Origin of the sequence: Pseudomonas sp. S04 (genome assembly GCF_009834545.1) — a bacterium.
Lineage (GTDB): Bacteria > Pseudomonadota > Gammaproteobacteria > Pseudomonadales > Pseudomonadaceae > Aquipseudomonas.
Map to the genome: position 1 here is coordinate 1,990,001 of NZ_CP019427.1, position 55,398 is coordinate 2,045,398.

Annotated in this window: 54 protein-coding genes and 2 rRNA genes (2 of these 56 only partly in view); 25 read left to right on the forward strand and 31 right to left on the reverse strand. The window is 61.9% G+C overall.

The window, feature by feature from the left end; genetic code table 11:
• Together PspS04_RS08875 and rrf are read left to right on the forward strand one after the other, a co-directional pair.
• Nucleotides 1-1,743 (forward strand): 23S ribosomal RNA (locus tag PspS04_RS08875) (it extends 1,148 nt beyond the left edge of the window).
• A gap of 170 nt (nucleotides 1,744-1,913) precedes the next feature.
• A 5S ribosomal RNA gene (rrf, locus tag PspS04_RS08880) occupies nucleotides 1,914-2,029 on the forward strand.
• Between the two features lie 63 nt (nucleotides 2,030-2,092).
• Here the strand turns inward: rrf and PspS04_RS08885 are convergent.
• Nucleotides 2,093-2,446, reverse strand: coding sequence for a DUF2784 domain-containing protein (locus PspS04_RS08885; RefSeq protein WP_159994671.1), 354 nt, complete (start codon nucleotides 2,444-2,446; stop codon nucleotides 2,093-2,095).
• Between the two features lie 215 nt (nucleotides 2,447-2,661).
• Between PspS04_RS08885 and PspS04_RS08890 the strand changes: the two genes are divergently transcribed.
• A complete protein-coding gene (locus tag PspS04_RS08890) occupies nucleotides 2,662-3,630 on the forward strand; it encodes a hypothetical protein (RefSeq protein ID WP_178112606.1) in 969 nt (322 codons plus the stop codon).
• Between the two features lie 9 nt (nucleotides 3,631-3,639).
• On the opposite strand, the gene PspS04_RS08895 is transcribed toward PspS04_RS08890, so the two are convergent.
• The 6 genes from PspS04_RS08895 to PspS04_RS08920 form a co-directional block, all read right to left on the reverse strand.
• Nucleotides 3,640-4,194, reverse strand: coding sequence for a PqiC family protein (locus PspS04_RS08895; RefSeq protein ID WP_159994673.1), 555 nt, complete (start codon nucleotides 4,192-4,194; stop codon nucleotides 3,640-3,642).
• Nucleotides 4,195-4,210: 16 nt separating this feature from the next.
• A complete protein-coding gene (locus PspS04_RS08900; protein ID WP_159994675.1) occupies nucleotides 4,211-5,866 on the reverse strand; it encodes a PqiB family protein in 1,656 nt (551 codons plus the stop codon).
• Nucleotides 5,847-6,491 carry a paraquat-inducible protein A gene (locus tag PspS04_RS08905; RefSeq protein WP_159994677.1) on the reverse strand — a complete coding sequence of 215 codons (645 nt, stop codon included), beginning with the start codon at nucleotides 6,489-6,491 and terminating at the stop codon, nucleotides 5,847-5,849. The genes PspS04_RS08900 and PspS04_RS08905 overlap by 20 nt, the downstream gene beginning before the upstream one ends.
• Complete coding sequence (locus tag PspS04_RS08910) at nucleotides 6,488-7,084, reverse strand: paraquat-inducible protein A (protein ID WP_095171060.1); 597 nt, start codon at nucleotides 7,082-7,084, stop codon at nucleotides 6,488-6,490. Before PspS04_RS08910 ends, PspS04_RS08905 begins: the two co-directional genes overlap by 4 nt.
• Nucleotides 7,085-7,247: 163 nt before the next feature.
• On the reverse strand, nucleotides 7,248-7,688 hold the full coding sequence (locus tag PspS04_RS08915; protein WP_095171058.1) for a CBS domain-containing protein: 441 nt from the start codon (nucleotides 7,686-7,688) through the stop codon (nucleotides 7,248-7,250).
• Nucleotides 7,689-7,905: 217 nt separating this feature from the next.
• The gene (locus tag PspS04_RS08920) at nucleotides 7,906-8,235 is read right to left on the reverse strand and encodes a hypothetical protein (protein ID WP_095171056.1); all 330 of its coding nucleotides are present in this window, start codon (nucleotides 8,233-8,235) and stop codon (nucleotides 7,906-7,908) included.
• Nucleotides 8,236-8,835: 600 nt separating this feature from the next.
• On the opposite strand from PspS04_RS08920, the gene PspS04_RS08925 reads away from it, so the two are divergent.
• A complete protein-coding gene (locus PspS04_RS08925) occupies nucleotides 8,836-11,199 on the forward strand; it encodes a DNA polymerase II (protein ID WP_159994679.1) in 2,364 nt (787 codons plus the stop codon).
• A gap of 158 nt (nucleotides 11,200-11,357) precedes the next feature.
• Here the strand turns inward: PspS04_RS08925 and PspS04_RS08930 are convergent, their stop codons facing one another.
• The 5 genes from PspS04_RS08930 to PspS04_RS08950 all read right to left on the reverse strand — a co-directional run bounded on the left by PspS04_RS08930 (nucleotide 11,358) and on the right by PspS04_RS08950 (nucleotide 16,476).
• Nucleotides 11,358-12,455 carry a polyamine ABC transporter substrate-binding protein gene (locus tag PspS04_RS08930; RefSeq protein WP_095171052.1) on the reverse strand — a complete coding sequence of 366 codons (1,098 nt, stop codon included), beginning with the start codon at nucleotides 12,453-12,455 and terminating at the stop codon, nucleotides 11,358-11,360.
• Between the two features lie 88 nt (nucleotides 12,456-12,543).
• Nucleotides 12,544-13,428 carry an ABC transporter permease subunit gene (locus tag PspS04_RS08935; RefSeq protein WP_095171050.1) on the reverse strand — a complete coding sequence of 295 codons (885 nt, stop codon included), beginning with the start codon at nucleotides 13,426-13,428 and terminating at the stop codon, nucleotides 12,544-12,546.
• Nucleotides 13,425-14,306 (reverse strand): ABC transporter permease subunit, encoded by an 882-nt coding sequence (locus PspS04_RS08940; protein WP_174244614.1) that lies wholly within the window; start codon nucleotides 14,304-14,306, stop codon nucleotides 13,425-13,427. Before PspS04_RS08940 ends, PspS04_RS08935 begins: the two co-directional genes overlap by 4 nt.
• 29 nt (nucleotides 14,307-14,335) lie before the next feature.
• Nucleotides 14,336-15,478, reverse strand: coding sequence for an ABC transporter ATP-binding protein (locus tag PspS04_RS08945; protein ID WP_159994681.1), 1,143 nt, complete (start codon nucleotides 15,476-15,478; stop codon nucleotides 14,336-14,338).
• 236 nt (nucleotides 15,479-15,714) lie between these two features.
• Nucleotides 15,715-16,476 (reverse strand): gamma-glutamyl-gamma-aminobutyrate hydrolase family protein, encoded by a 762-nt coding sequence (locus PspS04_RS08950; protein ID WP_159994683.1) that lies wholly within the window; start codon nucleotides 16,474-16,476, stop codon nucleotides 15,715-15,717.
• 280 nt (nucleotides 16,477-16,756) lie between these two features.
• Here PspS04_RS08950 and PspS04_RS08955 point away from each other — a divergent pair, with 280 nt between their 5' ends.
• From PspS04_RS08955 to PspS04_RS08975, 5 genes are all read left to right on the forward strand, one after another.
• Nucleotides 16,757-18,133 (forward strand): glutamine synthetase family protein, encoded by a 1,377-nt coding sequence (locus PspS04_RS08955; RefSeq protein WP_095171042.1) that lies wholly within the window; start codon nucleotides 16,757-16,759, stop codon nucleotides 18,131-18,133.
• A 143-nt stretch (nucleotides 18,134-18,276) separates the two neighbouring features.
• On the forward strand, nucleotides 18,277-19,767 hold the full coding sequence (locus tag PspS04_RS08960) for an aldehyde dehydrogenase (RefSeq protein WP_159994685.1): 1,491 nt from the start codon (nucleotides 18,277-18,279) through the stop codon (nucleotides 19,765-19,767).
• 54 nt (nucleotides 19,768-19,821) lie between these two features.
• Nucleotides 19,822-21,105 (forward strand): NAD(P)/FAD-dependent oxidoreductase, encoded by a 1,284-nt coding sequence (locus PspS04_RS08965; protein ID WP_159998762.1) that lies wholly within the window; start codon nucleotides 19,822-19,824, stop codon nucleotides 21,103-21,105.
• 201 nt (nucleotides 21,106-21,306) lie between these two features.
• Nucleotides 21,307-21,855 carry a cupin domain-containing protein gene (locus PspS04_RS08970; RefSeq protein ID WP_027618083.1) on the forward strand — a complete coding sequence of 183 codons (549 nt, stop codon included), beginning with the start codon at nucleotides 21,307-21,309 and terminating at the stop codon, nucleotides 21,853-21,855.
• A gap of 17 nt (nucleotides 21,856-21,872) precedes the next feature.
• Nucleotides 21,873-22,568 carry a tRNA (adenine(22)-N(1))-methyltransferase gene (locus tag PspS04_RS08975; protein WP_335929845.1) on the forward strand — a complete coding sequence of 232 codons (696 nt, stop codon included), beginning with the start codon at nucleotides 21,873-21,875 and terminating at the stop codon, nucleotides 22,566-22,568.
• A gap of 197 nt (nucleotides 22,569-22,765) precedes the next feature.
• On the opposite strand, the gene PspS04_RS08980 is transcribed toward PspS04_RS08975, so the two are convergent.
• Complete coding sequence (locus PspS04_RS08980) at nucleotides 22,766-23,083, reverse strand: DUF2388 domain-containing protein (RefSeq protein ID WP_095171038.1); 318 nt, start codon at nucleotides 23,081-23,083, stop codon at nucleotides 22,766-22,768.
• Between the two features lie 190 nt (nucleotides 23,084-23,273).
• On the opposite strand from PspS04_RS08980, the gene PspS04_RS08985 reads away from it, so the two are divergent.
• From PspS04_RS08985 to PspS04_RS08995, 3 genes are all read left to right on the forward strand, one after another.
• Nucleotides 23,274-23,798, forward strand: a complete 525-nt coding sequence (locus tag PspS04_RS08985; protein WP_159994687.1) for a DUF3087 domain-containing protein — start codon at nucleotides 23,274-23,276, stop codon at nucleotides 23,796-23,798.
• Nucleotides 23,799-23,844: 46 nt separating this feature from the next.
• Complete coding sequence (locus PspS04_RS08990; RefSeq protein WP_159994689.1) at nucleotides 23,845-24,537, forward strand: GNAT family N-acetyltransferase; 693 nt, start codon at nucleotides 23,845-23,847, stop codon at nucleotides 24,535-24,537.
• 505 nt (nucleotides 24,538-25,042) lie between these two features.
• The gene (locus tag PspS04_RS08995) at nucleotides 25,043-27,607 is read left to right on the forward strand and encodes an EAL domain-containing protein (protein ID WP_237234969.1); all 2,565 of its coding nucleotides are present in this window, start codon (nucleotides 25,043-25,045) and stop codon (nucleotides 27,605-27,607) included.
• Between the two features lie 17 nt (nucleotides 27,608-27,624).
• Here PspS04_RS08995 and PspS04_RS09000 read toward each other — a convergent pair whose 3' ends face one another.
• Nucleotides 27,625-28,566, reverse strand: a complete 942-nt coding sequence (locus PspS04_RS09000; protein ID WP_095171029.1) for a class I SAM-dependent methyltransferase — start codon at nucleotides 28,564-28,566, stop codon at nucleotides 27,625-27,627.
• Nucleotides 28,567-28,662: 96 nt separating this feature from the next.
• Complete coding sequence (locus PspS04_RS09005) at nucleotides 28,663-29,340, reverse strand: type 1 glutamine amidotransferase domain-containing protein (RefSeq protein ID WP_159994693.1); 678 nt, start codon at nucleotides 29,338-29,340, stop codon at nucleotides 28,663-28,665.
• Nucleotides 29,341-29,505: 165 nt separating this feature from the next.
• Here PspS04_RS09005 and PspS04_RS09010 point away from each other — a divergent pair, with 165 nt between their 5' ends.
• Genes PspS04_RS09010 through thpR form a run of 3 tightly spaced genes read left to right on the forward strand, consistent with a single transcriptional unit; the run spans nucleotide 29,506 to nucleotide 31,186 of the window.
• Nucleotides 29,506-30,051 carry a cytochrome b gene (locus PspS04_RS09010; protein WP_095171025.1) on the forward strand — a complete coding sequence of 182 codons (546 nt, stop codon included), beginning with the start codon at nucleotides 29,506-29,508 and terminating at the stop codon, nucleotides 30,049-30,051.
• Nucleotides 30,052-30,070: 19 nt separating this feature from the next.
• Nucleotides 30,071-30,646, forward strand: coding sequence for a YceI family protein (locus PspS04_RS09015; RefSeq protein WP_159994695.1), 576 nt, complete (start codon nucleotides 30,071-30,073; stop codon nucleotides 30,644-30,646).
• A 3-nt stretch (nucleotides 30,647-30,649) separates the two neighbouring features.
• Nucleotides 30,650-31,186, forward strand: a complete 537-nt coding sequence (thpR, locus tag PspS04_RS09020; RefSeq protein WP_159994697.1) for an RNA 2',3'-cyclic phosphodiesterase — start codon at nucleotides 30,650-30,652, stop codon at nucleotides 31,184-31,186.
• 31 nt (nucleotides 31,187-31,217) lie between these two features.
• Here thpR and ppnN read toward each other — a convergent pair whose 3' ends face one another.
• Nucleotides 31,218-32,591 carry a nucleotide 5'-monophosphate nucleosidase PpnN gene (gene ppnN, locus PspS04_RS09025; protein WP_095171014.1) on the reverse strand — a complete coding sequence of 458 codons (1,374 nt, stop codon included), beginning with the start codon at nucleotides 32,589-32,591 and terminating at the stop codon, nucleotides 31,218-31,220.
• A gap of 224 nt (nucleotides 32,592-32,815) precedes the next feature.
• Between ppnN and PspS04_RS09030 the strand changes: the two genes are divergently transcribed.
• Nucleotides 32,816-33,265 (forward strand): thioesterase family protein, encoded by a 450-nt coding sequence (locus tag PspS04_RS09030; protein WP_095171012.1) that lies wholly within the window; start codon nucleotides 32,816-32,818, stop codon nucleotides 33,263-33,265.
• Nucleotides 33,266-33,333: 68 nt separating this feature from the next.
• Here the strand turns inward: PspS04_RS09030 and PspS04_RS09035 are convergent, their stop codons facing one another.
• Nucleotides 33,334-33,735: a hypothetical protein gene (locus tag PspS04_RS09035; protein ID WP_095171073.1), complete on the reverse strand. Its 402-nt coding sequence runs from the start codon at nucleotides 33,733-33,735 to the stop codon at nucleotides 33,334-33,336.
• Nucleotides 33,736-33,788: 53 nt separating this feature from the next.
• Entirely contained in the window at nucleotides 33,789-34,502 is a 714-nt protein-coding gene (locus tag PspS04_RS09040; protein ID WP_095171006.1) for a murein L,D-transpeptidase catalytic domain family protein, read from the reverse strand.
• A gap of 145 nt (nucleotides 34,503-34,647) precedes the next feature.
• Here PspS04_RS09040 and PspS04_RS09045 point away from each other — a divergent pair, with 145 nt between their 5' ends.
• Nucleotides 34,648-36,219, forward strand: coding sequence for a L,D-transpeptidase family protein (locus PspS04_RS09045; protein WP_159994699.1), 1,572 nt, complete (start codon nucleotides 34,648-34,650; stop codon nucleotides 36,217-36,219).
• A 14-nt stretch (nucleotides 36,220-36,233) separates the two neighbouring features.
• Here PspS04_RS09045 and PspS04_RS27565 read toward each other — a convergent pair whose 3' ends face one another.
• Nucleotides 36,234-36,653: a hypothetical protein gene (locus tag PspS04_RS27565; RefSeq protein WP_178112607.1), complete on the reverse strand. Its 420-nt coding sequence runs from the start codon at nucleotides 36,651-36,653 to the stop codon at nucleotides 36,234-36,236.
• Between the two features lie 185 nt (nucleotides 36,654-36,838).
• On the opposite strand from PspS04_RS27565, the gene PspS04_RS09060 reads away from it, so the two are divergent.
• Both PspS04_RS09060 and PspS04_RS09065 read left to right on the forward strand, forming a co-directional pair.
• Nucleotides 36,839-37,537, forward strand: a complete 699-nt coding sequence (locus PspS04_RS09060; protein ID WP_159994701.1) for an AzlC family ABC transporter permease — start codon at nucleotides 36,839-36,841, stop codon at nucleotides 37,535-37,537.
• On the forward strand, nucleotides 37,537-37,848 hold the full coding sequence (locus PspS04_RS09065; protein ID WP_095171071.1) for an AzlD domain-containing protein: 312 nt from the start codon (nucleotides 37,537-37,539) through the stop codon (nucleotides 37,846-37,848). Before PspS04_RS09060 ends, PspS04_RS09065 begins: the two co-directional genes overlap by 1 nt.
• On the opposite strand, the gene PspS04_RS09070 is transcribed toward PspS04_RS09065, so the two are convergent.
• From PspS04_RS09070 to PspS04_RS09095, 6 genes are all read right to left on the reverse strand, one after another.
• Nucleotides 37,845-38,753, reverse strand: coding sequence for a MurR/RpiR family transcriptional regulator (locus tag PspS04_RS09070; RefSeq protein ID WP_095170999.1), 909 nt, complete (start codon nucleotides 38,751-38,753; stop codon nucleotides 37,845-37,847). The two genes, PspS04_RS09065 and PspS04_RS09070, sit on opposite strands and share 4 nt — an antisense overlap.
• Nucleotides 38,754-38,875: 122 nt before the next feature.
• Nucleotides 38,876-39,640, reverse strand: a complete 765-nt coding sequence (locus PspS04_RS09075; protein WP_159994703.1) for an ABC transporter ATP-binding protein — start codon at nucleotides 39,638-39,640, stop codon at nucleotides 38,876-38,878.
• A gap of 17 nt (nucleotides 39,641-39,657) precedes the next feature.
• On the reverse strand, nucleotides 39,658-40,770 hold the full coding sequence (locus PspS04_RS09080; RefSeq protein ID WP_159994705.1) for a succinylglutamate desuccinylase/aspartoacylase family protein: 1,113 nt from the start codon (nucleotides 40,768-40,770) through the stop codon (nucleotides 39,658-39,660).
• A 9-nt stretch (nucleotides 40,771-40,779) separates the two neighbouring features.
• Complete coding sequence (locus PspS04_RS09085) at nucleotides 40,780-41,475, reverse strand: ABC transporter permease (RefSeq protein WP_159994707.1); 696 nt, start codon at nucleotides 41,473-41,475, stop codon at nucleotides 40,780-40,782.
• A 16-nt stretch (nucleotides 41,476-41,491) separates the two neighbouring features.
• Nucleotides 41,492-42,181, reverse strand: a complete 690-nt coding sequence (locus PspS04_RS09090; protein ID WP_095170992.1) for an ABC transporter permease — start codon at nucleotides 42,179-42,181, stop codon at nucleotides 41,492-41,494.
• Between the two features lie 273 nt (nucleotides 42,182-42,454).
• Nucleotides 42,455-43,240 (reverse strand): ABC transporter substrate-binding protein, encoded by a 786-nt coding sequence (locus PspS04_RS09095; RefSeq protein ID WP_095170990.1) that lies wholly within the window; start codon nucleotides 43,238-43,240, stop codon nucleotides 42,455-42,457.
• 194 nt (nucleotides 43,241-43,434) lie between these two features.
• Here PspS04_RS09095 and PspS04_RS09100 point away from each other — a divergent pair, with 194 nt between their 5' ends.
• Both PspS04_RS09100 and PspS04_RS09105 read left to right on the forward strand, forming a co-directional pair.
• Complete coding sequence (locus PspS04_RS09100; protein ID WP_159994709.1) at nucleotides 43,435-44,172, forward strand: tellurite resistance TerB family protein; 738 nt, start codon at nucleotides 43,435-43,437, stop codon at nucleotides 44,170-44,172.
• A 153-nt stretch (nucleotides 44,173-44,325) separates the two neighbouring features.
• A complete protein-coding gene (locus tag PspS04_RS09105) occupies nucleotides 44,326-45,111 on the forward strand; it encodes a sulfite exporter TauE/SafE family protein (protein ID WP_095170987.1) in 786 nt (261 codons plus the stop codon).
• A 50-nt stretch (nucleotides 45,112-45,161) separates the two neighbouring features.
• On the opposite strand, the gene PspS04_RS09110 is transcribed toward PspS04_RS09105, so the two are convergent.
• Entirely contained in the window at nucleotides 45,162-46,208 is a 1,047-nt protein-coding gene (locus PspS04_RS09110) for a class I SAM-dependent methyltransferase (RefSeq protein WP_159994711.1), read from the reverse strand.
• 521 nt (nucleotides 46,209-46,729) lie between these two features.
• Here PspS04_RS09110 and PspS04_RS09115 point away from each other — a divergent pair.
• A complete protein-coding gene (locus PspS04_RS09115) occupies nucleotides 46,730-47,263 on the forward strand; it encodes a DUF4174 domain-containing protein (RefSeq protein ID WP_095171069.1) in 534 nt (177 codons plus the stop codon).
• Between the two features lie 28 nt (nucleotides 47,264-47,291).
• On the opposite strand, the gene PspS04_RS09120 is transcribed toward PspS04_RS09115, so the two are convergent.
• Nucleotides 47,292-48,185, reverse strand: a complete 894-nt coding sequence (locus PspS04_RS09120; RefSeq protein ID WP_159994713.1) for a DMT family transporter — start codon at nucleotides 48,183-48,185, stop codon at nucleotides 47,292-47,294.
• Between the two features lie 133 nt (nucleotides 48,186-48,318).
• On the opposite strand from PspS04_RS09120, the gene PspS04_RS09125 reads away from it, so the two are divergent.
• Nucleotides 48,319-49,194: a LysR family transcriptional regulator gene (locus tag PspS04_RS09125; protein WP_159994715.1), complete on the forward strand. Its 876-nt coding sequence runs from the start codon at nucleotides 48,319-48,321 to the stop codon at nucleotides 49,192-49,194.
• Between the two features lie 333 nt (nucleotides 49,195-49,527).
• Here PspS04_RS09125 and PspS04_RS09130 read toward each other — a convergent pair whose 3' ends face one another.
• Genes PspS04_RS09130 through PspS04_RS09140 form a run of 3 tightly spaced genes read right to left on the reverse strand, consistent with a single transcriptional unit; the run spans nucleotide 49,528 to nucleotide 52,126 of the window.
• Complete coding sequence (locus tag PspS04_RS09130) at nucleotides 49,528-50,709, reverse strand: acetyl-CoA C-acetyltransferase (RefSeq protein WP_159994717.1); 1,182 nt, start codon at nucleotides 50,707-50,709, stop codon at nucleotides 49,528-49,530.
• Nucleotides 50,710-50,729: 20 nt separating this feature from the next.
• Nucleotides 50,730-51,389 carry a CoA transferase subunit B gene (locus PspS04_RS09135; protein ID WP_095169307.1) on the reverse strand — a complete coding sequence of 220 codons (660 nt, stop codon included), beginning with the start codon at nucleotides 51,387-51,389 and terminating at the stop codon, nucleotides 50,730-50,732.
• 38 nt (nucleotides 51,390-51,427) lie between these two features.
• The gene (locus tag PspS04_RS09140; protein WP_095169306.1) at nucleotides 51,428-52,126 is read right to left on the reverse strand and encodes a CoA transferase subunit A; all 699 of its coding nucleotides are present in this window, start codon (nucleotides 52,124-52,126) and stop codon (nucleotides 51,428-51,430) included.
• A 148-nt stretch (nucleotides 52,127-52,274) separates the two neighbouring features.
• On the opposite strand from PspS04_RS09140, the gene PspS04_RS09145 reads away from it, so the two are divergent.
• Nucleotides 52,275-53,159, forward strand: coding sequence for a LysR family transcriptional regulator (locus PspS04_RS09145; protein ID WP_159994719.1), 885 nt, complete (start codon nucleotides 52,275-52,277; stop codon nucleotides 53,157-53,159).
• A gap of 130 nt (nucleotides 53,160-53,289) precedes the next feature.
• Nucleotides 53,290-55,203: an RHS repeat-associated core domain-containing protein gene (locus tag PspS04_RS09150; RefSeq protein ID WP_159994721.1), complete on the forward strand. Its 1,914-nt coding sequence runs from the start codon at nucleotides 53,290-53,292 to the stop codon at nucleotides 55,201-55,203.
• Nucleotides 55,204-55,356: 153 nt separating this feature from the next.
• On the opposite strand, the gene PspS04_RS09155 is transcribed toward PspS04_RS09150, so the two are convergent.
• Nucleotides 55,357-55,398 carry the 3' portion of a Pathogenicity locus gene (locus PspS04_RS09155; protein ID WP_095169303.1) on the reverse strand. 210 nt of this gene lie beyond the right edge of the window, so only the last 42 of its 252 coding nucleotides appear in the window; the start codon falls outside the window, past its right edge; the stop codon is at nucleotides 55,357-55,359.

A 55,398-nucleotide genomic window follows, 5' to 3' on the forward strand; every position in this document is an offset into this window, starting at 1 on the left:
CTACGGGTATCACTTAGGTGATGCGGTAGAGGAGCGTTCTGTAAGCCTGTGAAGGTGAGTTGAGAAGCTTGCTGGAGGTATCAGAAGTGCGAATGCTGACATGAGTAACGACAATGGGTGTGAAAAACACCCACGCCGAAAGACCAAGGTTTCCTGCGCAACGTTAATCGACGCAGGGTTAGTCGGTCCCTAAGGCGAGGCTGAAAAGCGTAGTCGATGGAAAACAGGTTAATATTCCTGTACTTCTGGTTATTGCGATGGAGGGACGGAGAAGGCTAGGCCAGCTTGGCGTTGGTTGTCCAAGTTTAAGGTGGTAGGCTGGAATCTTAGGTAAATCCGGGATTCTAAGGCCGAGAGCTGATGACGAGTGTTCTTTTAGAACACGAAGTGGTTGATGCCATGCTTCCAAGAAAAGCTTCTAAGCTTCAGGTAACCAGGAACCGTACCCCAAACCGACACAGGTGGTTGGGTAGAGAATACCAAGGCGCTTGAGAGAACTCGGGTGAAGGAACTAGGCAAAATGGCACCGTAACTTCGGGAGAAGGTGCGCCGGTGAGGGTGAAGGACTTGCTCCGTAAGCCCACGCCGGTCGAAGATACCAGGCCGCTGCGACTGTTTATTAAAAACACAGCACTCTGCAAACACGAAAGTGGACGTATAGGGTGTGACGCCTGCCCGGTGCCGGAAGGTTAATTGATGGGGTTAGCTAACGCGAAGCTCTTGATCGAAGCCCCGGTAAACGGCGGCCGTAACTATAACGGTCCTAAGGTAGCGAAATTCCTTGTCGGGTAAGTTCCGACCTGCACGAATGGCGTAACGATGGCGGCGCTGTCTCCACCCGAGACTCAGTGAAATTGAAATCGCTGTGAAGATGCAGTGTATCCGCGGCTAGACGGAAAGACCCCGTGAACCTTTACTATAGCTTTGCACTGGACTTTGAATTTGCTTGTGTAGGATAGGTGGGAGGCTTTGAAGCGTGGACGCCAGTCTGCGTGGAGCCAACCTTGAAATACCACCCTGGCAACTTTGAGGTTCTAACTCAGGTCCGTTATCCGGATCGAGGACAGTGTATGGTGGGTAGTTTGACTGGGGCGGTCTCCTCCTAAAGAGTAACGGAGGAGTACGAAGGTGCGCTCAGACCGGTCGGAAATCGGTCGTAGAGTATAAAGGCAAAAGCGCGCTTGACTGCGAGACAGACACGTCGAGCAGGTACGAAAGTAGGTCTTAGTGATCCGGTGGTTCTGTATGGAAGGGCCATCGCTCAACGGATAAAAGGTACTCCGGGGATAACAGGCTGATACCGCCCAAGAGTTCATATCGACGGCGGTGTTTGGCACCTCGATGTCGGCTCATCACATCCTGGGGCTGAAGCCGGTCCCAAGGGTATGGCTGTTCGCCATTTAAAGTGGTACGCGAGCTGGGTTTAGAACGTCGTGAGACAGTTCGGTCCCTATCTGCCGTGGACGTTTGAGATTTGAGAGGGGCTGCTCCTAGTACGAGAGGACCGGAGTGGACGAACCTCTGGTGTTCCGGTTGTCACGCCAGTGGCATTGCCGGGTAGCTATGTTCGGAATAGATAACCGCTGAAAGCATCTAAGCGGGAAACTAGCCTCAAGATGAGATCTCACTGGGACCTTGAGTCCCCTGAAGGGCCGTCGAAGACTACGACGTTGATAGGTTGGGTGTGTAAGCGCTGTGAGGCGTTGAGCTAACCAATACTAATTGCCCGTGAGGCTTGACCATATAACACCCAAGCAATTTGACTACTTCGAAAGAAGCATCAGATTGCGGTGTGTGAAGACGAAACGAACCGAAAGTTCGAATCTGCTCGAAGCAACGCACAACACCGAAAGCTATCACATACTCAATTTGCTGAAGCGAGGCCCTCTGGCCACGACTCAGTACCCGAATTTCTTGACGACCATAGAGCATTGGAACCACCTGATCCCATCCCGAACTCAGCAGTGAAACGATGCATCGCCGATGGTAGTGTGGGGTTTCCCCATGTGAGAGTAGGTCATCGTCAAGATTAAATTCCGAAACCCCTATCTGCGTATGCAGGTAGGGGTTTTGTTTTTGTCCGCGAGAAAGCTCAGCGCCTGGCCAGGCGTAGGTAGATCAGTCCATTGACCAGCACCACCAGGCCACCGAGGCCTAGCTGGATACTAGGCGTCAGCCCAGCGGGGTAAATCAGGGGCCACAGGTAATGTTCGATGAAACTCTCCTCATACCCGGCCTGGCCGGCACTGCGGCGCATGAGGTTTTCCCAGCGGGTCAGGGGGCAGCTCCAGTGGCAGACTTCAACCAGGGTGCCCCACACTACCGCTGGCAGGTGCCACCAGATCACCGGGCGCCATTTGAACGCGAGCAGGGCGCCGCACAGGACGAACAGAATGAACAGCAAATGCACGAGCAGCAGGCCGTCAGCCGTCAGTCGATAGAGCATGGTGCCTCCCGTCGGTAATTGAGTAGGTTCTTCACCACCTATACTCACCGTACCGTGACCCAAAATGCCAGGCGTTCGATTCGCATTGATGCGTGGCTACGGCTGTCGTGTCATTTGCGGGGAGGACTGCGATCTTGAATCGGCGTGTCCTGTTTTTTACTTTACTGGTCATATTACTGGCTGGATGCTCGACTGCGCGTCGCGTCGAACCGACGGTGCAAGTAGTGATCACGGACGCGACCTGGCAGCAGATTGATAAAGACATCGAAACTGTCTCGTTGTCCTCCAGGGAAACGGTCCGCCAGTACACGCGCAAAGCCATGGAACGGTGGCGCGAGCAGGTGTTCCAGCGCACCGAGAGCGACTTCATTCCCTGGTTTACCGGCTATTGGACCCAGCAATGGCTGGGCATGAAAGTGGGCTGGTACAAGCTCAGCGCCAAGGACGAGAAGGATACAGTGGTCAACCGCTTGAGCCTGTACCTGCAGGAGCAGTACCACGAGCGCGTGCTGGATCCGGTGGCCAAGGTCACAGACCCTAACGTGATCATGGGCGACGCCGTCACCCTGTACCTGCAGATGCTCAGTGCCCATCTGGGGGAGATCCAGGAGCATTACGCCGTGCCCCAGGATCAATTCGACCAGCGTCTCAACCGGATACCCGCCATCACCCTGGCACCGCCACCTGCGCGCAATGCTTCGCTGTATCAGATCGTCCACACCGAACCAGTCAACCGATTGCCGGCTTATCTGGCCCTGATCGAGCAAGTACGCGGCTCCAATAGTGGGGCAGGGGCCGGGTTGTCGGACGCTGGGATCTCGTCAGTGGCCAAGCGCGCCAGTGAACGGCTCGAGGCGCAGATTGCCTCGCGCAGCGTCGCCAGCGCGGTGGCAGCGGCCGTCGGTCGGGTAGCAGGTGCGGTGATATCGGTGGTCTCGCTGGGCATCGGTGCCATGTCCAATGAAAGCGACCGACCCGAAGCGCAAGCGCAAATGCGCAGAAGCTTGAATGCCGCCTTCGACAAGGCATGGCTGGGCCTGATGGAGAACGAGACCAACGGGGTGATGGCCGGGGTCAACTACATCTCCCGGCAAATCGAAGGTGGCCTGAGAGCTGGCCCGTTGGTAGCGCCCAAGCAGGGTGAAGTGTTCAGCCCTGACACCCCTGGTAGCGCAGTCCAGTGAGCCGGCTGTTCATGGTGAGGTAGGGCAGCGAGTAGTAGTGGCCGCCTGGCTGATGGCTGCGGCCAGGCGTTTCACGTTGTTCTGTTGAGCCACCACCAGGTCGTCGATACTCGGGCCCGAGGGCGTCTGCACGGTGGTGCGGCAATTGAGGAAGCTCTCGCCGGTTTTTCCCTCTTCGATACGCAGGCGCCATTGCGCATCGATAAGCGCGTACTGCCCTGGGACTGAATCGAAGCGCTGCACATCCAGGCGTAAAGACAGCTTGGGCCCAGCGACGGGGCTGGACAGTTGGTCGACCAGGGCATTGCGTAACTCATCCACCAGACTCGCCCCCCACCATTGTGTCTCCAGAATCGCCAAGCCGCTGCTGCCTTGGCGAATGACCATTTGTGGACGGTCGACCTGGGGCGGCACGCTGATCTGCTCGAACTGGATGTTCGCCGACCCATGGGCGCCCGGGGCTGGTTGCGCCGGGAGCAACGTGTGGTAATGAATCGGGTCACTGCGGCACGCCGCAAGTAGCAACAGTGCACTGAGCAACGACACTCTCAACGACAAAGACATGGACCTGCTCCTGTGGTCAGCGGCTCGAAGACGGTTGCAGATTTTGCGCCGGGGCATCTTTCGGACGGCCGCGTAGCAAGGATTCCGGATTTCTGCTCAAGTAGTCGGACAATTCACGCAGCGAGCGTGACATACGCCCCAGTTCATCCAGGGTCTGGGTCAGTTGCTCACGTTGTGGTGAGTCTTCGGCGAGGGTCGAGTTGGCCGACTGCAGGGTTTTGCTCACCTCTTGCAAGGTGTCCTGTACCCCAGGGAGAGTTTTCCCGCTGAATTGCTTGATGCCTTTGCGCATTTCCGTCAGGTTGGCGTCCAGGTTGTTGGCGATCCGCTCGATCGGCAGTTTGTTGATCTTCTCCACCATGGACTGCAATTGCTCCTGCAACTGCTCAAGACTGGCTGGCACGGTCGGGATCATCACTGGGCGCGCAGTGGCATCGAAGACGACTTTTGGCGCTTTCGGGAAGAATTCCAGGGCGATATACAACTGCCCGGTCAACAGGTTGCCGCTACGGGCCTGGGCGCGCAGGCCGTTCTCGACGAAGGTACCCATGAGCCGGATCCCGGCCTGTTCGTCATCGGGATCATGCTTGAGTGCGGCGAGCATTTTCAGGTGCGCACGGCCCAGGCGTTGCGGATAGATGACGATGCCGACATTGATCGGAAAGCTGCGGGTCTTCTCATCGAAATCCAGGTTGATCGCCACCACCTTGCCAATTTCCAGTCCCTGGAACTCAACAGGCGCGTCGACCTTCAGCCCACGCAAGGGTTGATCGAAGCGCAGGGCGAGGAATTGCGGCTTGCCATTGGGCGGGGCGAGTGCGCTTTTCTGGTCCTCGAACAGCTCGTAGCTGGTGTCTTCGACGGCCGGTTTGTCGTCGGGGCTGTAGTCGGGAGCGCGGAAGGTGATGCCCCCCAGCAACAGGGCAGAGAGTGACTCGGTCTTGACCGCGAAGCCATTGGCGCCCACTTCGACATCGATGCCGCTGGCGTTCCAGAAGCGGGTGTTATTGGTGACATAGACATCGTTTGGCGAGGTGACGAACACCTCGATGTTCACCCCTTTGCCATCAGCGTCCAGGGCATAGGCCACCACCTGTCCCACGGGAATCTTGCGGTAATAGACCGGCGAGCCAATATCCAGTGAGCCAAGGTCCCGGGTGCGCAGCATGAAGCGCTTGCCGGGCTCGCCATAGGTAATGGGCGGCGGTGCTTCGAGGCCGATAAAGGTCTTGGCGCGATCGTTCGACTGGCCAGCGTCGGCGCCGATAAAGTCGCCGGACAGCAGGGTGTCGATACCCGATACCCCGCCGGCGCCAATGCGCGGGCGCACTACCCAGAACTTCGAGTCCTTGCGGGTGAAGGACTCGGCCTGCTTGGCCAGTTTCACCGTGGCATTGACGCTTTTCTGGTCGTCACTGAGCTCGACCTCCGAGACATGGCCAACCACCACGTTACGGTACTTGACCTCGGTCTTGTTGGCGGTCAGGCCTTGCCCGGTCTTGAAGTTGAGGACGATCACTGGCCCTTGCTGCATTACGTTGTGGATCACCAGGGAAATCCCCACCAGCACGGCCACGATCGGCACGATCCACACCAGCGAAACGCTCCAGCGCCGGGTCTTGATGTTGGCTGTGCCGGGTGCTTGCTGCCCGTCAGTGGCTCGCGATTGCATCCATGACCTCCTCGGATTGTCGGTTGTCCCAGATCAGGCGTGGGTCAAAACTCATGGCTGACAGCATGGTGAACACCACCACCATGCCAAAGAACAGAATGCCGGCCCGTGGCTCGATATCCCCCAGCGCCTGGAATTTCACCAGTGCGGCTACCAGTGCCACGACGATCACGTCGAGCATGGACCAGTAACCGATCAGTTCGACGAAGCGATACAGCTTCGAGCGTTCTTTACGCGCCCAGAGACTGCCACGTTGCGCCGTCACCAGGAGCAGGCTGAGGGCAACAAACTTGACCCCCGGGACGGCGATACTGGCAATGAAAATAATCAGCGCGATGTCCCAGGCGCCGTGTTCCCAGAACTCCAGCACCCCGCCAATGATGGTGCTGTCGGCACCGCTGCCGAGCATGCTGGTGTTCATCACCGGCAACAGGTTGGCCGGGATGTAGAACACCAGGGCCGCCAGCAGAAAGGCCCAGGTTCGGGCCAGGGAGTTGGTTTTGCGTCGGTGCAACGGCGCATCGCAGCGCTCACATGTGTGGGGTTCGTCGCGCATGTCGCAAGCCAGGCCACAGCTGTGACATAGGCACAGGTTGAGGTCGCGTGCCTCGGGCAGGGTGTTCATAGGATGTCCCACAGTTCGCGTACATCGCGTCCGGCAATGCGGATCAGCAACAGGCTCAGGATTGCCAGGGCAAACAGACCCAAGCCTGGCACCACATCCAGCAGGCCGGCGAGTTTGAACACTGCCACCATGGCCCCCAGCAAGCAGACCTCGAGCATGCTCCATGGCCGCAGCGTTTCCAGCCAGCGCATACACAGTTTGAAGGCCGGCGAGCGCCGGGACGCCAGGGCGAAACTCAAGACCCAGATCAACAGCAACAACTGGAAAACTGGCGCAATGATGATGGAGATGGCCGCCACCAGGGCGATGAAGGTAATCGGCCCATCACTCAGGGCCACCACCGAGTCCCAGAGCGTGGCACTGTTCTTCAGGCCCTTCAGGCTGATGCTCATCACCGGATAGAAGTTGGCGAACACCCACAGCACCGCGGCTGTCAGGGTCAGCGCCAGGCGTTGTTGTACCGACAGGCCGTTGTAGCGCTGCAGCACACCGCCACAGCGCTGGCACAGGGCAGTCTGGTGTTTGGCAAGCGTGGCTTTTTCATACACGCCATCGCAGTGCTCACAGATGATCAGTGTGTCAGTCCTGGCCATGGTTAGCACTCAAGGGGAGGCAGAAGCTTCAGGGGCGTTAAATGAATATAGAAGTGCCTCGCCATAGAGCAAATATAAAGTTTGCCGAGGCCAGCACCTGGCTGAAACGAAAAACTGCGCGTCCTCGCCATGAGGGCGCGCAGCCCATAAGAGAAAGGGCTAGTTACTCGCCGCGAATGTACTGCTCCAACTGCTGGATCAGCTCGGCCTGTTCGGCAATGGCTTCCTTGACCAGGTCGCCGATCGACAGCAAGCCCAGCAACTGGCCGTCCTCGACCACCGGCAAGTGGCGCAGGTGCTTGTCGGTCATGATGTTCATGCAGGTCTGCACGCTTTGATGGGAGTCTACGGTGATCACCGGCGAGTTCATGATTTCACTGACCGGCGTGCCGACCGAGGAGCGGCCCTTGAGTACCAGCTTGCGCGCGTAGTCCCGTTCGCTGATCACCCCGACAATATTGCCGTCTTCGAGCACCGGTAGGGCGCCGACGTTTTTTGCCGCCATCACCATCAGCGCTTCCAGCACCATCTGATGGGAATTGATGGTGTGGACCTGCTGGTTCTGCTGGGCCTTGAGCTTGAGCAGTTGCGCGACTGTCTTCATGGAGGAGCCTCTGCGAGGTGGTAATGGTTGGCAGGCGCCTTACGCCCGGACACCCATACAGAATCATAGACGCCAGCCTGTGGAGCAAGTAGGCAAAGCGGCATTTACCTGCTCTGTCTGCGTCATCGAGGTGTGGCATCAGCCTTGGCTGGCGAAAAACAGCGACAAAAAAGCCGCTGACAACGGGTAAACGTCATCAGCGGCTGTGCAGAACAACTCAGCAGTAGCGGTCGATGACACACACTTCAGGTTTGGCCTGCAGGTGCTGCCACTCCTGGGTCAGAGTGGCCAGAACGCGACCGACATAGTCTTTGTCGGCGGCGGCTTTTTTGCCGACATAACCCTGGCCGCGACGGTACATCTTCAGTCGGGCACGCAAGTCATGGTTGTTCTTGGCGAACTCGTCTTCATGGGCGTGGGGCGACAGGCAGTCGATATGCACCTGGCCAGATTTGGCAATCCACAGGATATGGCTGTCGTGGCTGTCTTTATGCGCTGCGAACATACGAGCCAGTTCATCAATAGTCGGTTGATTGTTCAGATTCATGTTAAAGCCCCTTGACCAATGTTTGATCTGTCTAGTTGATTCGCTAATTCACTTCTCTACTTCGGTAAGTTGATATCTGGTACCGAAACCAGGGCGACAGTGGTTGTCTGCCGAATATCGGCAGGGCCTTGAGCAGGATGCATGTAGTCTTGCCGAGAAACTGCTACGCACTTGCGGCACAGCGGGGGAGAAACGACGATTGCCTGGAAGTTGCTACCGATACCACTTACTCGGCCACAAGCATCTTGAGGATTGATCGCCGGCGTTTCTCGTCCGTGTAGTGGACGCACATGCCAGGTCAGCTTCATCAATCTGCCTTGTGGGCAGTACACATCCGGGAACAGCTCGGCGGTCAGTCGAGCCTTTTCACAACACTTTTGCCTGTGCTCCCGATCGGGGAGGTGTCTGCATCATGCAAGGGGAAAAACTCCTCGTCAACGGTTTTGTAGTGAAATATTTCATTCACTACAAAAATAATATCGAGGCCTGCGAGGAGGGATTTAACCTTGTCCTACAATCCCTTGCGTCACTCATGCAAAGGTCACGTGAAGCAGCAATGACGCGTAGAATCGAAGGCCAATCATCTTCGAGGTTGTTGCGGTGGATTTACAGCAGGGCTTCGTCCTGACCCGGCATTGGCGCGACACCCCGACCGGCACCTACGTGGAGTTCTGGCTGGCGACCAATGCCGGGCCGCGCCAGGTGCGCCTGCCCGTGCAGACCTCGGTGGCGTTTATCCCGGAACTGTACCGTGAACGCACCCAGGAACTGGTGCGCGGCGAGCCGGGTGTGGAACTGCGGCCTCTGGGGTTGCAGGACTTCCAGCACCGCCCGGTGTTCGGTCTGTACTGCCCGCAACACCGCCAGTTGATGCACCTGGAGTCGGTGCTGCGCCGGGCGGGCGTCGAAGTTTTCGAGGCTGACATCCGCCCGCCGGAGCGCTACCTGATGGAGCGCTTCATCACCGCCCCCGTGTCGTTCAGCGGTACGGCCGGCGACGGTGACCTGTTGCTCGAAACCCATCTCAAGCCAGCGCCGGATTACCGTCCACGCCTGAAGCTGGTGTCGTTGGACATCGAGACCACCGAGCAAGCCGAGTTGTACTCGATTGCCCTTGAAGGTTGCGGGCAGCGCCAGGTCTACATGCTCGGCGCACCCAACGGCGAGGCCGGCGCCGTCGACTTCGACCTGGAGTACTGCGACTCGCGGGCCACGCTGTTGAAGAAACTCAACCAATGGTTCGCCCAACACGACCCTGACGCGATCATCGGCTGGAACCTGGTGCAGTTTGACCTGCGGGTGCTGCACGAGCATGCCCGGCGCCTGGCGGTGCCGTTGCGCCTGGGACGTGGTGGCGAGGAGATGCAGTGGCGTGAACACGGCTCGGGCAACAATCACTATTTTGCCGCCGCGGCAGGCCGGCTGATCATCGACGGCATCGAGTCCCTGCGTTCGGCGACCTGGAGTTTCCCCTCGTTCAGCCTGGAGAACGTCGCACAGACCCTGCTCGGTGAAGGCAAGTCCATCGACAACCCCTACCAGCGCATGGACGAAATCAACCGCATGTTCGCCGAGGACAAGCCGGCCCTGGCGCGCTACAACCTCAAGGACTGTGAGCTGGTGACGCGGATCTTCGCCAAGACCGAACTGCTGACCTTCCTGCTGGAGCGGGCCAGTGTCACCGGACTGCCCGCCGACCGCAGTGGCGGCTCGGTGGCGGCCTTCACCCACCTGTACATGCCGCTGATGCATCGCCAGGGGTTTGTTGCGCCGAACCAGGGCGAGCGCCCACCCCAGGCCAGCCCCGGCGGGTTTGTCATGGATTCGCAGCCGGGCCTGTACGAGTCGGTGCTGGTGCTCGACTACAAGAGCCTGTACCCCTCGATCATCCGCACCTTCCTGATTGATCCCGTAGGCCTGATCGAAGGCCTGCGTCACCCGGACGACAGTGAGTCGGTGCCAGGCTTTCGCGGGGCGCGGTTCTCGCGGACCCGGCATTGCCTGCCGGCCATCGTCGCGCGCGTTTCCGAAGGCCGGGAAGTGGCCAAGCGTGAACAGAACGCGCCGCTGTCCCAGGCGCTGAAGATCATCATGAACGCCTTCTACGGCGTGCTGGGTTCCAGCGGCTGCCGATTCTTCGACACCCGCCTGGCATCCTCGATCACCCTGCGTGGACACGAGATCATGCAGCGCACCCGGCAACTGATCGAAGCCCAGGGCCATGCGGTGATCTACGGCGACACCGACTCCACGTTCGTCTGGTTGCGCCGGGCCCACGGCCAGGAAGAAGCGGCGCAGATCGGTCACGCCCTGGTGGCCCACGTCAACCAGTGGTGGCGCGAACACCTGCTGGCCGAGTTCGGCTTGCACAGTGTGCTGGAGCTGCAATACGAAACCCATTTCCGGCGTTTCCTGATGCCGACCATCCGAGGGGCAGAGGAGGGCAGCAAGAAGCGCTACGCCGGCTTGGTGATGCATGCCGACGGCAGCGAGCAAATGGTCTACAAAGGCCTGGAGACCGTGCGCACCGACTGGTCGCCGCTGGCCCGGCAGTTCCAGCAGGAACTCTACTCGCGCATCTTCCACCGCCAGCCCTATCAGGACTATGTGCGTGAGTTCGTCCGCGCCACCGTAGCCGGCGAGCAGGATCAATTGCTGATCTACCGCAAGCGCCTGCGTCGGCCCCTGGACGACTATGAACGCAACGTACCGCCCCATGTGCGGGCGGCACGCATCGCCGACGAGTACAACGCCCAGCAGGGGCGACCGCGCCAGTACCAGCGGGGTGGCTGGATCAGCTACCTGATCACCGTCGCCGGTCCCGAACCCCTGGAAACCCGCAGCGCACCGATCGACTATGAGCATTACGTCAGCCGCCAACTGCAGCCGGTGGCGGATGCGATCCTGCCGTTTGTCGACGACGACTTCAGCACCCTGGTTGGCGGGCAGATGGGCTTGTTCTAGGCAAGGCTGCCTTTGTTGTAGGAGCGAGCTTGCTCGCGAAGAACTCAAAGGCGCCGCGTTTACATTGAATACACGCGTTATCGTTGACGTTTTTCGCGAGCGCTTGCTCCTACCGTTCGTGTGGCAACAGCGCTGTTGCATGAACGGGCGCGGCAGGTTTACTTGCCGAGTTTTACCCGGGTCCAGCCGCGGGTCATGATCCGTTGCGTGGCGATGGGCATGTCCGGCACGGCATACAGGGTCGCCATCACCGCTTGCGAGGGATACGAACCCGGGTCGTTGCGAATCGCTTCGTCCACCAGCGGAGTCGCGGCCGCGTTGGCGTTACTGTAGCCGACGCTGTTGGTGATCTCGGCCATGATGTCCGGGCGCATCAGGAAGTTCATGAACTGGTAGGCATTGTCGACGTTGGCCGCATCCCGCGGGATGGCGACCATGTCATAGAAGCTGCCGGCGCCTTCCTTGGGAATGCTGTAGTCGACCTTGACCTTGCCCCCGGCTTCCTCGGCGCGGGCCTTGGCTTGCAGCACGTCGCCGGAATAACCGACCGCCACGCAGATATTGCCGTTGGCCAGGTCGGAGATGTACTTGGACGAATGGAAGTACGCCACCGACGGGCGAATCTTCATGAACAGCGCTTCGGCTTCGCTGATCTGCTGCTTGTCCTGGGTGTTCACCGGGTAGCCCAGGTAGTGCAGGGCGGCCGGGAGCATTTCGGTGGGCGAGTCGAGGAAGCTGATGCCGCAGGCCTTGAGCTTGGCTGCGTTCTCGGGCTTGAACAGCAGGTCCCAGGAATTCACCGGGGCGTCGGCGCCCAATACTTCGCGAACCTTGTCCGGGTTGAAGCCGATGCCGATCGAGCCCCACATGTAGGGGAAAGCGTGGCCGTTGTCCGGGTCGCTGGCCGCTGCGTTTTTCAGCAGCACCGGGTTGAGGTTCTTCCAGTTCGACAGTTTTGACTTGTCCAGCGTCTGGTAGACCCCGGCCTTGATCTGCTTGGCCAGGAAGCTGTTGGACGGCACCACGATGTCGTATCCGGATTTACCGGCGAGCAGGCGTGCCTCAAGGGTTTCGTTGCTGTCGAAGACATCGTAGGTCACGCTGATGCCCGTCTCGTCTTCGAACTTCTTGACGGTGTCCGGGGCGATATAGTCGGACCAGTTGTAGACGCGCAGAACCTTGTCATTGGCCTGGGCGCCCGTGGCAATCGCGCCCAATAAGGACAGTGTCAGCAGAGTCCTGCCAAGCATTTTCATCGGTACAGCTCCATTTTCTTCTTATACGAATAACGTAAAGCGTGGGTAAAACCGCTGGCGAGCAAGCGTGCTCTCTCGCCAGCGGGCATCAGGCCGTTGCGCCAGTCATGGGCTTGGCGGCGGGCTGCCAGGATTCACTGGCGGTCTGGTCCATGGCGTCCTGGATCGCCCGTTTGCGATTGGCTTCGGCCTTGCGGCTGAAGTACCAGACCAGGAAGGTCACCAGCGATACTGCCAGCAAAATCAGGCTGGCCACCGCGTTGATCTCGGGTTTGACCCCAAGACGCACCGCCGAGAACACTTCCATCGGCAAGGTCGTGGACCCCGGGCCCGAGACGAAGCTGGCCAGGACCAGGTCATCCAGCGACAAGGCGAACGACATCATGCCGCCCGCTGCCAGCGAGGGCGCGATCATCGGGATGGTGATCAGGAAGAACACCTTCAACGGCCGTGCCCCCAGGTCCATCGCCGCTTCTTCGATCGACAGGTCCAGTTCGCGCAAACGCGCGGAGACTACCACTGCCACATAGGCGGCACAAAATGTGGTGTGGGCGATCCAGATGGTGACGATGCCACGTTCCATCGGCCAGCCGATCATCTGTGCCATGGCCACGAACAGCAGCAACAACGACAGGCCGGTGATCACTTCTGGCATCACCAACGGCGCGGTGACCAGGCCGCCAAACAGGGTGCGACCCTTGAAGCGGGTGACCCGGGTCAGCACGAACGCGGCCAACGTCCCCAGCGCCACCGCGGCAATCGCGGTGTAGCAGGCGATTTCCAGCGAGCGCAGTACCGAGCCCATCAGTTGGCTGTTGTCCAGCAGGCCGACGTACCACTTCACCGACCAGCCGCCCCAGACCGTTACCAGTTTCGAGGCGTTGAACGAGTAAATCACCAGAATCAGCATGGGCAGGTAGATGAACGCCAGGCCCAATACCAGCATCAATCGGGAAAATCCGAAACGCTTCATGCCCGTCCCTCCATCTCTTTGGCCTGGCTGCGGTTGAACAGAATGATCGGCACGATCAGGATCGCCAGCATCACCACCGCCAGGGCGGATGCCACCGGCCAGTCACGGTTGTTGAAGAACTCTTGCCACAGCACGCGACCGATCATCAGGGTTTCCGGGCCGCCCAGCAGTTCCGGAATCACAAACTCGCCCACCACCGGGATGAACACCAGCATGCAGCCTGCGATGATGCCGTTCCTGGCCAGCGGCACGGTGATCTTCCAGAAGCTGTTGAAGGTGCTCGAACCCAGGTCGGACGCGGCTTCCAGCAGGCTCTGGTCATGCTTGACCAGGTTGGCGTACAGCGGCAGCACCATGAACGGCAGGTAGGCGTAGACCACGCCGATGTACACCGCAGTGTTGGTGTTGAGGATTTCGATCGGGTGCGAGGTCAAGCCGGTCCACATCAGGAAGCCATTGAGCAGGCCGTTGTTGCTCAAGATGCCCATCCACGCATAGACGCGAATCAGGATCGCCGTCCAGGTCGGCATCATGATCAGCAGCAACAGCACGTTCTGCGCCTCCTTGCTGGCCTTGGAAATCGCGTAGGCCATCGGGAAGCCAAGCACCAGGCACATCACGGTGCTGAGCAAGGCGACTTTCAACGAGCCCAGGTACGCCGAGATATACAACTCATCGGCGGCGAGCATCGTGTAGTTGCCCAGGTTGAGCATCAGTTCGAACTTCTGCTCGGCGAAGCTGTAGATCTCGGAGTAGGGCGGAATAGCCAGTGCGGCTTCGGAAAAACTGATCTTCATCACCAGGAAGAACGGCAGCATGAAGAACAGGAACAGCCACAGGAACGGCAGGCCGATCACGACTTTGCGCCCACTGGGCAGAAACCGCTGGAACTGCTGAGTGAGAGTGTTCATGCGCGCAGTACCACGCCGCTGTCGTCTTCCCACCAGACGTAGACCTGATCGTCCCAGGTCGGGCGGGCGCCGCGGCGCTCGGCGTTGGCCATGAACGACTGGACGACCTTGCCGCCAGGCAGCTCGACATAGAACACCGAGTGCCCGCCGAGGTAGGCAATGTCCTGCACCTTACCCCGGGACCAGTTGTAGCGGCTCTCGGGTTTTGTGCTGCTGACCAGCATTTTTTCCGGGCGGATGGCGTAGGTGATCGACTTGTCCTGCACCGAGGTGCTGACGCCATGGCCGACGTAGATCTGCTGTTCCAGGTCCGGGCAGTGAATGATCGCGTGGCCTTCCAGGTCTTCCACCACCGTGCCGTCGAAGGCGTTCACGTTGCCGATGAACTCGCAGACCATGCGGCTCACCGGGGCTTCATAGATGTCCACCGGGCTGCCGATCTGCGCGATCCAGCCCAGGTGCATGATGGCGATACGTTCGGCCATGGTCATGGCCTCTTCCTGGTCGTGGGTCACCATCACGCAGGTCACGCCGACCCGCTCGATGATTTCCACCAGTTCCAGCTGCATCTGCGAGCGCAGCTTTTTATCCAGCGCCCCCATCGGCTCGTCGAGCAGCAGCAGCTTGGGCCGCTTGGCCAGGGAGCGGGCGAGGGCGACACGTTGGCGCTGGCCACCGGACAGTTGGTGTGGCTTGCGCTTGGCGTATTGGGTCATGTGCACCAGGCGCAGCATCTCCTCGACGCGGGCTTCGATTTCGCTGGCGGGCAAACGGTCCTGCTTGAGGCCAAAGGCGATGTTCTGCGCCACCGTCATGTGCGGGAACAGGGCGTAGGACTGGAACATCATGTTGATCGGCCGCTCGTAGGGCGGCATGTCGGTGATGTCGACGCCGTCGAGCAGGATCCGTCCTTCGGTGGGGCGCTCGAATCCAGCGAGCATGCGCAGCAGGGTCGACTTGCCTGAACCGGAGCCGCCGAGCAGGGCGAAGATTTCGCCTTGATGGATGTCCAGGGACACATCGTCCACCGCCGTGGTTTCGTCGAACTTCTTGGTGACACGATCGACTCGTACCAGCACCTTTTTCGGTTGCTGATGACCCTCAAGAGCCTTCCTGTAAATGCTGGAGGCGTTTGCCATGTGAAACTCCCAACAGGTTTCAGTCGCCGGGCCAACGCGGCCTGACTTAATAGTTGATTGCCAATCGCCAGGTGCCACCTGGAGGTGCGCATGGCGATTCGACTGGTTCGGCACCGCCGTCCTGGCTGCCTGGTCGTGCTTGTTGTTATTGCGGTGTGTGGCTATTGCGAGAAACGGGCGCACGAAGGCACGCCCGCCAGACTCGCGGGGGTAGAAATACCGGGTTGTGGTTTAGCTCAGTGTGCGTGACGCAGCGTCGCCCGTTGCCGGCAAGCTGCGCCGAACGCCTGGAAAATCGTCAGGTACGCAGGATTGTCCAGCACTTGCCATTCCGGGTGCCATTGCACGCCGAGGGCGAAGGCCTTGCTGTGCGTCACCGAGATCGCCTCGATCAAGCCGTCCGGCGCGATAGCCTCGGCACGCAGGCCTGGCGCCAACCGGTCGATACCCTGGCTATGAATCGAGTTGACCTGGAATGTCGCGGGCAGCTCCAGCGCCTCGAATACACCGCCCGGCTGCACGCTGACCGCGTGGGCCGGTGCGTATTGCACCGCCAGGTCCGGGTGATTTGCTTCGCGGTGATCGAGCATGCCCGGCAACTCATGCACCTTCTGGTGCAGGCTGCCGCCGAACGCGACGTTCATTTCCTGGAAGCCCCGGCAGATCCCGAGCACCGGAACGCCCGCCGCGATGGCAGCACGCAATAGAGGAAGGGTGGTGGCGTCCCGCGCCGGATCGTGATCCGTGCCGGGAGCGCTGGCCGGGCCTTGATAGTGCAAAGGCTCCACGTTCGATGGCGAGCCGGTCAGCAACAGGCCGTCGAGTTGACCGAGCAGGTCGTCGATTTCAGTCAGGTTGCCCAGGGAAGGAATGACCACAGGCAGCCCCAGCGCCGCGACGCTGACAGCACGCAAGTACTTGTCACCGCTGACGTGGTAGGGGTGCAGGCCAATCTGTTTGACGCACGCAGTAACGCCGATCAATGGCTTGAATGCCATTTTTATCACCTCGAAGTTTCACACTTGAACGAGCTTTTCCAGAGCTTAGCCTCGTTGATTTTTTTTAACAACTCTCATGTAAATAATTCTAAACGGCTGGATCGCTGGAACTCAGATTGGCTGTGGGTTTGCGGGTGATTGTTGAGCGATGGCTGGCTGCGGTGACCAATAAAATCAACAAAAATGCCTATTTGTCCGCTATTGACTTAACTTTGCCTTTCGGATTGACTGAGGTCCGAAAGTGCAGTGAACATAATAATTAACAGCTAATAGGTGCATCATGTCGGTCCCCCTGCGTACCGTTCAACTCAACGAAGCAAACGCATTCCTTAAGAAATATCCTGAGGTTTTGTACGTCGACCTTCTGATTGCGGATATGAACGGTGTGGTGCGCGGCAAGCGCATCGAGCGCACCAGTCTTCATAAGGTCTATGAGAAAGGCATCAACCTGCCGGCCTCGCTGTTCGCCCTCGACATCAATGGTTCCACGGTGGAAAGCACCGGCCTGGGCCTGGACATCGGCGACGCCGACCGCATCTGCTACCCGATTCCCGGCACCTTGAGCATCGAGCCGTGGCAGAAGCGCCCAACCGCGCAACTGCTGATGACCATGCACGAGATCGAAGGCCAGCCGTTCTTCGCTGACCCGCGTGAAGTGCTGGCCAACGTGGTGCGCAAGTTCGACGACCTCGGCCTGACCATTTGCGCGGCGTTTGAACTGGAGTTCTACCTGATCGACCAGGACAACGTGAACGGCCGTCCGCAGTCGCCACGCTCACCGGTTTCCGGCAAGCGTCCGGTATCGACCCAGGTTTACCTGATCGACGACCTCGACGAATACGTCGACTGCCTGCAGGACATCCTCGAAGGCGCGAAAGAGCAGGGCATCCCGGCCGATGCCATCGTCAAGGAAAGTGCCCCGGCGCAATTCGAAGTCAACCTGCATCACGTCAGCGACCCGATCAAGGCCTGCGACTATGCGGTCCTGCTCAAGCGCCTGGTGAAGAACATCGCCTACGACCATGAGATGGACACCACCTTCATGGCCAAGCCGTATCCGGGCCAGGCGGGCAACGGTCTGCACGTGCACATCTCGATCCTCGACAAGGCCGGCAACAACATCTTCGCCAGCGAGGATCCCGAGCAGAACGCCGCATTGCGTCACGCCATCGGCGGTGTGCTGGAGACCCTGCCCGCGCAGATGGCCTTCCTCTGCCCGAACGTCAACTCCTACCGCCGGTTCGGCGCACAGTTCTACGTGCCGAACTCGCCGAGCTGGGGTATCGACAACCGCACCGTGGCCGTGCGCGTGCCGACCGGTTCGCCGGACGCCGTGCGCATCGAACACCGCGTGGCCGGTGCCGACGCCAACCCGTACCTGCTGATGGCTTCGGTGCTGGCCGGTATTCACCACGGCTTGACCAACCAGATCGAGCCGGGTGCGCCGGTCGAAGGCAACAGCTACGAGCAGAACGAGCAGAGCCTGCCGAACAACCTGCGCGATGCCCTGCGTGAACTGGACGACAGCGAAGTCATGGCCAAGTACATCGACCCGCTGTACATCGACGTGTTCGTGGCGTGCAAGGAAAGCGAGCTGGCCGAGTTCGAGAACTCCATCTCCGACCTTGAGTACAACTGGTACCTGCATACGGTCTGATGGTTGGTGTGCCTGTGGGAACGGGCTCGCCCGCGATATCGCAATCGCGGGCAAGCCCCCTCCCACAGCGATTGCATTGCAAATCCTCAAGGGACTGGCATTCAGTCCGACCACAGCCTATTCCCCTGCGTCGAGTCACAACCATGACAAACACTCGCAGCGACTGGGAGCAACGCTTCCAGTCCTTAAGCATCGAAGGCCGCGCTTTCATCGATGGTCAATACTGTCGGGCACTCAGCGGCGCCACCTTCGAATGCATCAGCCCGGTTGACGGGCGCTTCCTGGCCAACGTCGCCAGCACCGATGAAGCCGACGCCAATGCCGCCGTGCTCGTCGCCCGCCAGGCGTTCGAATCCGGTATCTGGTGCAAGCTGGCCCCCGCTGAGCGCAAGCGCGTCCTGATCCGCTTCGCCGACCTGATCCTGGCGCACCAGGAAGAATTGGCGCTGCTGGAAACCCTGGACATGGGCAAGCCCATCAGCGATTCCATGGCCATCGACATTCCAGCGACCGCCAACGCGATCCGCTGGAGTGCCGAAGCCATCGACAAACTCTACGACGAAGTCGCCGCCACGCCCCACGATCAACTGGGCCTGGTGACCCGCGAAGCGTCCGGCGTGGTGGCGGCCATCGTGCCGTGGAACTTCCCGTTGATCATGGCCAGTTGGAAGTTCGCCCCGGCCCTGGCGGCAGGCAACTCGTTCATCCTCAAGCCGTCGGAAAAGTCCCCGCTGACGGCCATCCGCATCGCCCAACTAGCGCTAGAGGCTGGCATCCCCAAGGGCGTGTTCAACGTCCTGCCGGGTTACGGCCACACCGTCGGCAAGGCACTGGCGCTGCACATGGACGTCGACGTCCTGGCCTTCACCGGCTCGACCGCGGTTGCCAAGCAGCTGCTGATCTACGCCGGGCAAAGCAACCTCAAGCGCGTCTGGCTAGAAGCTGGCGGCAAGAGTCCGAACGTGGTGTTTGCCGATGCGCCGGATCTGCGCGCGGCGGCGCAGGCGGCGGCCAGTGCCATCGCCTTCAACCAGGGCGAAGTCTGCACCGCCGGCTCACGCCTGCTGGTGGAGCGCTCGATTCGCCAGCAGTTCATCCCGCTGCTGGTGGAGGCCCTGCAAGCCTGGCAACCCGGGCACGCGCTGGACCCGACAAGCCGGGTCGGCGCGGTGGTCGATCAACGTCAATTGGACAACATCCTGCGCTACATCGCCATCGGCCGCGAGCAAGGTGCCGAGCTGATCGCCGGCGGCAACCGCACCCTCGAGGACAGCGGTGGCCAGTACGTGGAGCCGACGATTTTCGACGGTGTGAGCAACGCCATGACCATCGCCCGCGAAGAAATCTTCGGCCCAGTGTTGTCGCTGATCACCTTCGACACCGCAGAAGAAGCGTTGCAGATCGCCAACGACAGCATCTTCGGTTTGGCCGCCGGGGTCTGGACCCGCGACCTGAGCAAGGCCCACACCTTCGCCCGGGGCCTGCGCGCCGGCAGCGTGTGGGTCAACCAGTACGACGGCGGTGACATGACCGCGCCCTTCGGTGGGTTCAAGCAGTCGGGCAACGGTCGCGACAAGTCCCTGCACGCCTTCGACAAGTACACCGAGCTCAAAGCCACCTGGATCAAGCTCTGACCTATTAGACAGTCGCGGTGACAGGCCTTTGGCGTGTCACCGCGCGGGAACTCAATCATGCAAAAACATGTAAACAGCTACTACGCCGCCACCCGCAACGAGATCATCGACTTCCCGGTGCTCGAAGAGTTGGTGGAATGCGACGTCTGTGTGATCGGCGCCGGCTACACTGGCCTGTCCTCGGCGTTGTTCCTCAGCGAAGCGGGCTACAGCGTCACGGTGCTCGAAGCCGCCAAGGTCGGCTACGGCGCCAGCGGGCGCAACGGCGGGCAACTGGTCAATTCCTACAGCCGCGACGTCGATGTGATCGAGCAGCGCTACGGCGAAAAGACCGCCGAAGTGCTGGGCAGCATGATTTTCGAAGGCGCGGACATCATCCGCTCGCGGATCAAGCAATACGACATCCAGTGCGACTACAAGCCCGGTGGCATTTTCGCCGCGCTGAACAAGAAACAACTCAAGGGCCTGGCCGAACAGAAGAGCGGTTGGGAGCGCTACGGCAACCACCACCTGCGGATGCTCGACGCGCAAGAGATCGCCAAGGAAGTCGGGACCCGCAACTACGTCGGTGGCCTGCTGGACATGCAGGGTGGTCACGTCCATCCGCTGAACCTGGCCCTGGGCGAAGCGGCTGCCATCCTCAGTCTTGGCGGAAAAATCTTCGAGCAGTCGGCAGCGGTGGAAATCACCTACGGCGAACCCATAGTCGTGCGCACGGCCAAGGGCGTGGTACGCGCCAAGTACCTGTTGATCGCCGGCAACGCCTACCTGCCGCAAGACCTCGACAACCGCGTCACCCGCAAGAGCATGCCCTGCGGTTCGCAGATCGTGGTCACCGAGCCCCTGTCGGAAAAAGTCGCCAGGAGCCTGATCAGCAACAACTACTGCGTCGAAGACTGTAACTACCTGCTCGACTACTACCGCCTGACTGCCGACAACCGTCTGCTCTATGGTGGCGGTGTGGTCTACGGCGCGCGCGAGCCGGACGACATCGAGCAACTGATCCGGCCGAAAATCCTCAAGACCTTCCCCCAGCTCAAGGACGTGAAGATCGACTACCGCTGGACCGGCAACTTCCTGCTGACCATGTCACGCATGCCGCAATTTGGCCGCATCGAGAAAAACGCCTATTACATGCAGGGCTACAGCGGCCACGGGGTGACCTGTTCGCACCTGGCCGGCAAGCTGATCGCGGAAATGATCCGTGGCGACGCCGAGCGTTTCGACGCCTTCGCCTCCCTGCCACACATGCCGATGTTCGGTGGCCGCACCTTCCAGGCCCCACTGACCGCCATGGGCGCGGTGTACTACGCGATGCGTGACCGTTTCGGTATCTAGTCTGACGCTCGCCGACGGCCGTCTTGAGGAAGGTCGTCGGTTTTTTATCCGGCCTTTCTCCAAGCTGCTGAGCCGTGGGCGGAAAACGTGATTTAATAGCCGCCTTTCACGTCTTCGGGACAGAGGAACGGCGATTTTCGCGACACAAGTCGCCCGCCATCCCCCCACACTACCCTTAAGTTTTTCTCACATAAGGCTGTCATGGACACGGGCTCTCGACTCAAATTAGTACGCGAAAGCTACAAGCTGTCCCAGCGCGAGCTGGCCCGGCGTAGCGGCGTCACCAATGCCACCATCTCCCTGATCGAACAGAATCGGGTCAGTCCTTCCGTCAGCTCACTGAAAAAACTGCTGGAGGGCATCCCCATGTCCCTGGCGGACTTCTTCACCTTCGACCAGCCACCGCGCGAACACCAATACATCTTCCGCGCCAACGAACAGCCCGACCTCGGTCGCCACGGCCTGCGCCTGCTGCTGATCGGCGCCTCGGTGCCCAGCCGCCAGATGCGCCTGCTGCGCGAGCAATACGCACCGGGCGCCAGCTCGGGCGAAGAGCCGATCGTGCACGCCGAAGGCGAGGAGTGCGGGTTGGTGACGCGGGGTACCGTGGAACTCACCGTGGATGGCCAGGTCAGCGTGTTGAACGCCGGGGATGGTTATTACTTTCCGACCACGCTGCCGCACCGGTTTCGCAACATCGGCGCGGACGAGGCGGAAATCATCAGTGCGAACACGCCCGCCAACTTTTGATCGCAAGGCGCTGAACATTGAACCAACACACCTTGTCCATGCGCCTGGAGCGCGTGGCGGCCCATGTGCCAGCTGGTGCGCGCCTGGCCGATATCGGCTCCGACCACGGCTACTTGCCGGTGGCATTGATGCGCCGTGGCGCCATCACGGCGGCGGTGGCCGGCGAACTGGCCGCGACACCGTTTCACTCGGCCCAGCGTACGGTGCGCGACAACGGCCTGCAGTCACGCATCAGCGTACGCCTGGCCAATGGCCTGGCGGCGCTCGAGGCGGCTGACGAGATTAGCGCGCTGACTATCTGCGGCATGGGCGGTGAGACCATCCGCGACATTCTCGAGCGTGGCAAGACTCGCCTCAGTGGCCAGGAGCGATTGATCCTGCAACCCAACGGCGGCGAGCAGCCGCTGCGGCAGTGGCTGATGGACAATGGTTATTCCATCCTCTGCGAGGAAGTGCTGCGGGAGAATCGTTTCGACTACGAAATCATCGTTGCCGAGCGCACCGGCCCGGTGAGCTACAGCCCCGAGCAACTGTACTTCGGCCCCCTGCAGATGCAGGCACGCACCCCGGCATTCCTGCTCAAGTGGCAGCGCCTGCTGCGCCACAAGCAGCAGACCCTGGCCCACTTCACCCAGGCCGGCTCGGCGGTACCCGCGGAAAAAGTACAGGACATCACCCGCCAGGTGCGTTGGATCAACCAACTGCTGGCCTGAACGCGCGACAGCTGCAACGGGTTTGGTGGGTGTACGCAAAATCTGCAAGCCGGTAAAACCGCTGTGGGAGCGAGCGCCCGCTTGCGGCCTGCTCGCGATGGGGCCAGTACAACCAACATCGATGGTGCCTGACACACCGCCATCGCGAGCAGGCTCGCTCCCACTTAAGTTAAGTGGGTAATAGCGAGAGGGCGAGCTTACTGGCCTGGTGAAGGCGGGGTCTGCGTCAGAAGCGCCTGGGCCAGTTCTTCGTCCGTGGCATTGAGGCCAGGGTGGTCCTGGCGCATCTGCTTGAGCACGGATTCCAGGTAGGCGCCGCGGATGGTGCCGCCGCTGGCGACGAAACTGGAGAGGTCATCGCGGGCGGGGACGACGATCTTGTCGTCCTTGAAGGTCGAGTACAGCGACGCAGAGACCCCCGCTGAAGTGGCGACATCCTTGGCATCGACATCGGCCATGGCCGATCCGAAGGGCAGGCAGAGCGCAAGCGTTGGCACGAGCAGTAGACGGCGCATGGTGAGTCCTCCAAAAGCGTGAAGCCAAAGGGTGTGTCACATACCCATATGATGCGCGGTGCGGCTCAGGAGTTCCGCAGATCAAGCGAGGACCAGATGGCGATGTGGATTAAACGTGTCTGTTACCGGCGCTACGGGCGATAATGCCGGGCAATTCTCCGTTCACCTTGCCAAAGAGCGCTGCCCCCTGATGTTTGAGATCAAGCCGTGGAACCCCGAAACCTTTCGCCAGCAGACGCGCCGCAGCACCCTGATCATTGCCGTGCTGTTCATTGTGCTGGCGATGGCTTTGTCGACGCTGGCGGTGATGGTGCTGGGCGAGCCGGGTGGCGATAACTTTCGCTACAACCTCGGCGGGGTAATCGCGGCGGTGCTGGTCAGCGCGGCGCTGATGAAACTCAAGTTCTGGTCGCAACCCTGGATGGCCGCCGCCGTCTACGGCTGGCAGCTCAAGCGCAGCCTGATGCGCATCACCAACGTCATGCACCAGGTCACCGATGCGGTCGCCGCCGGCAACCCGAGCGCGATGAAGCTGCTGCGCTTTTACCACCTGGGGCTGGCGCAGATGCACGAGCTGGACGCCAACTCCAGCAGCCATGCGCAACTGGTGCGTGAAATGGACCAGCACAAAGCCGCCATGGAGGCGCTGGGGCTGGAGACCGAACAGACCCGCCTGCACCCCGAGTGGCTGACGGCGCTGAAAACCCAGGCCTGATCATTGCCTGCCTTTTTCCAGGACTTTCCCCTCGGAGCCCCGATTGATGTTTACCCTTAGCCACTTCGATACCCCGTGCTCCGAGCACGTGACCGACCAGATCCTGCAACTGGTGGTCGACAACCTGACCGACATCAGCAGCGTCGCCTTGCCACCGAGCAACCCGTTGTTCGCGATCTATCAATACGCAGTGGGCTACGAGGTCCACCTCTACCTGCAGGCCCTCGATGGCACCCAGGGTCTAAGCGTCGAATTGATCGTCGCGCTGGACGCCGAGGACCCCTCGAAGGTCGTCGGCTTTTTGCTGTACCTGCCGGTCAAGGATGATCCGCATGCCTGCGGCGTGGCCTATATGGCCGTACACGCCAGCCATCGTCGCCATGGCATCGCCCGCGCCATGGTCCAGGACATGCTCGGCCGCTACCCGCATGCCGAACTGACCTGTGCCGTGGCCAAGGTGCCGTACTTCGAGGCAATGGGCTTGCAGGTCCTGGGCGTGCGCGGACCGCAGGTGCTGATGAACACCCACGACCGCGTGACAGACGGCCTGATCGCGGTACTGGATATCGCGCCTATCTACCGCTCCACCGAAGTGCGGCAGATCCACACCTACCTGCTGCAGAAGAATGGCAAGCGGGCGATGCTCGACGCGGAAAAACAGCGCGACCGCCATCTGGATCAACTGACGGCCAAGGCGCGGGTGTTTGTGCAGGGGCGGTTGGGTCACGACGCTGGCTAGCAAACCCCCTGTGCAGGTGCCAGCAAGCCAGCGCCTACACCGGACCCCGTTTGGCTTGCTCAAAAAAGAGCCTCAAAGCTCTTTGATGGGGAGAAAGTAGAGCCCCGAGGCTCAAGTTGTACGTAGAGCCAGTGGCAAGCTTGATTGGGGTTCAGAGCACTCGCCACTCACGCCGCTGCCGCAGAAAACAAGCAGTGGCGTAGTTTCATCGTAGGAAGGTGGCAGGGTGCACTCAAGTACCATTAGTCGCCTGTGGCAGACCGCTGGAGCGACGCGACCGAGGTATTTTTCATGGGCTCGTCACTTCGCGTCTATCCTGTGATTTCAACTGACAAGCGTCGCGCTGTGCTTGGCGAACTAAAGTGAATAACTGCCGTCATTCACTATCAATCAAGAATATGTAGCGTCTCTGCGAAGATGGGTTCCTTCCGGTTCCGAGGGTTCTTATGGCGCCCCACACGCGGCCAGGATGCTGGGCGATGGTGGCAGTGGACAAGTGACTGCAATGGACACGAGAGTCAGGCGGGCCCGGCGCATTGATGCGCAAGACTTCTTCGTGCAGACCCTGGAGCAATGGGGCGATGCGGTAGTGGTCATCGACGACCAAAGCCGAGTGATGTTTTTTAATGCCGCTGCCGAACGGTTCTGGGGTTGTCCCCGACAGGACGTAGTGGGCAGTCACGTCGACAGCCTGTTTCCCGAAACCCTGCGCACGGCCGATGATCCCGGTTGCAGCCACGACTTGAGTATCCTGGGCAAGGATGGGCAGGCACGCTGGGGCGCGCTGTCCGTCTCCAGGATCACCCTGCAGGGCCGCACCCTCTATGCGGCCTTTCTCAAGGACATCACCCAGACCCGCCTCCAGGACATCGAACACCGCCTGCTGTCGCTGTCGGTCAATGCCACCCGCTCGGCCACCTGCATTGTCGACGCCGCTGCGCGCCTGCTCTACGTCAATGACGGCCTGGTGCAACTGCTCGGCTACAGCCGCGAAGAAGTTCTTGGGCTGTCGCCGCTGATGTTTTTTGTGCTCGACACCGAGGTCGATGTGCCGGTGCTACCTGAACTGGAGCGGATGTTCGGTGGCGAGCCCCATGAAGTCAGCGCCTTGATCAGCAAGCGCAACGGCCAACGGCTGTGGGTGCATGTGTCCTCGGCCCCGGTGTTCGATGCCCGGGGGCAGGTCGACAACACGGTGATCGTGCTCACCGACATCACCCGCTTCAAATTGCATGAGGTGCTGCAGGACAAGGTGGTCGGCGCGCTGCTCAAGGAAGAGTCGCTGGAAAACGTACTGGCCCTGATGTGCCAGGAAATCGAACGCATCGCCCCGGAAGTCATCGTCTCGATCCTCAGCGTCGATTCCAACGGCATCCTGCACCCACTGGCCAGCCCTGGCTTGCCAGTTGAGTACTCGCGGGCAATCGAAGGCCTGTCGATCGGGCCGATTGCCGGTTCCTGCGGCACGGCGGCCTACCGGGGCAAGCCGGTGCTGGTCACCGACATCAATCACGACCCGCTGTGGGCGGACTACAAGGCGCTGGCCGAGAAGGCGGGGTTGCGCGCGTGCTGGTCGATTCCGGTGCGCAACAGCTGCGGCCGCGTGGCCGCCACCTTTGCCCTGTATTTTCGCGAGTGCCGCGGGCCCGATACCCTGCATGCGCACCTGGTGACCGCCGGTACACACCTGTGCATGCTGGCGCTGGAGCGCGAGGAAGCGCGCCAGGCCATTCGCCGGATGGCGTATTACGATGGCTTGACCGGCTTGCCCAATCGCAACCTGCTGCTGGCCAAGGCGCAACGCACTATTGCCGAAGTGGCCAAGGAGCAGGCCGAACTGGCCGTGCTGTTTGTCGACCTGGATCGCTTCAAGCAGGTCAATGATGCCCTTGGCCATGCGGCCGGCGACGAACTGTTGCAAGTCATGGCCCAGCGCCTGAGCAGTGTGCTGCGTGAGTCGGACATCGTCGGGCGCTTGTCCGGGGATGAGTTCGTGCTGGTTTTGCCGCGACGCAACGCGACCCAGGTCACGCGGTTTCTTGAACGGCTCAAGCGCGTACTGAGTTTTCCGGCGCCCATTGCCGGGACCTCGGTGGTGTTATCGGCCAGCATCGGCATCAGCCTGTTTCCCGGTGACGGCCAGGACATGGAAAGCTTGCTGCAGTGCGCCGACATTGCGATGTACCAGGCCAAGCGCGCCGAACGCGGCAGCTTCAGTTTTTTCCTCGAAGAGATGAACCGGATCGCCCAGAGTCGCCTGATTCTCGAGACCGCGCTGCGCATGGCCCTTGCTGGTGAGGGCCTGGAGCTGGTGTATCAACCGCAGATCAATCTGCACAGCGGGACCTTGGTGGGGGTGGAGGCGTTGGCGCGTTGGGATCATCCAACCCTGGGCATTATCTCGCCGGAGCGCTTCATCCCCCTGGCCGAGGAGTGCGGGCTGATCAATGAGCTGAGCCAGTGGGTGCTGCAAACCGCCTGCGGTCAGCTGGCGCAGTGGCGCGAGCAGGGCCTGACGGTGCCGTCGCTGTCGATCAACCTGTCGCCGATCAACTTTCACAATCTCAATCTGGCAGCGCAGATTACCCAGCAGTTGCAACGCTACGAATTGCAGGCGGCGGATTTGTGCGTGGAGGTCACGGAGGGGGTGTTGCTGTCCAACAGCCCCGGCACCGAGCAAACCTTGAAAGAGCTGCATGCCCTGGGGGTGCGCCTGGCCATCGATGACTTTGGCACCGGTTATTCCAGCCTGGGTTACTTGCGCCACCTGCCGATCAGTGAGCTGAAGCTGGACAAGAGTTTTGTCGATGACCTGGAGTGCGATGCCTCCTGCCGCGCCCTCAGCGAATCGGTGATTGGCATCGGCAGGGGCCTGTCCTTGCTGGTGGTGGCCGAAGGCATCGAGCACGCGGCCCAGCGCGACATCCTCAAGGCGCAAGGCTACGAGGTCGGGCAGGGCTACTTCTTCTCGGTACCGCTTCCGGCCGGGGCGTTCAGGCAATGGTTGCTGGCGTGCCAGGGCATGGTGCCGCCCATGAGCCACGAGAGCCCGTTGGCGGCGCTGGAGTAAGCCCAGGGCTGCGCCTTTCAGTCCGCCAGGGTGAAGACCAACGCCTTCAAGCCGCTTTGCACATCGATATCCGGAAACTCCGGCGGGTTGTCCAGGCGTTCGACGAAACGCAGGCTCGGGGCTTCGCGGGTGACGCCGTCGATCAGGAAGTCGGCGCCGAAGGCCGGGTCGTTCATACAGGCCAGCACCGTGCCCTGCGGCGCGAGCAGTTCCGGCAGGCGACGCAACACCCGTTGATAGTCCTTGGTCAGCAGGAAGCTGCCTTTCTGGAACGACGGCGGATCGATGATCACCAGGTCGTAAGGTCCGTTATTGATCACCTTGCCCCAGGATTTGAACAGGTCGTGGCCGAGGAAGCTCACCTGGCTCAGGTCGTGGCCGTTCAGGCGGTGGTTGTCGCGCCCGCGACTCAGGGCGGCACGGGACATGTCGAGGTTGACCACGTGCTCGGCGCCGCCCTCGATGGCCGCCACCGAGAAGCCGCAGGTGTAGGCGAACAGGTTCAACACCCGCTTGCCCTGGGCCTGGGCCTTGACCCAGTTGCGCCCGTAGCGCATGTCGAGGAACAAGCCGGCGTTCTGCTTTTTACCCAGGTCGATGCGATAGCGCAGGCCGCCTTCGGTCAGCGTCCACTCGTCGATTTCCGGCCCCAGCAGCCACTCGGTGGTGCTTTGTGGCAGATAGCGGTGTTGCAACAGCAACGTGTGGGCCGCGCTCGCCTGCCACTGCGGCGTCTGGCTGATCTGCCGCAGCATCTGTTGCAAGGCCTGCAACTGCTGCGGTTCGGGTTCCTTGAACAGCGCGACCAGCACAATGCCCTGCAGCCAGTCCACGGTCAGTTGCTCCAGGCCCGGCCAGCAACGCCCGCGTCCGTGAAACAGGCGGCGGGTTTCTGCGGGTGGGGCTGCCAGGGCCGTCAACAGATGGTCGTGCAGGGTGGCGAGGGCTTCAGGGGTCATCGAGCAGGGGCCGGCAAGTCAAAGGGGCGGCATTTTATACATAAATGGGCCGCCGGGACTTGTAGCATTGGCCACAAATCCCGCCAGCGGCAGGGCTCAGAGTCCCAGGTGTTGCAAGGTCGCCTCGGCCGTCGCTGCCGATGACCCCGGGTTCTGCCCGGTGATCAGGTTGCCGTCGGCCACCACATACGACTGCCAGTCCTCGCCCTTGGAGTAGTGCGCGCCGTGGGCCTTGAGCATGTCCTCCACCAGGAACGGCACCACCTCGGTCAGGCCGACGGCCGCTTCCTCGGAATTGGTGAAGCCGGTCACCGACTTGCCTTTGACCAGCGGCTGCCCCTGGGCCTGGGTGTGGCGCAACACCCCTGGCGCATGGCACACCGCGGCCACCGGTTTGCCGGCGCCATACAGCGCTTCGATCAGGGCGATGGAGTCGCGGTCTTCGGCCAGGTCCCACAGCGGACCATGACCGCCTGGGTAGAACACCGCGTCAAAGTCGCTGGCCTTGATCTGGGCCAGCGGCTCGGTATGGGCCAGCGCCTGGAAGGCCACCGGGTCCTCGCGAAAGCGCTGGGTAGCCTCGGTCTGTGCGTCGGGGGCGTCGCTCTTCGGGTCGAGCGGCGGTTGCCCGCCCTTGGGCGAGGCCAGGGTCACGTTGACCCCGGCGTCCTTGAACACGTAGTAGGGTGCGGCGAACTCTTCCAGCCAGAACCCGGTCTTCTCGCCGGTGTTGCCGAGCCGGTCGTGGGAAGTCAGTACCATCAGGATGTTCATCGTGACCTCTGATTGCCATTGATAAGCCCCCAGGCCAGCAAGCCCGGGACGTCTAACTATGGTCGCCAGCGCCAGGAATGCCAGCACTAAAGGACCAAGGGTCATGCGCGCATTTGCACAAGTGCCAGGGTGGATCAACACTGTAGCGATCGGCACGGAGCACTCATGAACGATAGCTACACCCGCACGGCGGTGTACCTGCACTGGTTGGTAGCGCTGGGACTGATCGGCACCTTTGCCCTGGGTCTCTACATGCCGGACCTGGCCCTGTCGCCGACCAAACTCAAGCTTTATTCGTGGCACAAGTGGGCCGGGGTCAGCCTGTTCCTGCTGGTGCTGATCCGCCTCGGCTGGCGCCTGAGCCATGCCGCGCCACCGCTACCCGCCAGCGTGCCGGTGTTGTTGCGTCGAGTCTCGCGGCTGACCCACGGCCTGATGTATGGGCTGATGCTGATCATCCCCTTGAGCGGCTGGCTGATGAGTTCAGCCAAGGGTTTCCAGACTGCCTGGTTCGGCATCTTGCCCCTGCCGGACCTGCTGGCCAAGGACGAAGCCCTGGGCGAGCGCTTGCTGACGCTGCATCAAAGCCTGAATTACGGCCTGCTGGCGCTGGTCCTGCTGCATACCGGTGCGGCGCTCAAGCATCACTTCATCGACCGCGATGACGTGCTGCGCCGCATGCTGGCGTTCCGCCAAAAAGCTGATCCCTGACTGCCGGCTGGAGCCTGTCATGAACCATCGAACAGCGACCGTCACCCTGGTGCTCGCCATGCTCGCGTGCGGCTCGTCGAGTGCGGCGCAGTACCGGCAAGTCAACCCGAGCGCCAGCCAGGTCAGCTTCACCTACAACCAGATGGGCGCCCGGGTCTACGGCACTTTCAGCCGGTTCGAGGCGACCATCGATTTCGACTCGACCAACCCCTCGGCGGCGCATGCCGGGATCATCATCGAGCTGACCAGCATTGACGCCGGCAACCCCGACGCCAATAGCGAATTGCAAAAGCCCGGTTGGTTCGACACGGCGGTCTATCCCCAGGCCCGGTTCGAATCGCAAAGCGTCACCGCCCTGGGCGATAACCTGTACCAGGTTGACGGCCAACTGACGCTCAAGGGCCTGACCCGCGAGGTTGGCGCGCGGATCGCCCTGAAGCCGGAAAGCGGCATCGGTATTTTTGACGGCACCTTCATTCTCAAGCGCGGCGACTTCAATATTGGTGATGGCGAGTGGGCGGACTACGGTGTGGTCTCCAACGAAATCAACATCCGTTTTCGGGTCGTGGCGCCCGAGCAGGAAGTGTCGAGGTGAACGATGCGCAAGCAACCGGAGCTGCCCAGCAAGCGACTGTTTTTCGCCTTGCCTTGTGAGCCGCCGCAGTGCCGGGCCATTGCTCAATGGCGCAGTAGCCTGGGGCACCTTGAAGGGCGGCCGATTGCCGCGCAGAACTTTCACCTGACCCTGATGTTTCTCGGCGAAGTAGCCGTGACTCAACTCCCCGGCATTTGCGCGGCCGCCGCCCAAGTGCGCGTGCCCGGCGAACCGTTGCGGGTCAGGCTCGACCAATTGCAGGCCTGGCACCGCGCCGGGATGCTGTTACTGGTGCCCAGCGAGCCAGCGCCAGCCTTGCTGCAACTGGTGTATGCCTTGCAACAGGCGATGCTGGCGCTGGGTTTTGTCGATGCGCCTCGGGAATACCGTGCGCACCTGAGCCTGGTCCGCGACTTTCACGCGCCGGTGCCCGAAGCCGACAGCGCTCCGGACTTTGTGCTCGATGCCCGGCACTTCGTGTTGTTCGAGTCCCACAAGGGGCGTTACCGAGCGTTGGCGCAGTGGCCGCTTGAGCCTTGAGCGGCGCCTGCGCCAGCGGTTACGCCGCTTGCTAGCTGATAACGCGGTAGCACGGCACGTACGCCGCGCCGCCGGGCAGCTTCATCCGGTGCTGGGCAACAAAGGCCTGCAGCAGTTTGTCCAGCGGTTGCATGATTGCCGCATCGCCATGGATCTCGTAAGGGCCATGTTCCTCGATCAAGCGAATACCCATGTCCTTGACGTTGCCGGCAACGATCCCGGAGAACGCCCGGCGCAGGTTGGCCGCCCGTTCATGGGCGGGCAGGTCGAGGCGCAGTTGCAGGCTGGCCATGTTTTCGTGGGTCGGGTCGAACGGACGCTGGAAACCCTCGTCGATCTTCAGCAGCCAGTTGAAGTGGAAGGCGTCGTTGCGCTCGCGGCGGAACTGCTTGACCGCCTTGAGCCCCTGGACCATCTGCCGGGCCACCTGGGCCGGGTCGTCGATGATGATCTCGTAGTGGCTTTGCGCTTCTTCGCCCAGGGTGGCGCCGACGAAGGCATGCAGTTGCTGGAAGTACGGCGCGGCACTGCGCGGGCCAGTGAGGATCACCGGGAAGGGCAGGTCGCGGTTGTCCGGGTGCATCAGGATCCCGAGCAGGTAGAGGAACTCCTCGGCCGTGCCGGCGCCGCCGGGGAAAATGATGATGCCGTGGCCGACGCGGACGAAGGCTTCCAGGCGTTTCTCGATGTCCGGCAGGATCACCAGTTCGTTGACGATCGGGTTCGGTGCCTCGGCGGCGATGATCCCAGGCTCCGTCAGGCCCAGGTAGCGGCCGTTGGTGATTCGCTGTTTGGCGTGGGAAATGGTTGCGCCCTTCATCGGGCCTTTCATCACGCCTGGTCCGCAACCGGTGCAGACGTCCAGGCTGCGCAAGCCCAGTTCGTGGCCGACTTTCTTGGTGTACTGGTATTCCTCGGTGCTGATGGAGTGACCGCCCCAGCACACGACGATCTTCGGCTCGACGCCGGGGCGCAGGGTGCGGGCGTTGCGCAGCAGGTGGAAGACGTAGTCGCTGATGCCTTGCGAAGTACTGAGGTCGATGCGCTGGCTGTCGAGCTCATTCTCGGTGTAGACGATGTCGCGCAGGGCGCTGAACAGCATCTCGCGGGTGCTGGCGATCATCTCGCCGTCGACGAAGGCATCGGCCGGGGCGTTCAGCAGTTCGAGGCGTACGCCACGGTCCTGCTGGTGAATGCGGATCTCGAAGTCGCGGTAGGCTTCGAGGATGGTCTTGGCGTTGTCGACATGGGCGCCGGTATTGAGGATGGCCAGGGCGCACTGGCGAAAGAGCGAGTAGATGCTGCCTGTACCCGCGGCGCTCAGTTGTTGTACTTCGCGTTGGGACAGTGTTTCCAGGCTGCCTTTTGGGCTCACCGACGCATTGATTACTTGTCTTGCTGTCATTCTGGATTCCCTGAGAACGATGGTCGCGAGCCCGACGGGCTCAATTACATCAGGATAGTCAGCGCCGAAGCGATCGTGCTGCCGTCATCTTCTAGGCGAGCGCCGTTGAATGCAAATATCCATGAGCAGTGGTGCACGTGATCGCAATTTGTCTGATAGCGCTGTCCCAAATTTCCTGCGCCTGGCTAACAGTGGCTGCCTCTTTTCCTGCCACGAGACCCGCCATGGCCCGCCTGCACCTGGAGTTTCCCCACAATCCGTTTTTCTACGCCACCGCCCTGACCGTGCGGGTGACCGACGTCAACGCCGCCAACCACCTGGCCAACGACTCGATGATCTCGATGATCTCCGAAGCCCGGGCGCGGATGCTGTTCGAGTATGGCGTGAGTGAGGAGGGCATCATTGTCACGGACCTGGCGACGGTCTATCGCGCCGAGGCCCACGCCCGTGATCGCCTGCTGTTCGAAGTGGGGTTGATGGACCTCAACAAGTACGGGGGCGACATCATCTTTCGCATCACCCGGCCGGTCGATGGCACGCTGGTGGCGCTGGCCAAGTCGGGGTTTGTGTTCTTCGACTACGGCGCCGGCAAGGTGGCACCGATGCCGGCGGACTTCATCTCGCGGTTTCCCGAGGTCAACGTGCTGTTTGCCGCCATGCCTGCGCCGCACTGAAACCGCCGCTGAAGATGGAACGGGTGCATACCCGGGTCTGGAGCAAGGTCAAGACGGGCAGTTGAGCCTCAGGCATCACGCAGCAGGTCGTTGGCGTTGAGCAGTTCGTAGGCGATTTGCGGATGGTTTTCCAGGCCCCGGCGAATCGCCGCCGGGATCGCTTGTCGGGTCTTGCGGCACAGCCCCGGTTGGTCGCGTAGGCGAATGCCGATGCCGCGCATGCTGCGCACCTCGTGGAAGCTGGGGCTGATTTCCACGCCGATGCCCAGCTGCTCGAACATCCGTTGCTGCAGATGCTCCAGGTCGGCAAGGCTCTTGAGGTTCTCCAGGCGCTCGAGCAAGCGTTTTTCTTCCTGGCGGGTCAGGTGGAGGATGCGCGGGTCGGCGCCGGGCAGGTCGAGCAACGCCTCACGCCCGCAATCGCAGGCGCCGGGTGGGCAGGGTTGGCGAATCGGCAATGAGGCTGTCATGGCTTGCAGCATAGCCAGATGCGCGTGCTTTTGCTTGTCCTGGCGGTGACCCGTTACCCCTTGTTGGCACTCAGGATACTGGCCACCTGGCGCGGCTGGCAGTTGAGGTAGGGCGAGGACTTCAGCCAGCGCTGGTCCGGGTACCAGGAAAACATGAACTGGCCATCCTTGAGTTTATCGATCACCTGGCGCGCCACCTGCGGGCGTACCGCCGGGCAACCCTGGCTGCGGCCGATCCGGCCCTGACGCTCACTCCACAATGGGTTCACGTAATCGGCGGCATGGATCACGATCGCGCGATCGCGGGCCAGGTCGTTGAAGCCCGGCTCCAGGCCGTCCATGCGCAACGAATAACCGTGGGCGCCCTGATAGCTTTCCTGGGTGCGGAACAGGCCCAGGCTCGACTGGTAGCTGCCCATGCGATTGGAGAATTGGGTGGCGAAGTTTTCCCCGGACATTTGCCCATGGGCCACCAGGTCGCGCAGCACCAGGGATTTTTTGCGCAGGTCGAATATCCACAGGCGGCGCGCGGTCGAAGGCTGGGAATAGTCGATCACTGCCAGGTGCTCGGCGCGCTGGGCACCGCTGCTGACCGCACATTGCATGGCGCTCAGGGCGCTTTTTAGTGCTTGGGGATTGAGTTCCGGGGCGGCGTGGGCGAGGCTGTTGTATAACGCCTGTTGTGAGGTATTGGCGGCGAACGCCGGAGTACAGATGGCGCCCAGGGTGATCAGTGCCAGGCCAAGCCGGCGCAAAAGGGTAAACATGCGAAGAGAGTCCTCAATGCTATTGTTGGCTCCCGACTTCCTGTCGTGCCCCTGGCGGCCCATGTTGGGCTCGCCTGATTGCTTGCCGCACCTGCTGCAGAGGTCGACCGTCAAATCGTGACGGCCATGGATTGGAGTAAAGCAGTTGTTCAAAAAGCACGCATCTTACTTGAGCCTTTGCCTGCTCGCTGTGCCATTGGTCGCGACTGCCCAGAACGAGTTGGCAGACCACCCCGGGCCGATGCAATTGGCCGTGACCCAGGTGCCGGTGGATTGCCCGGGCCTGAAGCTGCGCCCGGACGCCTCGGCGCAGGCATTGTTGCAGGCCTTCTACCAGCAGCACGACTATCTGCCGGTGTGGACCGACGAGGCCCGGGTCGCGGCCTTGCTGGCGCAGTTCCAGTTGCTGGTCGATGATGGCCTGGACCCCAATCGCTACAGCCTGCCGCCGGCGGATGCGGTCGGTGGCCTGTTGTGCACCGACATCGGCATCAGCCTGCGTTACCTGCAGGCCCTGCGTGAGTTGCATTACGGGCGCCTGCAGCAAAGCCGCTTCGAGCCACTGTGGCATGCGCAGCCGCCCGCGGATGATCGCACGGCCCAGTTGCTGGCGATTGCTGGCCCCGGCGTGCATGACCTGGGTGCCGCCTTCGAGGCCGCACGCCCGTCACTTGAGCAGTACCGCAGCTTGCGCCTGGTGTACGCGGCGCAGCGTCAACAGCCGTTACCGCACTGGCCGCAATTGCCCGCGGGCGGCTTGTTGCGCCCGGGCATGCAGGACCCCAGAGTCCCCGGGTTGGCCCAGCGCCTGGTCAGCGAGGGCTACCTGCCCAGCGTGCCGGCCCATGTCGGCAGCGACTACAGCGCGCAGTTGGCCAGCGCGGTGAAAAACTTCCAGCTCGACCACTCGCTGCAAGCCGATGGGGTCATCGGCGCCGGCACCCTGGCGGAGCTCAACATCAGCCCGGCACTGCGCCGTGAGCAACTGCGGATCAACCTCGAACGTTTTCGCTGGCTGGCGCAGGACATGGAACCCGACAGCCTGCTGGTGAACATTGCCGCGGCCCAGTTGACCCTGTTCCAGGGCGGGGTGCCGGTGTGGCAGACACGCACCCAGGTCGGCCGCGCCGAACGGCAAACCCCGTTGTTGAAATCCCGGGTCACGCGGCTGACCCTGAACCCGACCTGGACCGTACCGCCGACCATCATGCGCGAGGACAAGTTGCCGCAGATCCGCCGCGACCAGTCGTTCCTCAGCCGTCAGAACCTGCAGGTGCTGGACCGCAACGGCAATCCCCTGGCGGTGGACGAGATCGACTGGGACAACCCGGGCAATATCCTCCTGCGCCAGAGCGCCGGCCCGCGAAACCCCCTGGGGCAGATGGCGGTGCGTTTCCCCAATCCGTTCTCGGTGTACCTGCACGACACCCCAAGCCAGGCCTTGTTCGAGAAGGGCCCGCGGGCGTTCAGTTCAGGTTGCGTGCGGGTCGAGCATGCCTTGCAGTTACGCGACATGCTGCTCAGCCCGGCGGAGCGCTTGCGCACCAACGAATTGCTGGCCACCGGGCTGACGCATGAGTTCAGGCTGACGACACCGGTGCCGATCCTGCTGACGTACTGGACAGTACAGGCCGACAGCCACGGCCGTCTGTTGTACGCCCCGGACATCTACAGCCGCGACCCGGTGCTGTTGAACGCGCTGGGCGTGACCCTGTAGACAACCCAGGGACATTAACCCCACAAAGTCCTGGCTGTCCCCATGGTTGCAGCGCCCCGAGGACCGTAGGAGCAAGGCTTGCCGAGCTTCTGCGGCGTCCGTATTTGTTCCTGCCGAGTGCCGCGTTTATCCCGGATGCTTGTGGGAGCGGGCTTGCCCGCGATGGTCTCGAGCACACCGCGCTCGTCCTGGATTTTCGCGTAATCGTTGACATCCATCGCGAGCAAGCTCGCTCCCACAGAGTCCTTTGTGTCCATATGGCATGCGGCACCCCGAGGACCGTAGGGGCGGGGCTTGCCGAGCTTCTGCGGCGTCCGTATTTGCTCCTGCCGAGTGCCAGGTTTATCCCGGATGCTTGTGGGAGCGGGCTTGCCCGCGATGGTCTCGAGCACACCGCGCTCGTCCTGGATTTTCGCGTAATCGTTGACGTCCATCGCGAGCAAGCTCGCTCCCACAGAGTCCTTTGTGTCCATATGGCATGCAGCGCCCCGAGGACCGTAGGGGCAAGGCTTGCCCGCGATGGCGTGAGCGGGGCTTGCCGCGAATTGCGCAAGATTGTTCAAGACAGCCCGGCGTTTGGCTGGCACATTCAGATCCCCTCTTTTTGTTGTAGAGCACTATGTCTGACACTCTCCTGCCGCGCAGTGCCTTCCTGCGCGGTGCCGCGGCCGTGATGCCGTTGTCCCTGGCGACGGCGCCGTGGGGGCTGCTGGCCGGCTCCATGGCCATCGAAGCCAACCTCACGCCCCTGCAGGGCCAGGGCCTGTCGAGCATTGTCTTTGCCGGCGCCGCGCAACTGGTGGCGATCGGCATGCTCAAGGGCGGTGCGGGGATTTTCTCGATTCTGCTGACCACCTTGCTGCTGACCTCGCAACACCTGCTGTACGGCATGAGCCTGCGCCCGGTGGTGTCACCTTTACCGGCGCGCTGGCGGGTTGGCCTGGGTTTTCTGCTGACCGATGAGTTGTTCGCCCTCACCAGTCAGTTCGACCGCCAGCAGTTCAATCGCTGGTACGCGCTGGGGGTGGGGCTGACGTTTTATATCGCCTGGAACCTGTTCACCCTGGCCGGCATCGTGCTGGGCAGCAGCATCCCGGGGCTTGAACACCTGGGGCTGGACTTCTCCATCGCCGCCACCTTCATCGCCTTGATCACCCCGGTGGTGCGCAATATTCCCACCGTGGTCTGCGTGGCGGTCTCGCTGTTCTGCTCGGTGCTGTTCGCCTACTGGCAAGTGGGCTCGGCGCTGGTGCTGGCCGGGTTGCTGGGGATGACCGCCGGTTTTGTCTGCAACAAGTTCCAGGGAGCACGCACATGATGGTCTGGGCAGTCATATTCGGCATGGGCCTGCTGGTGTTTCTCAACCGCTACCTGTTCCTCGAACCCCGTCTGCCGGTGCGCCTGAGCAGCAACGCGCGCCAGTTCCTCGGCTTTGCCGTGCCCGGCATGCTGACCGCGATCTGCGGGCCGATCGTGTTCATGCCCGAGCAGCAACTGAACCTGCAGTGGGACAACCCCTACCTGCTCAGCTCGCTCGTCGCCATCGGCCTGGTGCTCTACACCCGCAGCACGCTGATCAGCATGCTGTTGAGCATGGCGTTCTTTTTCCTGCTGCGCTGGTGGCTCTAAGGCTTGCCAGGTTTGCTGCTGCCGGGGATGTGCAGGTAGCTCATCACGCTTTCGGTGAGTTCAGTGGCCAATTTCACCGCTTCCTTGTTGCGTGCCATGACCCCGGCGACCAGCCCTTCGATCAGCGCCAGCACGGCGATGTAGGAGCTGGTCAACACCGGATGATCGGCCGGGGCGAACAGCACGTGCCGGGCGACGTGGGTCAGGGGTGAGGCCGGGGAGTCGGTGATCGCCAGCACCGTAGCGCCTCGCTCGTGGGCAAAGCGCGACAGTTGCAGGGTGTCCAGGGAGTAGCGGGGCAGGGAGATCGCCAGCAGCACGTCGTCCCGGGTGATGGCGGCCAGGCGGTAGGCGGCGTTTTCGTTGCCGCCTTCCATGCTGATGGCCGTGGCGTCGGCGCAGAACGGCATCAGTGTCGAGGCGGCCAGGCCAGCCAGGTAGACGCTGTTGCCAAAACCGAGGATGTAGATCTTGCGCGCCTGGATCAGGCACGTGACCACGGCCTCGAAAGTGTCGGGGTGATTGTTGCTACCGGCGGTATCGAGGTTGCTGGTGGCGCTCTGGATCTGCTCGTGCAGGCCGAACGCGCCACCGGGACGTTGTGCCAGTTCGTTGCGCAGCTTGTCCACGGGCGAGACCATCTGCTGCAAGGTGGTCACCAGCTCGGCCTTCATGCCGCTGTAGCCTCCGACGTCCAGGGCCTTGGCCAGGCGATTGACCGCCGCGGGGGAGGTGGCGGTCTCGGCGGCCATTTCCTCGATGGTCAGGGTCGCGGCCTTGAGCGGGTGGCGCAGGATGAAGTCGGCGACCTTGCGCAGTGAAGGCGGCAGGTCCGCGAGGATCTGCGCCAGCTTGCGCATCACCGGGGAGGCATAGACCGTGGTGTTTTTCGGGGAATCAGACATAACCGGCTCGCCATCTACCAAAGGGTTCAAGGGGTCGACAGCGCCCCCTCGACATAAGTGGGCGCCAGTGTAGCCGAAGCGCATCGGCACTGCGTTCGCGACGGCCGGCACCGATCAGCGCATTACTTCAAACTGCCGGCCAGGAACTGTTGCAGGCGTTCGGACTGGGGGTTGGCGAGCACGTCACGAGGCACGCCCCGTTCCTCGACCACGCCTTTGTGCAGGAACACCAACTGGTTCGACACTTCCCGGGCAAAGCCCATTTCGTGGGTCACCACCACCATGGTCCGGCCCTCCAGGGCCAGGTCCTGCATGACCTTGAGCACTTCGCCCACCAGTTCCGGGTCGAGGGCCGAAGTCGGCTCATCGAACAGCATCACCTCAGGCTCCATGGCCAGCGCCCGGGCGATCGCCACACGCTGCTGCTCGCCCCCGGACATATGGGCCGGGTAGGCGCCCCTGCGATGGGAGACGCCGACTTTATCCAGGTAGTGCTCGGCCTTTTCCCGCGTCGCCTTCTTGTCCATCCCCAGCACATGCACCGGGGCCTCCATGACGTTTTCCAGGGCGCTCATGTGCGACCACAGGTTGAAGTGCTGGAACACCATGGCCAGGCGCGAGCGCATGCGCTGCAACTGCCTGGGGTCGGCAGCCTTGAGCCCGCCGGTCTTGTTGGCCAGCAGCTTGAGCGGTTCGCCGTTGAGCACGATCTCGCCGGCGTTGGGTTGCTCCAGCAGGTTGATGCAACGCAGGAAGGTGCTTTTGCCCGAGCCGCTGGAGCCGATGATGCTGATCACATCGCCGGCCCGGGCCTGGAGTGAAACGCCCTTGAGTACTTCGACGCTGCCATAGGATTTGTGCAGGTCGCGAATTTCCAGTGTGTTCATGGTCTTGGTCTCGGGAGTCAGTCGCTGAGCAAGCGACCCTGGCGAATGGGAGTGCTGCCTGCGACCTTGGCCAGCCACAACCCGGGCTGGGCAAAACGCAGGCGTTCGCGGGCGTAGAGGATGCCATCGGTGCTGGCGGTGACCACGCTGTGGCGGTCGGTCAGGGGGTCGAGCACTTCGAACAACGGGTCGCCGACCTTGACGCGGGCGCCCACCGGTTGCAGGAAACTCACCACGCCGGGGTGCGGGGCATAGGCGTATTGGGCTCCGGCAAAGGGCGTCGCTTCACAGCATTCGGCCGGCGCGGCTGGCCAGTCACCGCTGATCAGGCCGACTTCGGCCAGGTAGCCGAGGATCTGTTCGGCATCCAGCGCGCAGGTATCGCCCTCGGTGTCGAGCATGCCTCGCAGTTCCACAGTGGTTGCCACACAGGCCAGGGGAATGTTGGCCTGCGGGAAACGTTCGGCCAGGTGCAGCCATGGCACCGCGCAGGCTTCATCGAAGGCATTGCCGCCAGCGTCCTCGGCCAGCAGCACCGCGCCGGCCGCCAGGCGCGCGGCCAGCGAGCGTACCCGTGGCCAGTTCTGGGGCAGGGCGTAGAGCAGCATGATCGACTCGAAGTCGCAGTGCAGGTCCAGCACCACGTCGGCGGTGCAGGCGTGTTGCATCAGCAGCACGCGCAGGCCGTCGAGTTCCGACGCGGCGCCCGGCTGTTGATTGAGTGCTTGGACCATGGCCTCGCGAATCAATCCCACGTTGCTCTCGGCATCGCTGCCCAGTTGGCCGGCGACCCGTTCGGCCACCGCATCGGCGAGTGCCGGGAAGTCGCGGTTGAAATTCTTGCCGCTGTTGAATTCGAAGCGCCCCTGGTGGGTGGCCTGGAACATCTGTCCGATGCCAATCGGATTGGCCATCGGCACCAGTTCGATGACCCCATTCAGGCGGCCTTGTGCTTCGAGCTCGCGCAGCCGGCGCTTGAGTTCGACCGCCACACGCATGCCGGGCAGTTCGTCGGCGTGCAGGGACGCCTGGATATAAGCCTTGCGCGGGCCGCTGCCGAAGCGGAATACCGAGAGGGTGCGTTGCGTGCCGCTGGCGCTCCAGGGCAGGACGTGTTGAATGTGCTGCATGGCAATTCCTTAGTGTTTACGTGGGGCCAGGTGCGCCAGCCAGTGGCGCTCGGCGAGCTTGAACAGGCGCACGAGGATGAACGTCAGGGCCAGGTACATCAGGGCGGCGGTGATGAAGGCTTCGAACGGCATGTAGTAGCGCGAACTGACCGTGCGCGCCGCGCCGGTGATATCCACCAGGGTGACGATGGAGGCCAGGCTGGTGGTTTGCAGCATCATCAACACTTCGTTGCTGTACTGCGGCAGTACCCGGCGCAGCGCCGAGGGCAGCAGGATGCGTCGGTACAGGGTCAGGCGCGACATGCCCATGGCCTTGGCGGCTTCGATCTCGCCGCCGGGGGTCGACCTCAGACTGCCCGCCAGCAGTTCGGCGCTGTAGGCACTGGTGTTGAGGGCGAAGGCCAGGCAGGCACAGAAGGTCGCGCTGGACAGGTACGGCCAGAGCACGCTGTGACGCACCGCCTCGAATTGCGCCAGTCCGTAGTAGATCAGGAACAACTGCACCAGCATCGGGGTGCCCCGGATGATGTAGGTGTAGAGCCAGGCCGGTGCGTTGAGCCAGGGCGCCCGGGACACGCGCATCAGGGCCAGGGGCACCGCCAGCACCAGGCCCAGGGCCAGGGAAATCAGCAGCAGCTTGAGGGTCAGCAGGGCGCCGCCGAAGTACAGCGGCAGGCTGTCCCAGATCAAGGTGTAGTCGAGCATGGTCAGGGTCTCCCGGTCACAGGTCGGCGGCTTTGATGCCGACCGAATAACGTTTTTCCAGGGTGCGCAGCAGCACCAGCGAGACACTGGTGATCACCAGGTACAGCGCCGCAACCGCGAGGTAAAACGTGAAGGGTTCATGGGTCGCATCGGCGGCGTTCTTGGCCTTGAACATCATGTCTTGCAGGCCGATCACCGAAATCAGCGCGGTGGACTTGGTCAGCACCAGCCAGTTGTTGGTGAAACCGGGAATGGCGAAGCGGATCATCTGTGGCACCAGGATCCGCCAGAACACCTGCCAGCCGCTCAGGCCATAGGCCCGGCCGGCTTCGCCCTGGCCCGCGGGAATGGCCATGAAGGCGCCGCGAAAGGTTTCCGACAGGTAGGCACCGAAGATGAACCCCATGGTGCAGACCCCCGCGACAAACGGGTTGATGTCGATGTACTGCTCGTAGCCAACGCCTTGGGCAATACGGTTCACCAGGTCCTGGCCGCCGTAGAAAATCAGCAGGATCAGTACCAGGTCGGGGATGCCACGAATCACCGTGGTGTAGGCCTCGCCCAGATTCGCCAGCCACTTGACCGGCGACAGGCGAAACGCCGCGCCGAGCAGGCCCAGGGTAATGGCCAGCGCCATGGCACTCAGGGCCAGGTTGATCGAAAGCCAGGCGCCATCGAGAATGCTCGATCCGTAGCCGTGCAACATGATGAAATCCTCACCCGACACGCGTTGGGCGTGCGGGACGACAGGGGTTGATGACGATCAGACAAGGGGTGAAACCTGTGGGAGCGGGCTTGCCCGCGATGAGGCTGGCACCTTCAACATCGATGTCGGCAGGCCCACCGCCATCGCGGGCGAGCCCGCTCCCACAGTGGATCGGGGGCGAACTCACATCTGTATTCCACCCATGCCCCGGTGGGAGCGGGCTTGCCCGCGATGACGCCCATGCAAGCAACTCTGCAGTTGCTTTACCCACCTTTACTCAGCAGTCGAACCGTAGATGTCATAGGCGAAGTACTTGCCCATGATCTGCTGGTATTTGCCGTTGGTGCGCAGGGTGTCGATCGCGGCGTTCAGGCGCTCGGCGTTGGCCGTGTCACCTTTGCGCAAGGCAATCCCGGCACCCCGGCCGAAGTACTTGGGGTCGTTGATGTCCGGGCCCACCAGGGCAAAACCCTTGCCGGCCGGGGTCTTGATAAAGGCTTCGTCGGTGTTGACGATGTCCGCCAGGGTCGCGTCCAGGCGACCTGATGCCAGGTCCAGCGAGGCTTCGCTTTGCGAGGAGTAGCGCACCACCTCGACCCCGGCCGGGGCCAGTTGCTCGGTGGCGTAGCGGTCGTAGGTCGAGGCGCGCTGTACACCGACCTTCTTGCCCTTGAGATCCAGCAACGGGTCGTTGATTACCACGTCGTCCTTCATCGCGAGCTTGCCGGGGGTGTGGTAGTACTTCTTGGTGAAGTCGACGGACTTCAGACGATCGGGGGTGATCGACATCGATGACAGAATCGCATCGACCTTGCGCACCTTGAGCGACGGGATCATCCCGTCGAAGGCCAGGACCACCCACTGGCACTTGATCTTCATCTCATCACACAGCGCATTGCCGACGTCATAGTCGAATCCGCTGATCTCACCTTCTGGGGTCTTGAAGGAAAACGGCGGGTAGGCGGCTTCGATGCCAATGCGCAAGGTGCTGTCGTCGGCGTGGGCGAGGGTGCTGGCGGCACAGAAGGCCAGAGCAGCCAGAAGTCCGGTCGTGTTCATCGTGTTGACTCCGTGAGTAGGGGGCGGATGCCCTTCTTATGGGTCTATGATTGACATGAAATAATTCATTAATCAATACAATGAAAATAAAAATATCAGTTTGGCGCTTTATGTCAGCCAGACGGTCATGGCGCAATGGCTGTGCGGGGCTAGAGTTGCCTGACTGAACTCCTGCCATCGAAGAGGGCACTGCCATGAATACCAGCGATCTGCTTGAACAATTACTGCGCGCCGGCCAGGGCGCGCAGGGCCAACAGGGCGGTGGTGCCGCGGGTGGGCAAGGCGGCCTGGGTGACTTGGGCGGGTTGCTGGGTGGTCTGTTGGGCGCCGGTGGTGGTGGCGCCGCTGCTGGTGCCGGCGGCCTCGGTGGTTTGGGTGGCCTGCTGGGCGGGCTCGGAGGATTGCTGGGTGGCGCGGGGAGCGGCGGCGGTACGACTCAGGGTCGCTCCAGTGGCACCAATTATGCCGCGCTGGCGTCCCTGGGGATGATGGCGTTCCAGGCCTATCAAGCCTGGCAACGCAGCCAGGCTTCAGCCCCGCAACAGGTGCCGCAGACTGTTGACCAGTTGCTTGCCGGCCCGCAAATCGAAGCCCATAGCCATGCCGTGTTGCGGGCACTGATCGCCGCCGCCAAGGCTGACGGGCGTATTGACGACAACGAGAAACAGATGATCAGCACCGAGATCGGCCGGCACACCGACGACCCCGACCTGCAACAGTGGCTCGATGACGAAGTCGCCAAACCGCTGGACGCCAATGACGTCGCGCAATCGGCCGCCGACCCGGCCATCGCCGCGGAAATGTACCTGGCCAGCGTGATGCTGGTCGATCACCAGCAGGATGCCGAGCGCGCCTACCTCGACGAGTTGGCCGCAGCGTTGAAGCTCGATCCGCAATTGCAGGTGCAACTGGAGAAGCAGGCTGGCGCCTGAACACAAGCCCCCTGTAGGAGCGGCCGGGATTGAGGCAGGGGGGCTGCACGCGTGGTTATAAAGTCAGATCACATTGATATAAGTGGTTATAAGAAAAATCGCTATGCTGCCTGCCAGTTTTTGCTCGTCACGCTGGTTCTGTAAGGTATGGCAATGGATTTCGGTAATTTGGGTTTTGTAGTTGCAGGCTTGGTTGTCGGATTTATTGTCGGTATGACCGGTATCGGTGGCGGCTCGTTGATGACCCCGATTCTGCTGTGGTTCGGTATCAACCCGGCCACCGCCGTCGGCACCGACCTGCTGTACGCGGCGATCACCAAGTCCGGTGGGGTGCTGGTTCATCAGAAGAACAAGAACATCGACTGGAAAATCACCGGCTGGCTGACCGCAGGCAGTGTGCCGGCCGTGGCCCTGACCCTGCTGTTTCTCACCTTCTTCAACAACGACGCCCAGGCGACCAACGCGATCATCAAGCAGGCCCTGGGTTTTGTGCTGTTGCTGACCGCGCTGGCGATTTTCTTCAAGAAGCAGTTGCTGGCCTTCGCCCATAAACACGCGGGCGATCACTATCACCTGAGCGAGCGCAAACTCAATCTGCTGACCATCGGCACCGGGGCGTTGCTCGGGGTGATGGTGGCGCTGACGTCCATTGGCGCCGGTGCCCTGGGCACTGTGGCGCTATTCCTGCTGTACCCGTTCCTGGCCACCAAACGTTTGGTGGGTACCGAAATCGCCCACGCCGTGCCCTTGACCCTGGTCGCCGGCCTTGGCCACGCGAGCATGGGCAACATGGACTGGCACCTGCTGGGGTTCCTGCTGATGGGGTCGCTGCCGGGGATCTACATCGGCAGTCACCTGACCGGCAAAGTCTCCGACGGCGTGCTGCGTCCGTGCCTGGCGGCCATGCTGGTGTTCATCGGCTACAAGCTGGCGTTCTGACTCAGGGCGCTGGCCGGGCACTGTTGCCGCAGTGCCTGGCCATTCTCCAGTTACTTGCGCGCCTCCAGAATCAGGTTGAACGGGGTTTCCGCCGCGCGGCGGAAGTGTTTGAACCCGGCTTCGCTGAACACGTCCCGCAACCGTGCCTCACCCGCTTGCGCCCCCAGCCCCAGGCCCACTTCCTGGGACAGCGAGTTGGGCGTGCAGATGAAGGTCGAGGCGGCGTAGAACAAGCGACCTACCGGGGTGCTGTTCTGGTCCAGTTGATCGCTGGCGTAAGGCTCCACCAACAGCACGCTGCCATCGGCCTTGAGCGATCGATAGGCATGCTTGGCTGCGCCCACCGGGTCGCCCATGTCGTGCAGGCAGTCGAAATAGCAGACCAGGTCGTAGTCGTGGCCCGGGTAGTTTTTGGCGGTGCCCTGGATGAACTGCGCGCGGTCGGCCACGCCGCCTTCTTCGGCGCGTTGGTTGGCGGTGGCGATGGAGGGGGCGTGGTAGTCGAAGCCAACAAAGGTCGAGGCCGGGAAGGCCTTGGCCATGACCACAGTGGAAGCCCCGTGGCCGCAACCGATATCCGCCACCTTGGCGCCGGCTTTGAGCTTGTCGACCACGCCTTCCAGGGCGGGCAGCCATTCATCCACCAGGTGGGCGCGGTAGCCGGGTCGGAAGAAGCGTTCGGTGCCACTGAACATGCATGGGTGGTGATCGCCCCAGGCCAATGCACCGTCGCCGCGCATGGCCGCCAGCAGTTTGTCCTTGTCGTGGTACAGGGCGGCTATTACCCCGGCACCACCTGCGACATACACCGGGGAGTCCTCGTGGGCGAGCGCCATGGCCTGTTCTTCCGGTAGGCGGAACTGCCCGTCGGCATGCTCCATGTAGCCTGATGCCGCATGGGCGCTGAGCCATTCACGCAGCAACCGAGCATTGCAGCCGGTCTTGGTGGACAGTGCCTCGGGGGTCACCGGCAGGCTGTCCGCCATGGCGCGATACAGGCCCAGCTCTTCGCCGACGATCACATTGGCGAGCATCGCGGCACCGCCCATGTCGGTCACCAGCTTGCCCATGAAGTCCTGCAGTTTGCCTTCGTCCATAACCGCGCCTCCTGAAAAAGGCCACCGCTGAACCAGGCACACCATGCAGCGACAGCAGCCTGTCAGGCGATGGTCGGATGGATGATCGGGACGACCGTGGGCGAACTGCCTGCCACGCGAATGCCCGGGCATAGACCATGTCCGGGCGTGTTGGACGCGAAGTCGTCGTCCTGCAGAGTTGTCGCTGTGGGGCAGGGCCCCACAGGACGCTTACGAAGTGGCCATTGGTTCCAGCGTCATGAGCGTGGTAATGGGCAGGCACGCTGCTGACGGACGCGGATTTGGCTACGTCCCCCTATTGGGAACACTAACAGTGTAGTACGCGTTGTATGGATGCGCCTGGCCGTTGGTCTTGCCTGGCGCTTTGCACGCTATGCCCGTTTCTTTGAGGTTGGCGGCCAGTGGCGGATTAACCCTGCTGACCTAAGCTTGGCAACATGGCGATAGAAATTTCCCACATCAAAACTGGATCTTTCGCCTTGATGCGCAATCATAAGCGTGAAAATCAAAAGGAGATGCGCATGCTCATTCGGTCACTGACCCTCGCTACTTTGCTGGCTGTCGCGGGCCCCTTGTTCGCTGCCGACAACGACACGCCTCTGGCCCAGGAACGCGGCAAGAGCCGGCCGCTGATTGTCATCGCCCCCAGCAGCATCGACCCAACGCTGGTCAACCTGAAAAAATCCCTCGACGACCCGGCCACCAAAAAAGCCTTCCAGGACCGCAGCATGGTGCTCTACACCGTGGTCCAGTTGATGGGCCAGCGCGATGGCAAGGACCTGGATGCGCAAACCACCATGGCGTTGATTCGCGAACTGAAACTGGGGGTCAGCGGTGAGACCAAGGTCATTCTGGTGGGCAAGGACGGCGAGAAGAAACTCGAACACCTGGGCCCGATAGACGCCAAGGCGCTGTTCGAGACCGTCGACCAGTTGCCTGCCGCCGAGAAAGAAGCGGCACCACCGGCACCTGCGGTCGCCGAAACGCCAGCCAAAGGCACCAAGGCCGCCAAGCCTGCCAAGCCGGCGAAACCACCACAGCCGCTGGATGATTGAAACTCGAGCGGGGGTGCTCCTGCATAGGTCATCGACTTGACCAGGCCACCCCCCACCGCTGCTCCAGGTTCATCGCCAGCACGCTGATCAACACCACCAGCGCTCCCACCATCACCATCAATCCCGGCCGTTCTCCCAGCAGGGCGGCGGCAATCAACATGGCGGTGGGAGGTGTCAGGTACAGCGCCATGGCGGCGCGGCTGGCCTCGACCTGGCGCAAGACAAAGGCCCAGGCCAGATAGGCCAGGGCGCTGGGGAACACCCCGAGAATCGTCACCGCCAGGTGAACCTGCGCCGGTGCCCTGGCCACCGCAGCGCCCAGGCCCGGAAGGAACACCATCAACAGCAGGGTGCCGGACCATACCGTGTAGCAGACCATGGTCAGGCCGCTGTAACGCTGGCAATGGCGTTTGTGCAGGGCGAAGTACAGGCTCCAGGACAGCGCGGCCAGCAGGATCAACAGGCCGTGGGGGTCGATGCTGCCCAGGCCGCGATCACCGGCGACCACGATGCCGGCGCCACACATCCCCAGCACCACACATCCCCAACGCCAGGCGCTGACGCGGTCGTTGAAGATGAAATGTGCCAGCAGCGCGCTGAACAGCGGAGTTGACTGCGCCAGCACGCTGGCGGCGCCGGCACTGACCCCGCGTTGACCGAAATTCAGCGCAATGTGGTGCAGGCTCACGGCAAACAATCCCAGCATGAGCAACAGTGGCAGGTCGCGCAGGCGCGGTAGCTCGATGCCCTTGCAGGCTGCGATCAACGCCATCAACAACGAGGCCACGAGGAACCGCAACAACGCCAGGTGTCCGGGTTCATAGGCGGTCAGGCCGATGCGGATGCCGGTCGGCGAGTAACCCCAGCAGACGATCACAAACAGCACGGCCAGGAGAATCTTCAGGGTTGAACGAGTGGGCATCAGGTCGGCCTGCCAGGTCAGGTGCGCAACGAAGACCGCGACGAGGTGACGGCTTCTGCCCCTTGAGTATTGGAGCCTTACCTATTCACTACAACTGACTTAACATGAGGTGAATGTTCACTTCTGGTGATGTATGGAGCTGGCGCAGATTCGCATGTTCAAGACGGTTTTCGAGACCGGCAGCATTGCCCGTGCTGCGCAGGTGCTGCATTGCGTGCCCTCGAACATCACCGCGCGCCTCAAGTCGCTGGAAAGCGAACTGGGCGTCGAGCTGTTTTACCGGGCGGGGCGGGGGTTGCAGATCAGCCCGGCCGGTGAAATCTTCCTGACCTACGCTGCGCAGATCCTGGCCCTGTCCGAGGAAGCCAAGCGTGCCGTGGATCCCGGAGCGCCGCCGTCCGAGCCGCTGCGCATCGGCGCGATCGAATCATCGGCCAGCGGCCGCCTGCCCAGGTTGTTGGCCCGATTCCATAGGCGTTATCCGGCGGTCGCCCTGGAGCTGACGACCGGGCCTTGGGCGCAGTTGCTCGAGGACACGCTCCTGCACAAGCTCGACGGGGTGATTGTGGCGGTCGACGTCGAGCGACCACTGCTCAAGCGCAAGCTCATGTACCGCGAAGACCTGGTGCTGATCGCGTCGCCGTCTCTGGGACCGTTGCGCGAGGCCGCCGACCTGCGCGGCAAGTCGATCTTCATGTGGCCCTCGGGGTGCCCGTACCGGGCAACGCTGGAGCGCTGGCTGCTAGGGCAGGGGGAGGCCTTGCCGATCATCAGCATTGCCAGTTACGGCAGCATTGTCGGTTGCGTCAGTGCGGGGGCCGGCGTGGCGCTGGTGCCCAGGGGGATTTTCGAACAGTACGGACCGGGCGCCGGCTGGGCCAGCTACGAATTCCCGGAGCTGACGGCCATCGACAACCTGTTCTATTGGCACGAACACTCCCGGCATCACCCGGCCCGGGAAGCGTTCGTCGCGATGCTGCAGGAAGAGTTTGCGACTGCCCGCTTGTAGGTGCGGGCTTGCCAGCGATGGCGGTATGTCAGGCACCATCGATGTTGAATGGGCCGGCCCCATCGCGGGCAAGCCCGCTCCCACAGTGGTTCTGGGTGTTCGAAGATTTTGGGTACGCCCACTCAACCTGTGGGAGCGGGCTTGCCAGCGATGGCGGTATGTCAGGCACCATCGATGTTGAATGGGCCGGCCCCATCGCGGGCAAGCCCGCTCCCACAGTGGTTCTGGGGTGTTCGAAGATTTTGGGTACGCCCACTCAACCTGGGGGAGCTGGCTTGCCAGCGATAGCGGTGTGTCAGGCTGAATGGCCCGCTCCTACAGTTGCGGGTTGAATCAGTCCCGTTCGATGGCCAATGCCACGCCTTGGCCGCCACCGATGCACAGGGTAGCCAGGCCTTTCTTGGCGTCGCGCTTGATCATCTCGTGCAGCAACGACACCAGCACGCGGCAGCCCGAGGCGCCGATCGGGTGGCCGAGGGCAATCGCGCCACCGTTGACGTTGACCTTGCTCGTATCCCACTGCAGCTCTTTGCCAACCGCCAGGGACTGCGCGGCGAACGCTTCGTTGGCTTCGATCAGGTCCAGTTGCGCCAGGTTCCAGCCAGCCTTGTCCAGGCAGCGGCGGGTGGCCGATACCGGGCCGATGCCCATGATCGCCGGGTCGACACCGGCATTGGCGTAGGCGGCGATCTTCGCCAGTACTGGCAGGCCCAGTTGTTTGGCTTTTCCAGCGCTCATCAACAGCACGGCAGCGGCGCCGTCGTTGAGCGAAGAGGCGTTGCCGGCGGTGACGCTACCGTCTTTCTTGAACGCCGGCTTGAGCTTGGCCAGGGAGGCGGCGGTGGTCTCGGCGCGCGGTTGTTCATCGACCGCGAAGGTCAGCGGATCGCCTTTGCGCTGGGGAATCAGGATCGGCGTGATCTCGTCGGCAAAACGCCCGGCTTCGATGGCGGCCGTGGCCTTCTGCTGGGAGGCGGCGGCGAAGGCGTCCTGTTCCTCACGGCTGAGGCTGTACTTGTCCACCAGGTTCTCGGCGGTGATACCCATGTGGTAATCGTTGAACGCATCCCACAGGCCGTCGCTGATCATGCTGTCGACCATCTTCGCGTGACCCATGCGCAGGCCGGTGCGGGCGGCTGGCAACACATACGGCGCCAGGCTCATGTTTTCCATGCCGCCGGCGATGATCACGTCGGCGTCGCCGCAGCGGATCGCCTGGGCGCCCAGGTGCAGGGCCTTGAGGCCCGAACCGCAGACTTTGTTCAGGGTCAGCGCCGGCACCGCGTGGGGCAGACCGGCGAGAATCGAGGCCTGGCGCGCCGGGTTCTGGCCCGAGCCTGCGGTCAGGACCTGGCCGAGGATCACTTCATCCACCTGGTCGGCGGCCAGACCGGTCTGTGCCAGCAACTGGCGAATCACCGCAGCACCGAGTTCCGGCGCCGGGATGCTGGCCAGCGAACCCTGGAAGCTGCCGATGGCAGTCCGGGTGGCGGCGACAATCACGACTTCTTGCATCGTATTTCTCCTCAAAGGGTTCAGGCGAACTGCATTTCGGGAACGTGTTCGGGAACGATCAGTTTACCGGCAGTCTTGCTGACGATTTCCTCGACGCTGACCCCCGGTGCGCGTTCCTTGAGGATGAAGGCACCGTTTTCGATTTCCAGGTAGGCCAGGTCAGTCAGGACCCGCTTGATGCAGTTGGCGCCGGTCAGTGGCAGGCTGCAATGGCTCAGCAGCTTGGACTCACCGTCCTTGGAGGCGTGGGTCATGGTGACGATGATGTTGTCGGCACCGGCTACCAGGTCCATTGCGCCGCCCATGCCCTTGACCAGTTTGCCCGGGATCATCCAGGAGGCGATGTTGCCTTGTACGTCGACTTCGAACGCGCCGAGCACGGTCAGGTCGATGTGGCCGCCGCGAATCATCGCGAAGGATTCGGCGGAAGAGAAAATCGATGCGCCAATACGCGCGGTCACCGTTTGTTTGCCGGCGTTGATCATGTCGGCGTCGACCTGATCATCTGTCGGGAAAGCGCCCATGCCGAGCAGGCCGTTTTCCGACTGCAGCATGACTTCCATGCCTTCGGGAATGTAGTTGGCAACCAGGGTCGGAATACCGATGCCCAGGTTCACGTAGTAGCCGTCCTGCATTTCGCGGGCGACGCGTTGAGCCATTTGTTCGCGGGTAAGAGCCATTTTTTATTCTCCGTTGTTCGTCGGGCTGGGGGCGTGGATCACTTGCGCACGGTGCGCTGTTCGATGCGTTTTTCGAACGTGCCGCAGATCACCCGGTCAACGTAGATGCCAGGGGTATGGATGTGCGCAGGGTCCAGCTCGCCAGGCTCGACGATCTCTTCGACTTCGACCACGGTGATCTTGCCGGCAGTGGCAGCCAGCGGGTTGAAGTTCTGGGCGGTGTGGCGATAGACCACGTTGCCGAAGTGGTCGGCTTTCCAGCCTTTGACGATGGCGAAGTCGCCGGTGATGGACTCTTCCATCAGGTACGGGCGGCCATGGAACTCACGCACTTCCTTGCCTTCGGCCACGGGCGTGCCGACGCCGGTAGCAGTGAAGAATGCAGGGATACCTGCGCCGCCAGCGCGCATTTTTTCTGCCAGGGTGCCTTGTGGGGTCAGCACCACTTCGATTTCGCCGCTCAGCAGTTGTTTCTCGAACAGGGCGTTTTCACCGACGTAGGACGCCACCACCTTGCTGATCTGCCGGTCTTCGAGCAGCACGCCGAGGCCAAAACCGTCGACGCCGCAGTTGTTGGAAACCACGGTCAGGTCGCGCGTGCCCTTGCGTTTGATCTCGGCAATCAGGTTTTCCGGAATGCCGCACAAGCCGAAGCCGCCAGCGATCACGGTCATGCCGTCTTCAAGGCCGGCGAGGGCCTCTTCATAGGAACTCACGCGCTTGTCGAAACCTGCCATATGCACCTCTTTTATTCTTTGTGGGCGGCTGGCTAGCCGTATGGGGTTGAGTGTTGCGCCATCCGATTCATTTGATAAGTTGATTTTTAAGGTGGATTAATAGATAAAACTCGTTAATCCGTGACGTACTTCATAATAAGGAACGCAGATGACCGTCAAGCAGATCCGCGCGTTTCTCGCCGTGGCCCAGAGTTTGAGCTTCGCCGTGGCCTGTGAGCGGCTGCACCTGTCGCAGTCGGCGCTGAGCCTGACCATCAAGGCCCTGGAAGAAAGCCTCGGCGGACGATTGTTCAGCCGCACCACGCGTAATGTCGCGCTGACCCCCGAAGGCGAGTCCCTGCTGCCCCTGGCCCGGCGCCTGATTGCCGACTGGGACAACGCCGAGGACGAAATGCGCCAGCGTTTCACCCTGCAGCGCGGGCGAGTGACCCTGGCGGCGATGCCTTCGTTTGCCGGCAACCTGCTGCCGCCGATCCTCAAGACCTTCCGCGCGCGTTACCCGAAAGTCAACGTCACGGTGAACGACGTGATCAACGAGCAGGTGCTGGAGATGGTGCGCGACCGTCAGGTGGAACTGGGCGTGGCGTTCGAGCCGATGCAGAGTTCATCGCTGCAGTTCACGGCGCTCTATGTCGACCGTTTTGTCGCGGTGATGCCCAGTGATTCGCCGCTGGCCGGTCTCAGCGAAATCGACTGGAACACCCTGCTGGAGCAGCCCTTCATTACCTTGCAGCGTCCGTCGACGGTGCGGGTGATGCTCGAAGAGCACCTGCAAGCGCGCCAGACCCGCCTGCCGGTGGCCTTTGAAAGTCACCAACTGGCGACGGTCGGGCGCATGGTCGCCAGCGGCCTGGGGGTCAGCGCCGTGCCAGCCTTGTGTGCCGCGCAAATGCGCGAACTGGGTGCCCATTGCATCACCTTGGGTGAACCGGTGGTCGAGCGCGCCATCGGCATCCTGACCAAGCCCGGCCACGAACTGTCGGCAGCCGCCCAGGCGCTGTTCGACATCCTCAAGGGTGAGGTACGTCTGTAGTCCTTGTGCCCTGATACCTGCACGATGGGTCTCGAATCGTCCAGGGCAATTCTGATTTTACCCCGACCCGTTCAACACTTCTGGACGCTCGCGCAGAATCACTGACCCTCGTTCTGCAGAGAGACAACGGATGCTCATACCTGCCCATGAACCCTGCTTTATCTTGACCGTCGACGGCCTGTGCTGGACCTACCGGCGCAATGCCCATGGCGATATCTGCGAACAGATCGACCCCCATGGCCAGGTCACCCGCTACCGACACGACGCCGAGGGCCGATTGCAACAAGTATTGGCGGCCGATGGTGCCACCCGGACCTTCAGCTATAACGCCTACGGCAAGGTCAGTGCCGAGCAGGATGAACTGGGCCAGGTCACACGTTACGAGTACGACCGCCACCTGCACCTGATCAGCCGACGGATCAATCCGGATGGCAGCCAGTTGTGCTATCGCCATGACCGCAGCAGTGGGTTGTTGTCGGAGATCGAAAACCCAGTCGGTGAGGTGTATCGGCTGGAGCGGGGCGCCAATGGGCGGATCGAGCAGGAGCGGACTTTTGACGGACGGCGCTTCACATTTGCCTATGATCACCAGGGCCATCTGCTGCAGAAAAGCCAATGGGCGACTGACGGCTGTGCCCTGGTGACGGCGTACCAGCGTGACAGGACGGGGCGCCTGCTGCTCAAGACATTGCCCGACGCCAGCCGGGTGGCCTATGACTACGACCCACAGGGGCGCCTGAGCCGAGTCGACGATGACAGCGACTGGCCACTGATCTTCACCTACGATCTGCAGGGACGGCTGCTCAGCGAGCAGCAGGGCTGGGCCTGTTTGCGCTACAGCTACAACGTTAGCGGCCAGCTCGAGCGCATGCAGTTACCGGACAACCACTGGGTCGATTATCACTTCGCCACCGATGGCAGCCTCGCAGCCATTGGTTACAACGGCGAGCAGCTGTCCAGCCATCACTTCGAGCATGGGCAGGAGCAGCAGCGCCAACAGGGCCGGTTGCTCAGTCAGTATCACTACGACGCACGGGGTCGCCTGCAGGCCCACGCCGTCAATCAGCCAGAGCGTGCGCTGTACTTGCGGCACTACAGTTATGGGGTCAGCGGCAACCTGGCGAGCATCGCCGACAGCCACCACGGTCAGCGCAGTTTTTATTACGACGCCGGCAACCGCCTGGTCCGGGTGCGACACTCACGGGGCGCGCCGGGGCAACAGTTCGCGTACGACCCGTGTGGCAATCGCCTACCGGATCCTGGCGACTGCCATTACGACTACGATGCCTTTGGCAACCTGATCCGCGTACGCCGAGACGGTCAACCTGCGCAGGTGACCCATTACCACTATGACTGCCAGCATCGCTTGAGCGCGGTGGTCCTGCCCAATGGCAGCCGGGCCAGCTACCGCTATGACCCTTTTGGCCGGCGCAGTGCCAAGACTGTCGATGGCAGTACCACCGAGTTCGTCTGGCAAGGGCAACGGCTGGTTGGCGAAATCAGCGGCGATCATCAACGTCACTATCTTTATGAACCCGACACTTTCCGCCCGTTGGCCCTGGTCGAGAGAGGCGCTGCAGGCGATAGCCGCCGGTTCTACTACCAGCTCGATCATCTCGGCACCCCCCAGGAATTGACGGACAGCCATGGCGAAATTGCCTGGGCGGCGGCCTATCAGGCCGGCGGCCAAATAGTCGGTCTTGAGCATTTGGGCCACGAGCCTGTGGAGCAGCCGCTGCGTTTCCAGGGGCAGTACTGCGACGAGGAAACGGGCTTGCACTACAACCGCCATCGCTACTACTGCCCGCACCTGGGGCGTTACCTGACACCGGCCCCGAACCGCCTGGCGGCTGGCCTCAACGCCTATCAGTACGCAGTGAATCCAACGACTTGGGTCAACCCCCTGGGACTCAGCAGCTGCCCGGGAGGTGATGGCCGCAAGCCGCTACTGCAGGTGCATGATCCGTTGGCCAAGGCCGTGGTGGATGAGGCTGAGCCGCAGTTGCCGCAAGCCCTGATACGAGGCATCGGTGAGCGGTGGTGAGGAGGGAGGGCCGTCTGTCCTTTTTTCCTGCACGGGGGCTTTTTTTCACGAAATTCTGACATTCGCAGGTGCAGATTGAACGGACAAAAGGATTTGACCCCATAGACAAAAAGCCCGCCAGATGCGGGTTTTTTGTTGTCAATCTGCCAGCATTCAGGCCTGGCTTGCATCACTGGTTTGTCGTGCCTTGGCGAT

Coding starts and splice junctions, on each gene's coding strand:
- PspS04_RS08885 (WP_159994671.1), bottom strand. CDS start 2,446: ATGCTCTATCGACTGACGGCTGACGGCCTGCTGCTCGTGCATTTGCTG.
- PspS04_RS08895 (WP_159994673.1), bottom strand. CDS start 4,194: ATGTCTTTGTCGTTGAGAGTGTCGTTGCTCAGTGCACTGTTGCTACTT.
- PspS04_RS08900 (WP_159994675.1), bottom strand. CDS start 5,866: ATGCAATCGCGAGCCACTGACGGGCAGCAAGCACCCGGCACAGCCAAC.
- PspS04_RS08905 (WP_159994677.1), bottom strand. CDS start 6,491: ATGAACACCCTGCCCGAGGCACGCGACCTCAACCTGTGCCTATGTCAC.
- PspS04_RS08910 (WP_095171060.1), bottom strand. CDS start 7,084: ATGGCCAGGACTGACACACTGATCATCTGTGAGCACTGCGATGGCGTG.
- PspS04_RS08915 (WP_095171058.1), bottom strand. CDS start 7,688: ATGAAGACAGTCGCGCAACTGCTCAAGCTCAAGGCCCAGCAGAACCAG.
- PspS04_RS08920 (WP_095171056.1), bottom strand. CDS start 8,235: ATGAATCTGAACAATCAACCGACTATTGATGAACTGGCTCGTATGTTC.
- PspS04_RS08930 (WP_095171052.1), bottom strand. CDS start 12,455: ATGAAAATGCTTGGCAGGACTCTGCTGACACTGTCCTTATTGGGCGCG.
- PspS04_RS08935 (WP_095171050.1), bottom strand. CDS start 13,428: ATGAAGCGTTTCGGATTTTCCCGATTGATGCTGGTATTGGGCCTGGCG.
- PspS04_RS08945 (WP_159994681.1), bottom strand. CDS start 15,478: ATGGCAAACGCCTCCAGCATTTACAGGAAGGCTCTTGAGGGTCATCAG.
- PspS04_RS08950 (WP_159994683.1), bottom strand. CDS start 16,476: ATGGCATTCAAGCCATTGATCGGCGTTACTGCGTGCGTCAAACAGATT.
- PspS04_RS08955 (WP_095171042.1), top strand. CDS start 16,757: ATGTCGGTCCCCCTGCGTACCGTTCAACTCAACGAAGCAAACGCATTC.
- PspS04_RS08960 (WP_159994685.1), top strand. CDS start 18,277: ATGACAAACACTCGCAGCGACTGGGAGCAACGCTTCCAGTCCTTAAGC.
- PspS04_RS08970 (WP_027618083.1), top strand. CDS start 21,307: ATGGACACGGGCTCTCGACTCAAATTAGTACGCGAAAGCTACAAGCTG.
- PspS04_RS08980 (WP_095171038.1), bottom strand. CDS start 23,083: ATGCGCCGTCTACTGCTCGTGCCAACGCTTGCGCTCTGCCTGCCCTTC.
- PspS04_RS08985 (WP_159994687.1), top strand. CDS start 23,274: ATGTTTGAGATCAAGCCGTGGAACCCCGAAACCTTTCGCCAGCAGACG.
- PspS04_RS08990 (WP_159994689.1), top strand. CDS start 23,845: ATGTTTACCCTTAGCCACTTCGATACCCCGTGCTCCGAGCACGTGACC.
- PspS04_RS08995 (WP_237234969.1), top strand. CDS start 25,043: ATGGACACGAGAGTCAGGCGGGCCCGGCGCATTGATGCGCAAGACTTC.
- PspS04_RS09000 (WP_095171029.1), bottom strand. CDS start 28,566: ATGACCCCTGAAGCCCTCGCCACCCTGCACGACCATCTGTTGACGGCC.
- PspS04_RS09005 (WP_159994693.1), bottom strand. CDS start 29,340: ATGAACATCCTGATGGTACTGACTTCCCACGACCGGCTCGGCAACACC.
- PspS04_RS09010 (WP_095171025.1), top strand. CDS start 29,506: ATGAACGATAGCTACACCCGCACGGCGGTGTACCTGCACTGGTTGGTA.
- PspS04_RS09015 (WP_159994695.1), top strand. CDS start 30,071: ATGAACCATCGAACAGCGACCGTCACCCTGGTGCTCGCCATGCTCGCG.
- thpR (WP_159994697.1), top strand. CDS start 30,650: ATGCGCAAGCAACCGGAGCTGCCCAGCAAGCGACTGTTTTTCGCCTTG.
- ppnN (WP_095171014.1), bottom strand. CDS start 32,591: ATGACAGCAAGACAAGTAATCAATGCGTCGGTGAGCCCAAAAGGCAGC.
- PspS04_RS09030 (WP_095171012.1), top strand. CDS start 32,816: ATGGCCCGCCTGCACCTGGAGTTTCCCCACAATCCGTTTTTCTACGCC.
- PspS04_RS09035 (WP_095171073.1), bottom strand. CDS start 33,735: ATGACAGCCTCATTGCCGATTCGCCAACCCTGCCCACCCGGCGCCTGC.
- PspS04_RS09040 (WP_095171006.1), bottom strand. CDS start 34,502: ATGTTTACCCTTTTGCGCCGGCTTGGCCTGGCACTGATCACCCTGGGC.
- PspS04_RS27565 (WP_178112607.1), bottom strand. CDS start 36,653: ATGGACGTCAACGATTACGCGAAAATCCAGGACGAGCGCGGTGTGCTC.
- PspS04_RS09060 (WP_159994701.1), top strand. CDS start 36,839: ATGTCTGACACTCTCCTGCCGCGCAGTGCCTTCCTGCGCGGTGCCGCG.
- PspS04_RS09065 (WP_095171071.1), top strand. CDS start 37,537: ATGGTCTGGGCAGTCATATTCGGCATGGGCCTGCTGGTGTTTCTCAAC.
- PspS04_RS09070 (WP_095170999.1), bottom strand. CDS start 38,753: ATGTCTGATTCCCCGAAAAACACCACGGTCTATGCCTCCCCGGTGATG.
- PspS04_RS09075 (WP_159994703.1), bottom strand. CDS start 39,640: ATGAACACACTGGAAATTCGCGACCTGCACAAATCCTATGGCAGCGTC.
- PspS04_RS09080 (WP_159994705.1), bottom strand. CDS start 40,770: ATGCAGCACATTCAACACGTCCTGCCCTGGAGCGCCAGCGGCACGCAA.
- PspS04_RS09085 (WP_159994707.1), bottom strand. CDS start 41,475: ATGCTCGACTACACCTTGATCTGGGACAGCCTGCCGCTGTACTTCGGC.
- PspS04_RS09090 (WP_095170992.1), bottom strand. CDS start 42,181: ATGTTGCACGGCTACGGATCGAGCATTCTCGATGGCGCCTGGCTTTCG.
- PspS04_RS09095 (WP_095170990.1), bottom strand. CDS start 43,240: ATGAACACGACCGGACTTCTGGCTGCTCTGGCCTTCTGTGCCGCCAGC.
- PspS04_RS09100 (WP_159994709.1), top strand. CDS start 43,435: ATGAATACCAGCGATCTGCTTGAACAATTACTGCGCGCCGGCCAGGGC.
- PspS04_RS09105 (WP_095170987.1), top strand. CDS start 44,326: ATGGATTTCGGTAATTTGGGTTTTGTAGTTGCAGGCTTGGTTGTCGGA.
- PspS04_RS09110 (WP_159994711.1), bottom strand. CDS start 46,208: ATGGACGAAGGCAAACTGCAGGACTTCATGGGCAAGCTGGTGACCGAC.
- PspS04_RS09115 (WP_095171069.1), top strand. CDS start 46,730: ATGCTCATTCGGTCACTGACCCTCGCTACTTTGCTGGCTGTCGCGGGC.
- PspS04_RS09120 (WP_159994713.1), bottom strand. CDS start 48,185: ATGCCCACTCGTTCAACCCTGAAGATTCTCCTGGCCGTGCTGTTTGTG.
- PspS04_RS09125 (WP_159994715.1), top strand. CDS start 48,319: ATGGAGCTGGCGCAGATTCGCATGTTCAAGACGGTTTTCGAGACCGGC.
- PspS04_RS09130 (WP_159994717.1), bottom strand. CDS start 50,709: ATGCAAGAAGTCGTGATTGTCGCCGCCACCCGGACTGCCATCGGCAGC.
- PspS04_RS09135 (WP_095169307.1), bottom strand. CDS start 51,389: ATGGCTCTTACCCGCGAACAAATGGCTCAACGCGTCGCCCGCGAAATG.
- PspS04_RS09140 (WP_095169306.1), bottom strand. CDS start 52,126: ATGGCAGGTTTCGACAAGCGCGTGAGTTCCTATGAAGAGGCCCTCGCC.
- PspS04_RS09145 (WP_159994719.1), top strand. CDS start 52,275: ATGACCGTCAAGCAGATCCGCGCGTTTCTCGCCGTGGCCCAGAGTTTG.
- PspS04_RS09150 (WP_159994721.1), top strand. CDS start 53,290: ATGCTCATACCTGCCCATGAACCCTGCTTTATCTTGACCGTCGACGGC.